Source organism: Stieleria maiorica (assembly GCF_008035925.1).
GTDB classification, from domain to species: Bacteria; Planctomycetota; Planctomycetia; order Pirellulales; family Pirellulaceae; genus Stieleria; species Stieleria maiorica.
Genome location: NZ_CP036264.1, coordinates 7,547,095 through 7,604,765, shown reverse-complemented (window position 1 = coordinate 7,604,765; position 57,671 = coordinate 7,547,095). Strand labels below are relative to the sequence as shown.

The 57,671-nt window shown below is 59.9% G+C and carries 45 protein-coding genes; 15 read left to right on the top strand and 30 right to left on the bottom strand.

Going from position 1 to position 57,671, the window contains the following annotated elements; genetic code table 11:
- Positions 1 to 300: 300 nt before the first annotated feature.
- From Mal15_RS25825 to msrA, 16 genes are all read right to left on the bottom strand, one after another.
- Positions 301 to 1,236 carry an SMP-30/gluconolactonase/LRE family protein gene (locus Mal15_RS25825; RefSeq protein WP_147870387.1) on the bottom strand — a complete coding sequence of 312 codons (936 nt, stop codon included), beginning with the start codon at positions 1,234 to 1,236 and terminating at the stop codon, positions 301 to 303.
- A gap of 74 nt (positions 1,237 to 1,310) precedes the next feature.
- On the bottom strand, positions 1,311 to 2,924 hold the full coding sequence (locus Mal15_RS25820) for an outer membrane protein assembly factor BamB family protein (protein WP_147870386.1): 1,614 nt from the start codon (positions 2,922 to 2,924) through the stop codon (positions 1,311 to 1,313).
- 525 nt (positions 2,925 to 3,449) lie between these two features.
- Positions 3,450 to 5,261: a V-type ATP synthase subunit A gene (locus Mal15_RS25815; protein WP_147870385.1), complete on the bottom strand. Its 1,812-nt coding sequence runs from the start codon at positions 5,259 to 5,261 to the stop codon at positions 3,450 to 3,452.
- Positions 5,262 to 5,388: 127 nt separating this feature from the next.
- A complete protein-coding gene (locus Mal15_RS25810) occupies positions 5,389 to 6,051 on the bottom strand; it encodes a DUF2764 family protein (protein WP_147870384.1) in 663 nt (220 codons plus the stop codon).
- 6 nt (positions 6,052 to 6,057) lie between these two features.
- The gene (locus Mal15_RS25805; RefSeq protein WP_147870383.1) at positions 6,058 to 6,729 is read right to left on the bottom strand and encodes a hypothetical protein; all 672 of its coding nucleotides are present in this window, start codon (positions 6,727 to 6,729) and stop codon (positions 6,058 to 6,060) included.
- 4 nt (positions 6,730 to 6,733) lie between these two features.
- On the bottom strand, positions 6,734 to 7,198 hold the full coding sequence (locus Mal15_RS25800; protein ID WP_147870382.1) for an ATP synthase subunit C: 465 nt from the start codon (positions 7,196 to 7,198) through the stop codon (positions 6,734 to 6,736).
- Positions 7,198 to 9,096: a V-type ATP synthase subunit I gene (locus Mal15_RS25795; protein ID WP_147870381.1), complete on the bottom strand. Its 1,899-nt coding sequence runs from the start codon at positions 9,094 to 9,096 to the stop codon at positions 7,198 to 7,200. Before Mal15_RS25795 ends, Mal15_RS25800 begins: the two co-directional genes overlap by 1 nt.
- Before the next feature lie 15 nt (positions 9,097 to 9,111).
- Positions 9,112 to 9,702 (bottom strand): V-type ATP synthase subunit D, encoded by a 591-nt coding sequence (locus Mal15_RS25790; RefSeq protein WP_147870380.1) that lies wholly within the window; start codon positions 9,700 to 9,702, stop codon positions 9,112 to 9,114.
- Positions 9,699 to 10,985 carry a V-type ATP synthase subunit B gene (locus Mal15_RS25785; protein ID WP_147870379.1) on the bottom strand — a complete coding sequence of 429 codons (1,287 nt, stop codon included), beginning with the start codon at positions 10,983 to 10,985 and terminating at the stop codon, positions 9,699 to 9,701. The genes Mal15_RS25790 and Mal15_RS25785 overlap by 4 nt, the downstream gene beginning before the upstream one ends.
- A gap of 176 nt (positions 10,986 to 11,161) precedes the next feature.
- Positions 11,162 to 11,338 carry a hypothetical protein gene (locus Mal15_RS34240; RefSeq protein WP_233903032.1) on the bottom strand — a complete coding sequence of 59 codons (177 nt, stop codon included), beginning with the start codon at positions 11,336 to 11,338 and terminating at the stop codon, positions 11,162 to 11,164.
- 256 nt (positions 11,339 to 11,594) lie between these two features.
- Complete coding sequence (locus tag Mal15_RS25780; protein WP_167547047.1) at positions 11,595 to 13,580, bottom strand: YXWGXW repeat-containing protein; 1,986 nt, start codon at positions 13,578 to 13,580, stop codon at positions 11,595 to 11,597.
- A 486-nt stretch (positions 13,581 to 14,066) separates the two neighbouring features.
- The gene (locus tag Mal15_RS25775) at positions 14,067 to 15,500 is read right to left on the bottom strand and encodes a phytoene desaturase family protein (protein ID WP_147870377.1); all 1,434 of its coding nucleotides are present in this window, start codon (positions 15,498 to 15,500) and stop codon (positions 14,067 to 14,069) included.
- Between the two features lie 86 nt (positions 15,501 to 15,586).
- The gene (locus Mal15_RS25770) at positions 15,587 to 16,306 is read right to left on the bottom strand and encodes a hypothetical protein (protein WP_233903031.1); all 720 of its coding nucleotides are present in this window, start codon (positions 16,304 to 16,306) and stop codon (positions 15,587 to 15,589) included.
- The gene (locus Mal15_RS25765; protein ID WP_199773736.1) at positions 16,303 to 17,259 is read right to left on the bottom strand and encodes a sugar phosphate isomerase/epimerase family protein; all 957 of its coding nucleotides are present in this window, start codon (positions 17,257 to 17,259) and stop codon (positions 16,303 to 16,305) included. The genes Mal15_RS25770 and Mal15_RS25765 overlap by 4 nt, the downstream gene beginning before the upstream one ends.
- 350 nt (positions 17,260 to 17,609) lie before the next feature.
- Complete coding sequence (locus Mal15_RS25760; protein WP_147870376.1) at positions 17,610 to 18,215, bottom strand: hypothetical protein; 606 nt, start codon at positions 18,213 to 18,215, stop codon at positions 17,610 to 17,612.
- 31 nt (positions 18,216 to 18,246) lie between these two features.
- Entirely contained in the window at positions 18,247 to 18,939 is a 693-nt protein-coding gene (gene msrA, locus Mal15_RS25755; protein ID WP_147870375.1) for a peptide-methionine (S)-S-oxide reductase MsrA, read from the bottom strand.
- 109 nt (positions 18,940 to 19,048) lie between these two features.
- Between msrA and Mal15_RS25750 the strand changes: the two genes are divergently transcribed.
- Positions 19,049 to 19,534 carry an acyl-CoA thioesterase gene (locus tag Mal15_RS25750; protein ID WP_233903030.1) on the top strand — a complete coding sequence of 162 codons (486 nt, stop codon included), beginning with the start codon at positions 19,049 to 19,051 and terminating at the stop codon, positions 19,532 to 19,534.
- On the opposite strand, the gene Mal15_RS25745 is transcribed toward Mal15_RS25750, so the two are convergent.
- The 4 genes from Mal15_RS25745 to Mal15_RS25730 form a co-directional block, all read right to left on the bottom strand.
- Positions 19,535 to 20,803, bottom strand: coding sequence for a DUF1559 domain-containing protein (locus Mal15_RS25745; protein WP_147870374.1), 1,269 nt, complete (start codon positions 20,801 to 20,803; stop codon positions 19,535 to 19,537).
- 141 nt (positions 20,804 to 20,944) lie between these two features.
- Positions 20,945 to 21,208, bottom strand: coding sequence for a hypothetical protein (locus tag Mal15_RS25740; RefSeq protein WP_147870373.1), 264 nt, complete (start codon positions 21,206 to 21,208; stop codon positions 20,945 to 20,947).
- 289 nt (positions 21,209 to 21,497) lie between these two features.
- A complete protein-coding gene (uvrA, locus tag Mal15_RS25735) occupies positions 21,498 to 24,032 on the bottom strand; it encodes an excinuclease ABC subunit UvrA (protein ID WP_147870372.1) in 2,535 nt (844 codons plus the stop codon).
- 438 nt (positions 24,033 to 24,470) lie between these two features.
- Positions 24,471 to 25,454: a lysophospholipid acyltransferase family protein gene (locus Mal15_RS25730; protein ID WP_147870371.1), complete on the bottom strand. Its 984-nt coding sequence runs from the start codon at positions 25,452 to 25,454 to the stop codon at positions 24,471 to 24,473.
- A gap of 504 nt (positions 25,455 to 25,958) precedes the next feature.
- On the opposite strand from Mal15_RS25730, the gene Mal15_RS25725 reads away from it, so the two are divergent.
- The 3 genes from Mal15_RS25725 (at position 25,959) to Mal15_RS25715 (ending at position 29,198) form a co-directional block, all read left to right on the top strand.
- A complete protein-coding gene (locus tag Mal15_RS25725; protein ID WP_147870370.1) occupies positions 25,959 to 26,759 on the top strand; it encodes a sugar phosphate nucleotidyltransferase in 801 nt (266 codons plus the stop codon).
- Positions 26,752 to 27,702, top strand: a complete 951-nt coding sequence (locus tag Mal15_RS25720) for a ribose-phosphate diphosphokinase (protein ID WP_147870369.1) — start codon at positions 26,752 to 26,754, stop codon at positions 27,700 to 27,702. The genes Mal15_RS25725 and Mal15_RS25720 overlap by 8 nt, the downstream gene beginning before the upstream one ends.
- A 395-nt stretch (positions 27,703 to 28,097) precedes the next feature.
- Entirely contained in the window at positions 28,098 to 29,198 is a 1,101-nt protein-coding gene (locus Mal15_RS25715) for an acyltransferase family protein (protein ID WP_233903029.1), read from the top strand.
- Between the two features lie 135 nt (positions 29,199 to 29,333).
- Here Mal15_RS25715 and Mal15_RS25710 read toward each other — a convergent pair whose 3' ends face one another.
- Complete coding sequence (locus Mal15_RS25710) at positions 29,334 to 30,947, bottom strand: amidophosphoribosyltransferase (protein ID WP_147870367.1); 1,614 nt, start codon at positions 30,945 to 30,947, stop codon at positions 29,334 to 29,336.
- 308 nt (positions 30,948 to 31,255) lie between these two features.
- Here Mal15_RS25710 and proB point away from each other — a divergent pair, with 308 nt between their 5' ends.
- Entirely contained in the window at positions 31,256 to 32,407 is a 1,152-nt protein-coding gene (gene proB, locus Mal15_RS25705; protein WP_147870366.1) for a glutamate 5-kinase, read from the top strand.
- A 347-nt stretch (positions 32,408 to 32,754) separates the two neighbouring features.
- Entirely contained in the window at positions 32,755 to 33,936 is a 1,182-nt protein-coding gene (locus Mal15_RS25700; protein ID WP_147870365.1) for a S1 family peptidase, read from the top strand.
- A gap of 359 nt (positions 33,937 to 34,295) precedes the next feature.
- Here the strand turns inward: Mal15_RS25700 and Mal15_RS25695 are convergent, their stop codons facing one another.
- Both Mal15_RS25695 and Mal15_RS25690 read right to left on the bottom strand, forming a co-directional pair.
- Positions 34,296 to 34,703 (bottom strand): hypothetical protein, encoded by a 408-nt coding sequence (locus Mal15_RS25695; RefSeq protein ID WP_147872524.1) that lies wholly within the window; start codon positions 34,701 to 34,703, stop codon positions 34,296 to 34,298.
- An 84-nt stretch (positions 34,704 to 34,787) separates the two neighbouring features.
- A complete protein-coding gene (locus Mal15_RS25690) occupies positions 34,788 to 35,561 on the bottom strand; it encodes a hypothetical protein (protein WP_147870364.1) in 774 nt (257 codons plus the stop codon).
- A 453-nt stretch (positions 35,562 to 36,014) separates the two neighbouring features.
- Here Mal15_RS25690 and Mal15_RS25685 point away from each other — a divergent pair, with 453 nt between their 5' ends.
- From Mal15_RS25685 to Mal15_RS25665, 5 genes are all read left to right on the top strand, one after another.
- Complete coding sequence (locus tag Mal15_RS25685) at positions 36,015 to 36,701, top strand: ABC transporter ATP-binding protein (RefSeq protein ID WP_147870363.1); 687 nt, start codon at positions 36,015 to 36,017, stop codon at positions 36,699 to 36,701.
- A 13-nt stretch (positions 36,702 to 36,714) separates the two neighbouring features.
- Complete coding sequence (locus Mal15_RS25680) at positions 36,715 to 37,521, top strand: ABC transporter permease (protein ID WP_147870362.1); 807 nt, start codon at positions 36,715 to 36,717, stop codon at positions 37,519 to 37,521.
- Positions 37,518 to 38,246, top strand: a complete 729-nt coding sequence (locus Mal15_RS25675; RefSeq protein WP_147870361.1) for an RNA polymerase sigma factor — start codon at positions 37,518 to 37,520, stop codon at positions 38,244 to 38,246. Before Mal15_RS25680 ends, Mal15_RS25675 begins: the two co-directional genes overlap by 4 nt.
- A gap of 96 nt (positions 38,247 to 38,342) precedes the next feature.
- Positions 38,343 to 41,465 (top strand): protein kinase domain-containing protein, encoded by a 3,123-nt coding sequence (locus tag Mal15_RS25670; protein WP_147870360.1) that lies wholly within the window; start codon positions 38,343 to 38,345, stop codon positions 41,463 to 41,465.
- 107 nt (positions 41,466 to 41,572) lie between these two features.
- Positions 41,573 to 44,104, top strand: coding sequence for a PVC-type heme-binding CxxCH protein (locus tag Mal15_RS25665; RefSeq protein ID WP_167547046.1), 2,532 nt, complete (start codon positions 41,573 to 41,575; stop codon positions 44,102 to 44,104).
- A 176-nt stretch (positions 44,105 to 44,280) separates the two neighbouring features.
- Here Mal15_RS25665 and Mal15_RS25660 read toward each other — a convergent pair whose 3' ends face one another.
- Entirely contained in the window at positions 44,281 to 44,838 is a 558-nt protein-coding gene (locus Mal15_RS25660) for a hypothetical protein (protein ID WP_147870358.1), read from the bottom strand.
- Between the two features lie 234 nt (positions 44,839 to 45,072).
- The gene (locus Mal15_RS25655; RefSeq protein ID WP_167547045.1) at positions 45,073 to 46,650 is read right to left on the bottom strand and encodes a C25 family cysteine peptidase; all 1,578 of its coding nucleotides are present in this window, start codon (positions 46,648 to 46,650) and stop codon (positions 45,073 to 45,075) included.
- Between the two features lie 327 nt (positions 46,651 to 46,977).
- On the opposite strand from Mal15_RS25655, the gene pdxA reads away from it, so the two are divergent.
- From pdxA to Mal15_RS25640, 3 genes are all read left to right on the top strand, one after another.
- Positions 46,978 to 48,024: a 4-hydroxythreonine-4-phosphate dehydrogenase PdxA gene (gene pdxA / locus Mal15_RS25650; protein ID WP_147870356.1), complete on the top strand. Its 1,047-nt coding sequence runs from the start codon at positions 46,978 to 46,980 to the stop codon at positions 48,022 to 48,024.
- A gap of 81 nt (positions 48,025 to 48,105) precedes the next feature.
- The gene (locus tag Mal15_RS25645; protein WP_233903028.1) at positions 48,106 to 49,749 is read left to right on the top strand and encodes a DUF6798 domain-containing protein; all 1,644 of its coding nucleotides are present in this window, start codon (positions 48,106 to 48,108) and stop codon (positions 49,747 to 49,749) included.
- A 146-nt stretch (positions 49,750 to 49,895) separates the two neighbouring features.
- Entirely contained in the window at positions 49,896 to 51,122 is a 1,227-nt protein-coding gene (locus Mal15_RS25640) for a hypothetical protein (RefSeq protein ID WP_147870355.1), read from the top strand.
- A 242-nt stretch (positions 51,123 to 51,364) separates the two neighbouring features.
- Here the strand turns inward: Mal15_RS25640 and Mal15_RS25635 are convergent, their stop codons facing one another.
- Complete coding sequence (locus Mal15_RS25635) at positions 51,365 to 52,510, bottom strand: serine hydrolase domain-containing protein (protein ID WP_167547044.1); 1,146 nt, start codon at positions 52,508 to 52,510, stop codon at positions 51,365 to 51,367.
- A gap of 274 nt (positions 52,511 to 52,784) precedes the next feature.
- On the bottom strand, positions 52,785 to 53,291 hold the full coding sequence (locus tag Mal15_RS25630; protein WP_147870353.1) for a hypothetical protein: 507 nt from the start codon (positions 53,289 to 53,291) through the stop codon (positions 52,785 to 52,787).
- Between the two features lie 13 nt (positions 53,292 to 53,304).
- On the opposite strand from Mal15_RS25630, the gene Mal15_RS25625 reads away from it, so the two are divergent.
- Positions 53,305 to 53,817: a hypothetical protein gene (locus Mal15_RS25625; RefSeq protein WP_147870352.1), complete on the top strand. Its 513-nt coding sequence runs from the start codon at positions 53,305 to 53,307 to the stop codon at positions 53,815 to 53,817.
- Between the two features lie 34 nt (positions 53,818 to 53,851).
- Here the strand turns inward: Mal15_RS25625 and Mal15_RS25620 are convergent, their stop codons facing one another.
- The 3 genes from Mal15_RS25620 to Mal15_RS25610 form a co-directional block, all read right to left on the bottom strand.
- Positions 53,852 to 54,553, bottom strand: coding sequence for a DUF3179 domain-containing (seleno)protein (locus Mal15_RS25620; RefSeq protein ID WP_167547043.1), 702 nt, complete (start codon positions 54,551 to 54,553; stop codon positions 53,852 to 53,854).
- Positions 54,554 to 54,762: 209 nt separating this feature from the next.
- The gene (locus Mal15_RS25615) at positions 54,763 to 55,467 is read right to left on the bottom strand and encodes a response regulator transcription factor (protein WP_199773735.1); all 705 of its coding nucleotides are present in this window, start codon (positions 55,465 to 55,467) and stop codon (positions 54,763 to 54,765) included.
- 451 nt (positions 55,468 to 55,918) lie between these two features.
- Positions 55,919 to 57,559 carry a putative Ig domain-containing protein gene (locus Mal15_RS25610; protein ID WP_147870350.1) on the bottom strand — a complete coding sequence of 547 codons (1,641 nt, stop codon included), beginning with the start codon at positions 57,557 to 57,559 and terminating at the stop codon, positions 55,919 to 55,921.
- Positions 57,560 to 57,671 lie beyond the last annotated feature (112 nt).

Below are 57,671 nucleotides of genomic sequence, written 5' to 3'. Positions count from 1 at the left end.
TCTCGAACCGACAACCCGACCGGCGGGCCGAACCACGCCAGCAGGGTGAGCGAGTGACAGACGAACAGATTGGTAATGGCGTTCCCCAGCGGACAACAGGCCAGGGGACCGATTGAAATCAACAGGAGATACCGAGAGCACCGACAGAAAGAAAACCCACGGATGGCAGCGCGAACCCACGGATCCCTGACCGCTTTCCATCCGTGGGTTCGCTCTTCCATCGGCGGGCTAATACAAGATTTGTCAGCCGACGGTGTCATCGACGCGTTGTCATGATACCGAAAGTCTTGGCGACTTCCGCTACTTTAAAATCGGCCCAGATAACTCTTCACCGTTCGTGGTGAGAATCTGAAAGTGATGGATGCCGATCTTTTGCCCGTCGGCGTATTGCCACACGATCTTTTTGTCCGGTGTGATTTCGAACATCTTCGGGGCTTGGGGATCCGCGCGTCCGGCGGCGTAGCTGGTGATGACGATGTTCCCGCTGGGCAGCACCTGGGCGCCGCACGGGTCCTGCAACCAGTTGCCGGGAAGGTCTTCATTGGTCAGCGTCCAAACGATTTTGCCGGACGCGTCAAAATCAACGATGCAGTTTCCATGAGTGCAACAAACCAGCGTGCGACCGTCGCCGTGTCGGATCGCAGTGAACGGCCAAGTATGGATCTCATGATCCTGATCGCCGGTAACCGTTGTGTCCAGTTTGCCCAACACCGTCCCATCGGGCGAATAGTGATACACGGCGAAGTCGAACAGGTGCGGCGCGAGAAACGTCCCATCGTCGATCTTACGCGCCATCCGAGTCTGCATGTGATGGTTCTTCTTTTGGCAGGCCAACGGGAATTCCAGGATGACTTCGCCGCTGGAGCTGAGCTCTAACAACCGGGGATCGTCTCCCGCCTCGGTGATGACAAACGTGCCGTCGGCGGTCGGCTGTGCGCTGTTGACCTCGCTTTGGGTGCCTTTCCAAATCACGGTCTCCTTTCCGTCGGGGGCGATGCGGACGACGGCTCCGCCTCGGTGACGTTTCGATTTGCTGAGCGTCAGGATGATGGTGCCGTCATCGAGCACGTAACCGTCGCGGGTGGCCGCCGGGTACGTCCAACTCGGTTTTCCGTCGGCCTCCATGATGTAAGTCTTTTGACCGCATGCAAGAAAACGGTGCGTCGTCTCTTCCGCCTCTACGTGATTGCAAACGCCGGCCAGGAAAATCGTGGCTACCAGCAGACATCGTCTCATTTGATCTCTCTTCCGTTCAATTGGTTGATACCGCGGCATTTCAGAGTCAGACGAATGCGTTGGCCGTCGCCAGTCTATTCGCTGCGTGAATCATTGTCGCCCTCTGCTTCGATGCACAGGATCTCTTTCATCGTGTGCGCGTACAAACGCTCGTTCGCATAGCTCACCGTCGCCAGCGTCCAAGTTTCTCCGCCGGGACCGAGATCATTGACGCTGACCAGTGCTTCGGGCGTCAACGCATCGATGTCCGTATCGATCACATAGACCGTTCCGGTCACGACGGGCAGAAACAGGTAGCGGCCGACGCGTGTCGGACTGGCGGCGGAGATGTGCCCCCACCCCGTGCCCGTTTGGCCCTTGTCACCAACGGCGAATCCGGACGCGTTGGTCGGACGGTTGTTCGGGTCCCCCTTGCCCCAAAGCCAAACATCCTGGTCGCGTGTCTCGGCACTCGGCATCAACTGCGCCGGCAGTTCAAGGTACTCGACAACGCCGCTTTCGACGTTGACTCGGCCTAGGTAGTGGACGTTGTGGGAGAGAAACCAATGCCAATCGCCGATGACAAGGTTGGCCTGATTCGTGTTCGGGTGGCCCTTGCCGGCTTTCACCGCGACGTGCATCCGCTTCGTCCAATCACGATCTTTTGCGTTAAATTTCCAGAGCGTCGCGTCGGTGTACAGCGGTTGTTCGCGAAGCAGTTGGCCGGAAGCCGCATCGAGCACGACGTGATTGCCGCCACGGAAACCGAACACATACTTCTGGTTCCAATGCGATGCGAACGAAGGGTCGTAACGCTCCAGCGCCGTGCTCCAAATCGTCTTGCCCGCTTCGCCGGGGGCAAGTCGGGTCAGACTGTGCCCGGCGGGTTGTTCGAGCGGTTGGTGGGGACCACCTCGGGCATGCGACACGGCCAACGCGCCCTCGGCCGTCCGACCGACCACCGGTGTGTTGTGGACGACCGTCCCAACGTTTTCCCGCCACAGGACTTTTCCGGTCCGTTTGTCGATCCCATGCAGATAGGTCCAGACTTGTTTCTCGTCGACTCCCTCCGGCACGGCGGTACCGGATGACTTCTTACCTGGCGCCGCCCATTTTTGGATCTTCGCGCCCTGTTCCTTGTCGGCCACTTCGACGTACAGGATCACGTCCCCGACCAGGTAGGGTTCGGCTTGACGGTTGTTGTGTTTGAAGCGCGGTTTCCATGTCCGCAGCCAGACTTGGTTGCCCGACAGGTCGTAACAGCCGATCGAACCACAGCGATTGAAAAACCAAACGTGTTCGCCGTCGGTGATCGGCGCGAAGACGGTTCCATCGGTGAATCCGCCCGCCAAGGAAATGAAGGCGGTGCCGGGAAGCGTGACCTGCCACAGCCGGTTGCCCGTGTTCGCATCGAGACAGAACCCCATGATGTCTGTCACCGCCTCCTTTTGTCCGATCGACGTGATGGGGACATGCGTCGTCACAAAAACACGATCGCCCCAGACCGTCACGCCGCTCATTCCGGCTTCCGGCATCGGCGTCCGCCAGCGAATGTTCTCATTCCGCGTGGCACTCCAGCGAGTCGGCGGATCGCCGTCAACCTGCCAGTTACCATTAGGGCCGGCCGGCTGATGCCACGTGTCACCGGCGGACAACTCCGTGACGGCAAAACACAATACCAACGCGGTTGTGACAGACAAAAACTTCATTCGTGCTTGTTCCGCAGGGATTCTGGTGACCGGGATTCAAACGCATGATGCCCTGAGATCTGAAACAGGTCGCTGCGGGTGGAATCCGTTTCGCCCAAGTGTAATCGACTCGACGCACCGTCTGAGCGCGCAGTCGTAGCCGAAACAAATCAGCCCACGGATGGCAAGGCGTACCCTCGGATGAAATGCTGCCTGGGATCCGTGGGTACGCTCTGCCATCCGTGGGCTTTCTTCCTTCCTGCATTCCGATCGACCAGAAATGAACTGTCCGACTGGGCAGGAAAGCACACCTGACATCAAACGGCCACGCTTTCGGGGCAAATCAGGCAAGAAGATTTCGGAGGTAAGAAAATGGTGAAACCCACTTTCCCTTCGATGCAGCCAATTTCCCTACCTCCAAAATCTTCCTACCTCTCCACTCGGCTACCGAATTTTGTCACGTCGGTGGGAATCAGGAGAAGGATGGCAGAATGACGCGGGGCAGAATGATGGGCAGATGGAGGCGGATTTTGTTCAACCGCGGTGTCAGCTTGCGTCGACGACCAATGCGGTGGCTTGCAGTTCGGAGATCCGTGTTCGGAATCGTTTGAAATCCTCCGAATCGCTTTCGGCGGTGTTCAGGTTCTTGAACAGCCCGATCAATTCGGTGAAGAACACACGTGCTTGCTCTTTGTCTGCAAACGCGTACTCGTCGTTGATCAGTTTCAAACACAACAAGAACATCTCCTTCTGTCGCTCCAGTGGCACGGAGACGTCGACCGGGTCGAATGCATCCTGTTGCAAGTAGACCATGTCCAGGAAAAACGCTTTCTGGTGCGTCACATAGTCCTCGATCGAAATCCCTTCTTCGCCGGTGACCTGCATCATCTGGTCGATACTTTCGCCGTCGCGTAACAACTGGTGCATCTTGGAAACGGCGGTGGTCCAATGGGGATCGACTTCGGATTTGAAAAACGGCGCCAATTGATCTCGATACCGTGACCAGGAAATCAACGGGTCGATTGCCGGATAGAAGCGTTTGTAGGCGCGGTCATAGGACAAACCCAAAAAACATTTGACCGTGCCCAGGGTCGACTGGGTCACAGGTTCTTCGAAGTTGCCACCGGCGGGTGAGACCGATCCGATCATGGTCAAACTGCCGGTCTGGCCGTCGGCCATCCGCAACACACCGGCACGCTCATACAATTCCTTGATCGCGCTGTCCAAATACGCCGGAAACGCCTCTTCCCCGGGGATCTCTTCCAACCGTCCGCTCGTTTCCCGCATCGCTTGAGCCCATCGGGATGTTGAATCGGCCAGCAGCAACACGTCCAATCCCATTTGGCGGTAGTACTCGCCCAGGGTGATGCCGGTGTAAATGGATGCTTCACGTGCCGCGACGGGCATCGACGAGGTGTTGCAGATGATGATCGTGCGGTCCATCAGCTTTCCGCCGGTGCGTGGATCGGGCATCTCGGCAAAGTCATGAATCGTCTCGACGACCTCGCCCGCCCGCTCGCCACATGCGACCACGATCACGACGTCGACGGTGCTGTAGCGGGCGATCAATCCTTGCAGCACGGTCTTGCCCGCACCAAAGGGGCCCGGGATACACGCGGTCCCGCCGCGGGCGATCGGAAAAAACGTGTCGATGATTCGCGTGGTGGTGATCAACGGCTGCGACGGAAACTCGCGTTCGATCAACCGCTGTTGCTGCATCAATGCCGAAATCGGGCGGCGGACGGGCCAGGTTTGCACGAGTGGTATCTGGACGTCGCGGCCCCTGGAATCGGTCAGCGTGGCGACGTTCGCATCGGTCCGCAATCGCCCCTCGGCGATCGATTTGACCGTCATCGTGCCGGTTGTGTCAAAAGGAACCATGATCTTGTGAACGATGTTCCGTTCCGGTGTCGTCCCCAGCACCTCGCCGGCGACGACTTGATCGCCGACGCCGCACAACGGGGTGAAATCCCACGTCGTGTCGGCGGCGAGGGCGGCAACGTCGCGCCCACGTTTGAGGAAAAAACCGTCCAGCTCGGCCAATTCGGCGAGCGGGTTTTGCAAACCGTCATAGACCGTGCCCAGCAACCCCGGGCCCAGCGACACCGACAACATCTCGCCGGACAATTCGACGTTGTCGCCAAAACGAACGCCGTCGGTTTCTTCGAACACTTGCAATTCGGCCTGGTCGCCGTTGACCCGCAACACTTCGGCCTTCAGCCGCTGGTCACCGACACAAACGAAAGCGACCTCGTTCTTCATGATCCGCATTCCAGACACTTGGATGCGGACGATGTTTCCGTTGACTCCCAAGACGGTTGCGGTGCCCGAGTCGTGTTGTTTGGCGGTAGCGTTCATCGTATCTCCGAGTGTCGTTCAAAACGCAGACGCGTGGCGAGTCGTGAATGGGTTATCGGGTCAGTGTCGTAGCAGTCGCATGATGCCAGGGCGCACGTGTTAGCAACGGGCCTCGCGGCGCCCTCGGTCACACGGCATCCACACCTCCAACGTGCAAAATGTCTTCGACCAGATCGTTGAACCGTTGTCGGCCCCGCCGCTCGTCTTGGCTGGCCCAACGATGCAGGATTTCCCAGCGGGCCAGGTACAACACGACCGACTCGAAAGAGAAGGTGTAGTGGTCGTCCAAGCGACACCAAAGATTCCATAATTCCGTGAACAGGTGCCACTGCGCGCGTTGGGGTTGATCTTCATCGAGCGCCTGACAAAATCGCGACAGCCAATCGAAACGGTGATTCAGCCGAAAACAGGGTTCGTCCCAGTGCCGACGGATCCAGACGGACAACGGTAACTCGGGGAAGTCTGGCTGGGGCAATCCATCGCGTTGACAGCGTAGCGCGGCAACGACGATTCGCATCTCGATCCGGTGGTGGACCAGACGGGCGACTAGCGGATGCCGAATTTCGCTCGCCAGACGGCGATGGGTGACGCGAATCTCGGCGTCGCTGCGGTCGCGCGGTTGCCGGTCCCAACGAAAAAAATCGGACACCTGCCGGATGATTTCCCGGTCGTGGTGGTCCAGCATCGACAGCCGATTCCACAACGTGGCCGCCGTGATCGGGATCGGCCCGCGATCAAAATCACGTGGCAGCGGTGGAAGCGATGCGATCAGCGTGTAATAGGATTCCATTTCGAATCAGGCTTCCCCGTCAAGCGAACTGATCCGCTGTCGAAATTTGGGGGCCAAAAAACGCATCAGCGCCGCGGTGACCGCCTCGTCGCTGAAGTTGATTTCGACGTCGTCCTGAACGATCTGGACGCGAAAGCCTTGGCTTAACGTGCGATCGGCTTTCAACTCCACACCGCGTCGCAACATTTCCGCCGCTTGGCCCTTGATGAACGCATCGACCGACTTGTCACCGTCGTCGGCGACCAGCAGATTCAATTTGACCGCCGGTTCGAGATCATCGCCCCGAGGTCCGTGATCGATCGCCGCGACCGCCTGGGAGGTGACGTCTTTGATCAATTGGATCAAGAAATTCGAATCGTCAAACTGCTCGCGAACCAATCCGCCGACCCAACTTCGGAATTCGTGCTGGAGCTGTTCCTTGAGTTTTAAACTGGTGTCGCGGCTGGCCAATTGGAGCGCCCGTTTGCCGTTGTTTTCGGTCCGCTGGGCCTGTTTCTGTGCCTCGGCGACGATCACATCGGCTTCGGCGCGGGCCGCATCGATGATTTTGGCCGCTTGCTTCTTGGCTTCAGCCAACAACGCCTCGGCCTGCTGTTGGCCTTCCTGAACGCCTTCGGATTTCAATCGGTCGATCAATTCCTGAACGCCGACACCGGTATCCGGAGATGAAGATGACATGGAATCAGGAACCTCCGGCCGCGGTGGGCAATCCGCCTGCAAGGATCAAAGCGAAAACAAATGCGAACACGGCAAAACCTTCGACAATCGCCGCCGGTGCGACCGACAGCCCGAAGACCTCGGGTTTGCTCTTGGTGGCGTGAATCGCCGACGCACAACATTTTCCTTGGAACCAACCGCTGAACAACAACGCCAACCCGCACAGCACCCCGATCGCAAACATCCCCGGGGCGGCCTGGATTTGGAAACTGCCGTTCATCGACAGCATCACGACGATGCCATAAATGGTTTGCGAGGACGGCAGTGCGGAGACGCCGATCAGTCGCCCGTAGCCGCCTTCGACGTCCAGCATCGCACCGCAAGCGGCTTGCCCGCCGGCGGCACAACCCAGGATGCTGCCGATCGCGCCTAAGAATAGCGGGGCATAGACGCCGACCCTGCCCAACATTTCCACCATCGACTCGTCCATCACTTGTTCGCTCTCATTTCAAAGGCCTGGAACGGTTGCCCCTCGTCAGTCAGGGACCAGCTAAAAAATTCGATGCAGTTCAACCGCAGTCCGTGGACCACGCCGCTGACGACCGCCAAGACGAAGTTCAATGTGTGCCCCAATAGAAACACCAGGATGCCCAACAGAATCCCCACACCTTTGACCTGCGCCGCGTCAGACGCCATTTGGTTGAACAACAGAGCCAGCTGGGCACTCGCCAGCCCCAGGGCGAACAGCCGCAGGTAACTGAGCGCGTCCCCAAACGCCTTGGTCACGCCGGTCAGCCCCAGCACGCCATCAAGACATCGCCCCAGCAGGTCGCGTGGGCGGAACGAAAACACCGGCCGTGTGCTGGAAAACAAGAACACCAACAGCAACCCGCCACCCAACATCCACCACCCGGTCTGTGCGGTCGCCTCCGTCCATCGTGCGGCATCGCCCCCGAACCGCTCGGCCATCAACGCCATCATGTCGGGCTTTGGCAACAGAGTTAGCGTCAACAACCATCCCCCGACCAGCGCGACCACCCAGCCGAGCGCGGAAAACGCATGCCCGCTGCCCAGCCAGCGCCAGGCGACCACCGCATTGGCCAGGACCAAATGAAACACGCCGATGGTACCCGAGATCAACATCATCGCTTCTTGGTCTTTCATGATCGTGACGCCACCACTTTTGATCACCAGGGCATCAAACCAGCTTCCCGCCGGCGGGGCGACGCCGAAGAAGCTTCCGATCAAAAGCCCATACACAATCGTGACCACGACCATGAACACGGCCAGCTGACGGAACTTTCGTCCCGCCGCGGTTTGGCCGAGCCGTCGGGCGGACAAACCAACCAGAACCCCCAACACGACACCGTAACCGGCGTCGGCCAGGATCATGGCAAAGAACGCGGCAAAGGAAAAGAACATCACCCACGTCGGATCCCAGGCGCGATAGCCCGGCGTCATGAAGAATGTCACGGCACCTTCGGCACCGGCAACCGGGGCGGGATTGCTGAGCAGGGTCGGCGGCAATTCATCATGTTCAGGCGGGCTGTGATGCAGCGCCAACGTGTTTTGCCGTGCGAAGGTTTCCAGCGCCGGTAGTTGACGGCGTGGTGCCCAGCCCTGCAAGGCAAAGACCGGACCATCGACCAACGAACGTTGCTTGGCGTTCATCCGCGCCGTTTCATCCTCGGTGGCCGCCAGTGCGTCTCGCAAGCAACCGAGCCAACGTGTCAGGGCGATCCGCCGCACTTGCAACTGTTCTCGCTGCTCGCCGATTTCCGTCAACCGCGATTGCAGTTGAGACAGCGAACGCGGATCCAACTCTTCCGGATCGCAAGGCATGTCACCGGGTGCCTGTTTGGCAACGATCACCCAGTATTCATTTTGCGGATCCGTGTTGACGACGTTGACGTAGCCGTCGGCAAAGACGGCTGCCGGAATCTGGCGGGCATCCCGGCGCAACAACCGATAAAAAAAGAACCGTCGTCCCCGCAGCTCATCTGCCGTGGACAACTGAAAATCACCCCAGGGCCGCGTTTGCTCGATCGTCTCGGCAACCAATTCCTGTTCTTCGGCCAAGGCTCGCGATTCGGATTCGATCTGCAATACCTCGCTGGCGATTCGTTGGACATCGCCCGGACCGATGGCGGCGATGTTCGTCGAACTCTTTGACGGCGACGAACCGGGGCGTTTTTCGGGACAGTTCTCCAGATACGTGATCGCCGACTTCAAATCCTCGGCACGGATCGCCGTTCCCGCCGGTTTGCCGCCGTCATTGACCAGATCCACCACGTGCACACAGCCCAACCGCTGCAAATCCGCCAAGACACTGTCGCGGTGTTTCAATTCCCCGATCAGAGTCACCCGCTGGAGCGGAACGATCGCCATCTGCTGCTCCTCCGCTTACCGAGATTTGGCTATTTTCGACCGCACGACCGCCGCGCGTTCTTGGTCGGACAGAAAAATCACGATGCGACGGATGTTCTCCTCGGCTTTCGGAATCAAGACCTTGTCAAAAAGATTCACCCGTTGTGTCACACGCCGCAGCGCCGCGCCGAGCGTCTCGGTACGCTGCCGGGCGATGTTCGATTGGACGCGCAGCCGAACCATTTGCTGGAGCGCCTTGACGAGCGAATCGACCCAGAACGGCATCGCCAAACGCGAGTACGGGTCGACTTCCAAATGCAACTCGCCGAACTTAGGAACCGCCGTTCCGACGACATTTTCCGTTGTCACGTCGACCTTGGTGACGCGGACCCATTGGGCCATCTCGGCGATGTCGATCGTCGAAGCGCCGATCAGTGCGTACAGTGTTTGCAGATCATCGCCGATGCGTCTGACCTCGGCCTGGATCTCCGCCAACTCCTGTTTGGACGTCCGCCAAGCGGCCTGCAACTGCTGACGTTTCAGTTCCAACGAAGGCAAGAAACGGCGATACAGCTTGGCTTGATCGCGTTCTCGTTTCAGTGTCGTCTTATTTAAAGCCAGCGTCATGATGCAGGGTAATACTTGTTCAACAATTTTTCGCGGATCAACAACTCTTGCGGCTCAAAGCACTCCGCCATCGTTTGCCAGCCCAGGTCGAGCGCTTGTTCCAGCGGCACGGCGACATCGAACCGCATGAACCGCCGGGTGAACAGTTCGCCGAACTTGAGCAATTTGTGATCCATCGCCGACAATTCGAACGCCATTTGCTGTTTCTGTTCGGCCTTGCGAGCCCCGGAGTACAAACGGATCATGGTGTTCATCACCGCCGAGTGGTCTTCGCGAGTGACTTTGCCGATCACCTGTTGCTTCAAACGGGACAGCGAACCGAAGGGGTCGATCATCCCGTCGTGCAAATAAAATTGTCCTTCGGTGATGTAACCGGTGTTGTCGGGCACCGGGTGTGTCACATCGTTTCCGGGCATGGTGGTCACGGCCAACAACGTCACCGAACCGGCACCGCGGTAGTCACACGCCCGCTCGTAACGCAGCGCCAGCTGGCTGTACAAGTCGCCCATGTAACCGCGGTTGGACGGGATGCGTTCCATCGCCACACCGATCTCTTTGAGCGCGTCGGCAAAGGCGGTCATGTCGGTCATCAACACCAACACGCGTTTGTTCTGCTCCACGGCAAAGCGTTCGGCAACTTTCAACGCCAAATCCGGTGCCAACAAGCGTTCCACGATCGGATCCGATGCCCGGTTGGCGAACATCACCGTGCGAGGAAACACGCCTTCGTTTTCGAAGGTGTCGCGGAAGAAATGGAACTCGTCAAAGATCAATCCCAATCCACAAAACACGACAACATCGGCATCGGCTTGAATCGCGATCCGCGCGAGCAATTCGTTGTAGGGTTCGCCGGCGATCGAAAAGATCGGGATTTTTTGACTTTCGACCAGGCAGTTGAAGATGTCGATCATGGGGACCTGGGTCTCGATCATCTTTGACGGCACGACCCGCCGCATCGGATTGACCGAAGGGCCGCCGACGTCGACGCGACGTTGCCCCAGCAATTCCGGTCCGCCGTCGACCGGCTCGCCGACGCCATTGAAAACCCGACCCAGGATGTCATCGCAAAACAACACCTGCGCCGCATGCCCTAAAAAGCTGACCCGCGCGTCGGAACGCAGCCCCTTGCCGCCGGAAAACACTTGCAGCGACACACGCTCGCAATCGATCTCGGTGACCTGCGCCAGCGATGTCGTGCCGTCGCTATTCTTCACCCGCGCCAACTCGCCAAGCGCCACTCCACGGGCGTGAATCGTCAGAATGTCTCCGACGATCGAGAGCACCCGAGTATGCGAGAAGAGATCTGGAAACGACACAATGATGCGCCCCGCACTGGAGTTTCATTCCACGGCATCATCACTGCATCGCGATGATGAATCGATGTCATTGTCAACCGACGCGGCGATCATACGACCATACGAGACGAATGTCCGCACACGCACACTAGTGGTTCATTTTGTCACAGAATGTCATCCTGCGACCACGTTCCCTCTGACGCCGTCCCACCTTTGCCATCAACCAACGTCGACAACTTCTCGAGCGCCGCGGGATCTTCGGTCGTATCCACACACACCGGCTCGGTCGCTGAATCGGGATCAATCGGGATCAGCCCCCATCCGGTCATGCTGGCGATCACCCGCCCGCCGGATTTCGGCCCTGCACCGCCGAGAGAGCAAACGATGGGCCGGAAGAGGAGGCCAACGTGAAAAGAGACGAATCCGGATAAGAAATTCCCCAACATCGCGATGGCGTCTGACGATCGCGATGGGATCGGATTTCCGGCTCGTCATTTCCGCGAGAGCGGTGAAATGTTGCTCCCCGCCGCTTTCCACGCTCTGGCGAGCGTAACTACGCTCGCCAACCGAGCTCGCGGCCGCGGCAACCGCGGTGCCCTACTTGCCGCGTCCCCTTGCCTTGCCACCGCCGGATCCGCCCCTTCCACCACCTCGGCTGCCGTCCCGGCCGCCAAAGCTGCTCGGCCCGTCGAATCCACCGCCACGCGCCTTCAACCCGCCCCCATTCCCACGGTTGCCGGTCGCCTTCAACCCACCGAAGTTACCGCGGCTGCCGCGATCGATCGAAGGCGGAGAGAACTGGCGCGCGGAGGAGGAACGTCCCGGTGGCTGTGAAAGACTGGGGCTGATTCGATTGGGGCTCAATCGAATGGAGCCGGAGGATCTCAAATCAGGCGTCGAACGGATCGTAGGCAGGTCGCGGAAGGTCGACCGGTCGATTCCCGAGGGAGGATTCGAATTGCTGCTTCGCGGTGAACCGAATTGACGCACCGGGCCGAGCGATTGTCCGGATGATTTCCCCGGCAATTGCCCGGGCGTTTGAAATCGCTCTCGCTCGGATCGGGCACCGCGATCGTACGCCTTCAACCCGCGATCAAAGGGATTTCCGGTTCGCCCGCTTGGCGGCTGACCATCGTTTCCGGACGCGCGCGGCAGGCCTCGCGGCGTGGGCGCATCGGTCGGCAGGCGAAAGCTGGAGATGCGGCCACGGTCCGATGGAGCGTTGGAACGCCCGGCGACCGCGGCTTCCAGAGATTGTTTTGACGGGGAGAGTCGTTCGAAGTCTTTTCTGGCTTTTTGCATCCGGTCCAGCGACTGCCCCGCGGACCGCCCGATCGATTCGGCTTGCGTCTCACTCAACCGCCGAAAGCGAATGTCATCCGGATTCCGCCGGGCAAAGTCTTCGATCCGACTGGCCAGCGCGACACGATCGCCGATCGATGGATTGCCGTTCCCTTGGCCGTTTCCGGGACCACGTTGCGCCGTGTAGTGACGGGGCGGCCTGAGTTCTTCGTGTCGCTTGAACTGTTGATGTTGCCGGGCGATGTGATCCAACGATGGCCCGCGATGGTGCAACGAACGAATTCCATAATACGAATACAACGGATCATAACGCCGCGGTCCCTGGTAATAGTTGATCCAGGGATAAAACTGGCTGCCGTAACCGGCGCCATAGTAGTTGCCAAAGTAGTAGTTGCGGTAAAGCGGATTAATGAACAAATTGGCCAACAGATTCAGACCGGTGTTGACGACATAGCGGGGCCGATACCAGTAACCAGGACGCAAGTAGATCGGCGAGCGATAATAGACCGGTGTGAACAACACACCTCGCCGATGAAAACGGTAGTCCCAATACCCGGATCGGAAGATACACCCCCGCGGCGTCCAGACATACTGATTGGGAACCCAAACCCAATCGGGTTGGCACCTCGCCCAGAACCCCGGCGTCCACTGGTATTCGTTTGATTGATAGGTCCAGTTTCCGGGGACATAAAAGTGATCGTCACTTGGTGCCGGAGAAACGGGTCCTTGATCGAGTGACTCCGGCGGCGGCGGCAAGTAGTCGACCGTCGACGATTCATCATGTGCCCAAAAGCCCGCGACGCGCCGGTATCCATCGCCGGCCGCTTCCCAATACCCCGGAACCCAACGTCGATCCGGCGGCACCTCGCGCCACACACCGCTGATCCAGACGAAGTCGTTTCGCTGCGGATCCCAATCCCAATACCCCGAGACCCAAGTCGATTTCTCGCTGTCCGGGCGCAGCGTCGGCGGCAATTCCTTGACCGGCGGCGGAGGCTCTCGCGGCGCGGTCGGGGCCGGTTGGGGATCAGCCGCGTAGGGTTCGGCGTACGACTCGTGCAGCGGACCGGCCGCCATGTACTCCACCTCGGATTCCTCGGCCGACGAAAGGTCCTGTGGAAGATCATCGTCCGATGTTGCATCGATCGGAGGCGGGACCACGGGCGGCGGCAGGACAGCCCGGTCGTTCTGTGGAGCCTGGGCGAACAGGGGGCTGGAAATCAGAGCCACAGCTGCGGCCAGAAAGGCAAATCGGATCAGATGACGTGGAGGGCGGATCATTGATGATGTATTAGAATCGAGTGAGAACGATGCCAAAGACCACTTTCCCGGATAATCGTAGAAAGGCATTCAGCATTCATTGGTGTCCGGCCAGACACCAACGGTTGCAGTAGTGCAATCCATGTACCGCCGGAAAGCTGTTTGGCACGGGTGAGTCACCGTTCGCGTCGTTTGACGTCGAAAACCAATGAAAACACGCGTCAGCAACTCGCTCTACACGCAACCGGGGCAGTCCCGGCCGAGTGAATGAATCCATCCCCCCAGATCGATTCGACGACACCTCGCTCGATTTTGCGACGCGTGAAGCCGCCCGGAGAGCGACTGCAGCAACCAACTCATATTGAGAGAATTCGGCCAAAGGCCGTTCACACCCATAGTTTTTTCCTGGGGCGGCGCGGCCTCGCTGACGCTCGGTCCGCTTGCCCCAGGCTTACGGATTTGCATGCCGACTGGAGTCGACACCAATGCCTGTCCGGGGACCGTGCGTCACACCGGCGACGATTCGCTGGTCAGCAGTTGATCGACTTCGTTGCTGACGATCACGCCGTAATTGATCGCGCCCAGCCAGCCGCTCATGATGATCCCCACGCTGCCGGCGTGGTACATGCCGCCGATCTGACCGGGCAGATCACGGCTGACGCCCAGGCCTTCGAACTTGGTGCCGAAGCTGGCGCCCATCTCGTGGCGGGTGTAGTGCTGGAACGTTCGCGGCGTCGCCGCTTCGGCGTGATCGATTTTTTCACGCACTCCCGGGATGTAGCGTTCCAGCGCGTCGATCGTCGTTTCGACCAGATCCTGTTTGCTGGCGTTGTAGTCGGCTTCACTTAAATCGTTCCAGTCGGACCAATTGGCGTTGGTGCTGCTGACGATCGCATAGCGTTCCTTCTTCTTCCAGGGGCGGGTCCGCGGATAATAGAAACTGAACGTCCGGCTGGTGATGTCTCGACTGAGCAATGATTCGGTTTTGAATTCGTCGGCGGTGCTGGTGAAGAACAGATCGCCGCTGCTCTCGTCGATCGTCTCGCCTTCTTTGAGCGCCATGTAGACCTGGGTGCTGCTGTTGTTCAGCCGCACCTCGTTGGTCCGCCGGACATAATCGGCATCCAATTTCTCTTCGCCGATCATTTTCAGAATCGTCGTCCGCAAGTTGGCGTTGCTGACGACGGCGCGACAACGGATGGTGCGATCACCGACGTTGACCGCGCGGACCCGGCCGTCGTTGACGTCGATGCTTTCGACCGGACAATTGATCCGAATGTCGACGCCGTTGGATTCCAACTCGCGTGTCATCCGCTTGATCAAGTCGTCAGTCCCACCTTCATAGATGTACACACCCTTGCTCATGAAGTTGCTGAAGACGATGCCGTAGGTGATCGCGGGGTCTTCCAGCGTGGAACCGTTGGCATAGGTGATCGGTTCCATCAACAGACGCACGATGTCATTGCGTCCGGGAAAGAACCGCTCGAACAACTCGCCGGTCGTGGTCGTTTGGTCGTCGTAAAAATTCATTCCCCTTGCTGTGTCAAAGAACGACTTGACCGTTTCGGGATTCTGGCCAAACCGCTCGACCAACAGCCGCGAAAAATCTTCGCGGTCAAACGTCGTGGTCAGCGAGAACTGGGGATTGTCGAACCGGATGTTCTTCAGCTGGACGATGCGGTCGGAGATATCACGGCTCCAATACCGCCGACAGGATTTGATCATCCCGTGAGGAAAGCCGTGCAGCGAGATATCGAAGGTGTGGCTGCCGGGACGCAGAAACCAAGTCGCCAGCCCGCCGAGTTTGTAATGCTGTTCCAACAACAGCACGCGGTGGCCGGCACGTCCGAGAATGTTGGCACTGGTCAGCCCCGCCAGGCCGCTGCCGATCACCACGACATCGTATTCGTCTTGGGCACCTTTCAAAAAATCACGCGGCATGGAACGGGAACGGCAGTGGGGGAACGGGATTGGAAGCGGGGATTGGGGGATAATGTGCGCGATGACAGGCTGGAAGCCTATCCCACTCAGATAGCGCCCGAATCGGGTTGGAGTTCGGCGAACACGCCCACCATTTCCTCGGCCGGCGGCCTGTCACCGTACAACATCATCGCCCCCTCGCCAACCAACACGCGTTCGTCCAGCAACCGCAGCGACTGGCCGACCGGTCGGGTGGAGCTTTGCCGCGACACGCCGGCGCTGAGCCAATCGTGGGATCCGCGAAAGATCTCGACGTGATTTTGCGGCAAAACGGTCGCCATCCGGCGGGTCCCGTCGACACTGCGACGAAGTGTCGTGATTTTCCAGCGATCATCACGGGGATCTTTCACGATTCGGACGGTCACCACCGACTCCCCCGGCGGCACATCCACCGCGCCGAACCAGACCGGCGCCGACTTTGCCTCCGGCCACACCGAACTGTAGGCGATCCGGTACGGGGGCGACGCGGGAACCCGCACCCGCAACCGATACGTCATCGGCTGGTCGCTGGTCAGTCGTGCGGCGGCGATTTCGTCCTCCGCACTGGGCGGCAAATAACCGGTCTCTTCACGCAGCCGCGCCAATTCGGCTTCGGCCGACCGCAAACGGGTCACCGTCACCAAATAAGCCGAGGCCAGTGCGATCACCAACAGCAACATCAACAACCAGGTCAACGAGAACTGACGCGGCAAACGCCGCCCAGGCGTCCGCGATCCGTCGGCCGACTCCGGCTGGCCCATCGGCGTTGCTGCCGCGTCGTCGCTCATCCGACCGACAGCGCCATGGCTTGAGCGACGACGGCTTTCGATTTTTCTAATCCCTCGGTCGCGACCGCCAGCGCGTCGCGTTTCCAGTATTCCGGGTTAAACAATTCCAACGAAAACGTTCCGCTGAAACCGTTGTCGATCAATCCGCGAATGATCTTCGGCAGCGGGCAAACGCCGTCGCCTGGAAACACGCGGTCCTTGTCGGCAATCTTCTCCAGCGGCGGATCGGCCGGGTAATCGTTGATATGGAAGCACAGCATCTTGGACGCCTCGATCATCGCCAATCCGTTGAAGTCGTTGCCGCCTTTGTAGATGTGATAGAAGTCCGGCAAGACGCAGGCCGACGGATGGGCGGCGGCGGTGGCCACGTAGGCCAATTCCCCCAGTTTGCTTAGCGTGGGCGAAAATCCCCACAGTTCCAATTGCGGCTGCACGCCCACGGCCGCGCCGACTTCGCACAAGGCCCGGTACCGCTGGGCGACCAGTTCCAACGGCGGCGAAACACTGCCGCCGCGATGCGCGCCGACCGGCGGCGCGGCGATCAGCTTGCCGCCCAATCCCGCGACCAACTCCATGTCGTGACGGGCCGCTTCCAGCCCCGCACGCCGCTCCCCGTCATCGTCGGAGATCCAGTTGGCGAATCCGATCGCGCTGGCGACAAACAATCCCGCGTCCTCGATCTGCTTGCGCAAATCGGCCAGCTTGCCGCCCTCGGAAAGGAACGTCTCGATGTCGCGCATCCAAGGCTCGATCCCATCGTAACCGGCCGCCGCAGCGACTTCGATCTGTTTCTGGATCGGCAGATTCTGGCCGCGAATGGTGCTGGTGTTCAGTGAGAACCGCACGGGAAGGCTGCCGCTGTCGGAATCCGCCGCGGCGACTGGCGCTGGACCGTAGGAGGCTGTGGCGGCCGCGGCGGCGACGGCCCCCAGAAATGTACGTCGGTTGGTCATGTGGATCGTTGCAAATCAAGGAAGGGAAAGCGACGTAGTTTAGTCGCTCGCGACGCTGCATTGTCACCCAAGGATCACGGCTCTTCCAAGGAGAGTATGACGTAATCGAAAAAGCCCACGGATGGCAGCGCGAACCCACGGATCCCCGACCGCATCACATCCGTGGGTTCGCGCTGCCATCCGTGGGCCTTGAACGTCCTCGTAGTTCAGGTCGGTCGGGAAAAGTGATGAACCCCCTTTACGATCAACGCCTGAAGCCCCGCACGCCCCTTCCCGGAAAGATTTTTCCCTCCCCGCTGCAGGGCCGCGCCATAGAACGCGACCTCCGTGTGCCCTGCCACACGCCCCCACTAACGATCGTCGGCCGCCGACGGTCTCGGCTGGATGTCGACGGGGCGTTTCTCAGACGGGAAAACGCGTTTGAATTCGGCGGTCGCCAACGTCGCCAGCCTTGGAGAAAGGGTTTCGATCGCGATCCGGTACGCATCAAAGGCCGAAGTGTGCTTGCCGGCAAGGTACTGCTTGCGGGCGAAACGGACGAGCGCTTTGCCTTCGGCGTCTGGGGTCACGACTGCCGTTCGAGGCGGTCGAGCCGAGGCTGAAGATCGCCCCTGCGACTTCGGCGGCAGCCCCCGCAACTGGCGATCGATCGCGTCGTGATCGATGATCGTGACGTGGGCGCTGGCACCGGCATGCCCCAAGGCCCCGGCACGTCCCACCCCGGCTCCGATCGCTCGCCCGCCGCGTCGCGAGATGCTGCTGGCGGAGCGCGACACGCCGCCCAGCGAGGTCGATCCGCCGACCGGGACCAGCACGCTGCCGGAATAGGTGAACCGGGAGAACGACGGCAGTTGAACCGTCGATTGGGCCGACACGATGCGTCCTGGCCCAAACGTCACCGCCCCCAGCGTCAGCAGCGTGGCGGCGGCCAGGATGGGAAGACGAGGAGCGTGCATGGGACCGAATCGCTTGGAGCGGGGCGAAGAATCACTTCTTGATTTTGTCGCTGAAGGTCCGGTTGAACTTCCGCACCTTGTCTTTGACGATCGCTTGGCAGTAGCCGTAGTTTGGATTCTTGCGGTAGAAGTCCTGGTGGTACTCTTCGGCCGGATAAAACGTCACCGCCTTTTCGAGTTGCGTGACGATCTTGCGGTCAAATTCGCCCGATTCATCCAGTTTTTTGATGTACGCCTCCGTCGCCGCCCGTTGCTGATCGTCGTGATAGAACACGCTGCTGCGGTACTGCGGCCCCGAGTCGGGTCCCTGCCGATTCAGCGTCGTCGGGTCGTGCGTTTTGAAGAAGACTTCCAACAACTCATCGAAGCTGACTTTGGAGGGGTCGTAGTAGATTTCGACCGCTTCGGCGTGCCCCGTTTTTTTGGTGCAGACCTGTTCGTAGGTGGGATTCCGCACCGTGCCGCCGATGTACCCGCTGATCACGTCGTTGACGCCCTCCATCCGCTCGAACACGGCCTCGGTGCACCAGAAGCAGCCGCCGGCAAAGGTGGCGACAAGTTCTTCCGGCTGCGATTGGTCCTTGTCTTGAACGTCGGCCGCGGACACATTGAGACACCAGCTGGCCAGAGCGGCCAAAGTCAGAAAGCAGATCCACAGCGTTTTCAGCGTCTTGCGTTGAGGCTGCTGGGCCACTCGAACGGCAACTTTGGTGTTTGACATCATCTATCGAATCCCTATCGGGTCTGGATCTGCGTGTGCGTCTGGACTGGACTCGATTATACGCTCTCGGATAGCCGGGAAGTCGTGATCAGACCGAACAAAGGAAGAAAGCGTGACACAATCCATCGATGACCGGGCGTCGGCGGCGATTCTGCCCCATTTTGACCTCGCCCACACCGTGGCCGAGGACGAAATTGACGCCCAACAACACGTGCACAATTTGCGCTACCTGCAGTGGACTCTCTGGGCCGCCGGGCGGCACACCGAATCGATCGGGTGGGATGCCAAGGCCGCCCTGGATCGCGGGCTCGGCTGGGTGGTTCGTGAACACTCGATCCAGTACCGCGGTGCGGCACTGGCCGGCGACCGGATCATCGTGCGGACCTGGGTGCACGACTTGCAGCGGTTTGCCTCGCGGCGAAAGTCCGTGATCTGCCGCCCGGCGGACCAAAAAGTGCTCGCGAAAGTGGAAACCCGCTGGGTGTTCGTGGACCTGCGCGAGCACAAAGCGTTGGCGATTCCCGATCTGGCCAAGCAGAATTTGGTGCTTTGCCCCGAGCCGCCGCCGCTGCCCTGGGAGGACGAGGAAGCGGAATAGCTACTGATTGAGCGCTTCGTCGATGATTTCCCGGCTGGCCCGCGTGCCGAGGGCGCCGATGATGCCGTAGGGGCTGGCGTCGCCGGCTTGAATGCCGTCATTTTGACCGGCGCGTGAGTCGCCCGAGCTGATCGAATCGGTCAGAAACACTACCGCCCCGTCGCTCATCAAAATGTGCGCGCCGCCTTGGTGACGACTGCTGATCGACCAGTTGCCTTCGGTCAGTTCATGGGGACCATGCAGACACAACTCGGTATTGGGTGCCCGATTGGTGGTCACGCTGGAATGGATGTGACCGAAGTTGGCCCAGCTGAATCCACGCCGCGTCCCCAGTTCGACCGCGACCAAGTAGGCCGAGCCATCATCATTTTTCGGGTTATGAGCGGGAAAGGCCGTCGAAACCCAGAACGAAGGTCGCTCGGGGTCGATCAGGGTGCCGACGTCTTGGCACGCCATCGTCCCTCCGTCGGCGGTCATCGTGACCTGTAGCCCATCGACATTGCTGACGTCGAACAATCCGTGCGAACGCGTGTCGCGGTCCAACAGGTCCGTCATGATTTCGCCGCAACACATGGTGTTGGACAAGCCGTCCAAGATATCACGGAATCGAGAGAACTTGCGCGAAACGAAGGTCCCGCGGCCCCATCGAGCGACCGCACTGGCCTGGATCACCGACGGCGGTTGGTAATCGCCATGTAGAAAATTGGTCAATCCAATCCGCGACGCCATCGCGCTGTCGCCGATACAGGCCGCGTAGTTGGTTCGCCCCAGCGCAGGCAATCCCACGCCGGGGTCGCTGGGGCATCTCAAGGTCGGGATTTCCGTGACCCATGGCCGGTAACCGTACTGCCCGCCCTGTGGTTTTGGTCCCATCGGTTGCCAGGGCGGAGTGACCGGATTGCCTGCCGGGTCGGTCGACAGCCGATTGGAGATTTGCGTCCACAATGCCTGCTGCTCCATGAACGGCATCAACCCGACCAGAAAGCTCAAGCTTTTTTGATTGGTGCGCGGCGAATAGAACGCCAGCGTGTTGCCGGCCGTGTAATCGATTCCCGTCCCGCCGCCGTGCATCGGCAGTCGCTTGTAGGCCGAGTGATAGTTATGAAGCGCCAGGCCGACTTGTTTAAAGTTATTACTGCAGCTCATCCGCCGCGCCGCTTCGCGCGCCGCTTGGACGGCCGGCAACAACAACCCCACCAAAATCCCGATGATTGCGATGACGACCAAAAGTTCCACCAGTGTAAAACCGGCAGCGTTCCGCCGAGACATAAACGGCTCCTAGTGCATGAAAAGTGGTGGACGGTCGCGGCGACGCGTCGTGGACGAAAAGGAAAGGCGACTCCGAGGGAGACCGACGAACAGAGCGGGGCCGTTTTTTTGCGTCGGCGGGTCCGCTGAAACGTCTGTGTCCTAAGGCGCCGGCGTGGTTTCTTGGTCAAGCGACTCTTGTTCCAGCGCCTCCAGCTTGGCCTGTTCGAGCTGCTCGATTTCTTCTTCGGTCAATCCGGACGTTTCATCGATCTTGGCGTTCATCGCCCGCTGCTCTTGCTCACTGATCTGGTAGGGATTCTCGTTCAACGGGACATCGACCACACCCCCTTCATGACCGCCACAACCCGCCAAGAGGACCAAGAACCCACAGGCCATGCCGCCTGAGAGAATGAGAGTTTTCATATCGTTGACCCGAATAGAACGTGACTGGCGACCGATGGTACACATTTCACTCCGCCACAAAGCCGGTTCGGCGGCGGAGGTTCGAATGTGAACGACTGTATTGTAGCCGAAGCGACGCCGCAATCACCGCCCGGCATGAATTCCGCCACTCCCGCGGTTGATTCGAGCTGAACATGGGAATCCGAACCGAAGTGGGAATGCTTGACGTAGCTACGCTCGCCAGAGCGTGGCAAGCATAGGGGAACCACCTTCTGGCGAAGGTAGCTACCGTGCCGGTCAGATCGATCCTTTAGAGCCGCCGCAGTTTCTGGGCGAGAAACCCAGCCGTGGCGTTGTCGGCCTGCGCGGCGATCTGCTCGGGCGTCCCTTCGGCCAACAGCCTGCCGCCGCCACTGCCGCCGCTGGGGCCCAGATCGATGATCCAGTCACAGCATGCCAACAGATCAAAGTCGTGCTCGATCACGATCACCGTGTTGCCCGCATCGACCAACCGCTGCAGCACCCCGACCAGCCGTTTGACGTCGTCGAAATGCAACCCCGTGGTCGGCTCGTCCAACACGTACAAGGTGCTGCCGGTCGACGTGCGGGCCAGCTCCGTGCCCAGTTTGATGCGTTGTGCTTCACCGCCGCTGAGCGTCGTGCTGCTTTGGCCCAAGTGCATGTAGCCCAGGCCGACGGCTTGCAGCGAAGAAAGCAATCGATGGGCGGCGGGCATGTTTTCAAAGAACGACGCGGCCTGGTCGATCGTCATCGCCAAGACGTCTGCCACATTCGCGCCCTTGAATCGAACCTGCAACGTTTGGCGGTTGAAGCGTTTTCCACCGCAACGCGGGCAGGTCACGAACAGATCGCTTAGAAAATTCATCTCGATCCGCTGGACGCCATGCCCCTTGCAAAGTTCGCATCGTCCGGCGGCCGAGTTGAAACTGAATCGGCTGGTCGTGAAACCGCGCGTTTTCGCCTCCCGCGTCGCCGCAAACACCTTGCGGATCTCGTCCAGCACCCCGCTGTACGTCGCCGGACAGGATCGCGGGCTGCGTCCGATCGGGGCCTGATCGATCGGCACCAATTTGTCCAACGCTTCCGCCCCGGTCAGTTTGCCGAACTGGGCGATGCCGTCGGCCGGCGTCGGCAGTGCCGTGCCGTGGTTCAGTTGGTGACCGACGGCCGGCAGCAGCGTGTCGACGACCAGCGAGCTCTTGCCGCTGCCGGAAACGCCACTGACTCCGATCAAACAGCCCAGCGGAAAACGCGCGGTGATGTTTTTCAGATTGTGTGTGTTGACGTCGGTGAGCGTCAGAAAGCGATCGGCGGCGCGTCGTGATTGCGGGACGGGCACCGCATCGATGCCCGCCAGATAACGCCCCGTCAAACTGTTCTTGTCGGCCTGAATGCGTTTGGGGGTTCCGGCCGCCACAATTTTGCCGCCCTGGGCTCCCGCACCGGGACCGACGTCAATCAATCGATCGGCCGCCCTCATGGTGGCTTCGTCATGCTCGACCACCACGACGGTGTTGCCGTTTTGTTGCAACTGACGCAGACAGTCGATCAATCGACCGTGGTCGGCCGGATGCAGCCCGATCGACGGTTCATCCAGAATGTAACACACGCCGACCAGCCCGCTGCCGATGCTGGTCGCCAGTCGGACGCGCTGCAGTTCACCGCCGGAAAGTGTTTCGGCGCTGCGATCGAGCGTGAGGTAAGAGACACCGACGCGGTCGAGGAACTCCAACCGCTTGGCCACTTCGGTCTGGATCGGTTTGGCAACCGCGCGATGAAGCTGAGACAGAGTGGGACCGAGGCCGCGGATCCAATCGGCCGCGTCGGTCAAATTCATCGCCACAAGTTCGGTGATCGAAACGCCATCGATCGTCACCCCCATCGCTTCGGATCGTAGCCGCCCGCCGTTGCAGGTCGGGCAGGTCACCTTGGACTCTGCCGAATCGATTCGCCCCAACCCGTCGCACTCGGGGCAGGCACCGTAGGGACTGTTGAACGAAAACGTGCGTGGTTCGATCTCTTCGACGCTGGCGCCACACTGGATACACGCCATCGCGGTGTTGTAGATCGAATCGGTCCAATTCCCGTCTTCATCTTCAACGCTCGCGGCGGCCAGCCCGTTGCCCAACCGCAACGCCAACGTCAGCGAATCGGCCAGACGCGACTGGACGCCTTCGCGGAGGACTAAACGATCCACGACCGCGTCAATCGTGTGATTCTTGCGGACCGCCAACTCGGGAACGTCCTCCAACAACATCATCTCCCCGTCGACACGGACGCGGACCAAGCCGGCCACCTGGATCGACTGCAAGACGTCGCGGTGGGCGCCCTTGCGGCCGCGCACCATCGGAGCCATCAACACCAATTTGGTGCCTTCGGGGTGATCCGCCAACGAATCGCGGATCACGTCGGCGGATTGCCGCGCGATCGCCGAACCGCAATTTCCGCAATGTGGTAACCCCACGCGGGCGAACAACAATCGCAAGTAGTCGTAGATCTCCGTGACCGTCGCGACGGTGCTTCGCGCGGTCGTCGATCCCGGTTTTTGATCGATCGCCATCGTCGGCGCCAGTCCGTCGATCAAATCCACATCCGGTCGCGGCAACGAATCCAAGAATTGACGTGCGTAGGCCGACAAGCTGTCGATGTATTGCCGCTGCCCCTCGGCGAACAACGTGTCGAACGCCAGCGAACTCTTGCCGCTGCCCGACACACCGGTGATCACCGTGATCGCATCACGGGGCAGATCCACGTCGACCGATTGCAAATTGTGAACCCGCGCGCCGCGGATTCGAATCGAATTGGCGGAACGAGACTTCGGCAACGATCGGCTGGGAGAGAGAGGAGACGGGGAGACGGGGAGACGGGGAGACGGACGCGGGATAGTTTACGCCATCGGGCAACCGAACCCTATGGACCACCGAGAAGAAGCTGCCTTTCGTTTCCAACCGCGAAGTCTTTCATCATTCCAACTCGTTCCCAGGCTCCGGCCTGGGAACGCGATGCCCCTCCAACTCGTTCCCAGGCTCCGGCCTGGGAACGCAATGCCCCTCCAACTCGTTCCCAGGCTCCGGCCTGGGAACGCAATGCCCGCGAGGCTCCGCCTCGCAAAGAAGAGGAGGCGGAGCCTCCACCCCCGCGTGTTCCCAGGCGGAGCCCGGGAACAAGGGCGGAGGCAACACGTTCCCAGGCGGAGCCTGGGAACAAGGGCGGAGAAGAGGTTGCAGGGTTGTGAGGCTGGGGCTGTCACCCCGGCCCCCTCTCAAGCCGCCTTGGCGAGTCTCTTTGCGACGCGGGGTGGCGGCTCGCGCCAGCGACGGTGCAGCCACCAATACTGCTCGACCGCCTCGGAGACGCTGATCGCCAGCTGGCGGTTGTACCACTCGGTCAACGACTGGACGCTTTGGCAATGGCCCTCGGGATCGTCCTCGGGGTCGGCCACGGCGATGCAGGCGGATTCGAATTTCATCGGTTGCCCGTCGATGCGTCGCGTCGCACCGGCGATCATCGGCGCGCCACTGCCGAGTGAAAACAGTGCCAGCGCCTTGTGGCAGGACGCGGGAACCCCCAGGAAGTTCGTCCAACAACCTTTGGGACCGGCGTGTTGGTCGGCCAGGATCGCCAACGTGCCGCCGGCCGCCAAATGCTGGTCGACCTCGATCGCACAGCCGTCCTTGTCCAACATCGTCTGCCCCTTCGCACTGCGGAACCGCTGGACCCAGTCGTTCAAAAAGGGGTTGTCCAGCCGACGCGCGATGGTGGTCGATTCACAGCCCATCAATCCGGCCGTGTAGCCGCCGACTTCGAAGTTTCCGAAGTGGCCGGTCACCATCACGGCCGGGCGTTTGGACAGGCAATTTCGCAGGATATCGCGGCTATTGCGAAAGCGAACGTACTGGGACCAGTTGGTCAGGTGCAGCCGCCGCTGGGCCCAAGCGATTTCACAAACCATCAACATCAGCGAATGCCACATCGCCGCTTCGATCGCTTGACGTTGACGCTCGCTGGCATCGGGAAACACCTGCTGCAAATTGCCGGCGGTCGTCTGTTTGCGAAGTGGACCAAGGCGGCAGATCAGTGTGGCCAAGCCGCGACTCAGCGCGTCACCAAGATCCAGAGGAAGGGTCTGGATGACGGCGACAACCAACCGCACCATCAGATAGCTAGCGAAATCGGCGCATCGCTGAGCGGCGGTTTTCCAAGCGGCGGCGTCTCGGGGGTTGAAGCGGGGGATCGGAGTGATCATCGGGAGCAGGATTTCGCGGAGAAGCAGGGTTTTCCACTGGCTGTGAATTCAATCAGGGCTCGCGCCATCGCGGACCGTACCGGCCTGTTGACTTAATCCGATCACACGTGGGATTAGCCGTCACGCGCAAGCGTACGGGCCAACCAGAACGCAAACGCCCCCGTGCCCGTAGGCTCGCGCCATACGGCTGATCTCGTATGACATCAGCCTGATCGCGCCAGCTTCCGAGCGTTTCCTCGAGAAGTGATGGTTCCGGCCCAGACCCGCCAAGTGTCCCAGATCGGCCGCCTCCGACTCCAGAGCGATCCTGCCGGTTTTTTGGCTCCGGACGGCACCGCGGGCGTGGGACGTGGATTGATCGATGCGATAAAACCGGGCCGAGGGGCACTTTTTTCGCTTTCGTCGATTCTGTCCACTGGGGTGGTGGTTGTTGGATCGGGGCTCGAAAGCGAACATGCCGCTCCCAGCAATTGGTTTTCGTTTGTCCTTTCAATCCCCAGACCGATGAATTCCCCCGATCCCTCTCGTTCATCTCCCCCTACCAGCCCGGCCTCCGATGGCCCCTGTGCGGTCGTGTTGGCCGCCGGCAAGGGGACACGCATGAACAGTGAATTACCCAAAGTCCTGTGCCCGGTCGTCGGACGAGCGATGATCCATTTCGTGATCGACGCCCTGGAGGCGGCCGGCATCCACCGCCAAATCGTCGTCGTTGGCTACGAAGCCGATGCGGTCAAACGGGAATTGGCGACGCGTGACCACGGGAACATCCAATTCGCACTCCAATCGGAACAACTCGGGACCGGACACGCGGTGCAGTGTTGCCGCGACCTGCTGAGCGATCAAACCGGGCCGACGATCGTGGTCGCCGGGGATTCCCCGCTGATCCAATCGGACAGTCTGAAGACGCTGTTGGAACACTTCCACCGAACCCAGCCCGCATTGCTGTTGGGCACGCTGAAAAAAGACGACCCGACCGGCCTGGGCCGAATCGTGCGGAACGACGCCGGCGAATTCATCGGGATCGTCGAACACAAGGACGCCACACCCGAACAGTTGGCGATCAACGAAGTCAACATGAGCACGTACCTGTTCCGCACCCCGGATCTGCTCGACGCGTTGACGATGCTCAAAAATGACAACGCCCAAGGCGAGTATTACTTGACCGATTGCGCCCGACTGTTGCGAGAATCCGGACGTCCGGTCGAGGCGTTGCCGGCACTCAAACCGTGCGAATCGCTGTCGATCAACAACCCTGACGAACTCCAACTGGTCGACCAACAAATGCGGACGATGGGCTATGCGTGAACTCAAGATTTTCAGCGGCAGGGCGAACCCTGATCTGGCGATGAAGATCTGTCGCCACCTGCACCTCGAGCCGGCCGCGATTTCGCTGGGCAAATTTCCCGACGGAGAAAACTATTGCAAACTGGACGAAGACGTTCGGGGACGCGATGTGTTCCTGGTCCAGTCGACGTGCCCACCGGTCAACGACAACTTGTTCGAGTTGTTGGTGATGATCGACTGCTGCAAACGTGCCAGTGCCGAACGCGTCACCGCCGTGATTCCCTACTACGGCTACGCGCGCCAGGACCGCAAAGACGAAGGCCGCGTGCCGATCACGGCCAAGATGGTCGCCAACCTGATCGCCCGCGCCGGGGCCGACCGCGTGCTGACGATGGACTTGCACGCCGCCCAGATCCAGGGCTTCTTTGACGTCCCCGTCGATCACCTGTACGCCGCACCGGTGTTAAACGAACACTTCAGCAATCGCGGCTTGACCGACGACAAGATCGTCGTCGTCAGCCCGGACGAAGGCAGCATCAAACGTGCCGTCGGCCACGGCAAACGCCTGGGCGGACCACTGGCGATCGTCGACAAACGACGCACCAGCGCGATGGAGGTCCGGCAAAGCACGATCATCGGTGGCCCGATCGAAGGCAAGATCGCTTTGATGTTTGACGATATGATCAGCACCGCCGGATCGATCTGTGGTGCCGCCAAACTGGTCCATGAAGCCGGCGCCGCGGAAATCCACATCGCCTGCACCCACGGCGTGCTGTGCGGCCCGGCGATCGAACGGCTCCGCGAAGCCCCCGTCGATTCGATCACCGTGACCGACACGATCCCTGTCCCGGCCGACAAGATGCTGCCCAAAATGGCGCAACTAACCGTCGCACCGTTGTTGGCCGAAGCGATCAAACGCATCCACCACGATCAATCGATCAGCGAACTGTTCCGCGAACGGTAGCGGACCAGGGGGCAATCGGACATCGGCAAACCCTCGTTCCCGGGCTCCGCCTGGGAACGTGAATTCGCGGAGGCTCCGCCTCTGGTTGCCGGGCCGCTTGTGGCAGGAGCCACACCGACACTGCGTCCCCAGGCAGAGCCTGGGAACGAGGATAAATGATGAGGCGCGCGTTCATTGATTTCGTGTGGCTCGTGTTTTTCGTGGTTCCAGCCTCATCGGTCCAACGAATGCGTGACGTTGTCAGCGGCGGCGCATCCGGCACAGCCGGAATTTCTTGACCGGTTTTCGCGCCGCGCCCCCCGGGTCGGGCGGAAACCCGCCGATGGATGCAAACGGGCACCGCACATTTGCTGGCCCCATCACGCACGCCCTTCGTCGGTCCTTTCGGTTCCTCCATGGCCCAGCCTTCCCAAAACGCCGAACACGTTCTGCAGCCCCATCGCCGGATTCTGGAATTGGATTCCCTGCGGGCGCTCGCGGCGATCAACTTGCTGCTGTTCCATTTCACGCACGTGTACAGCGTGAAATTCGGCTACACGTCGCCGCTGGGTTTCGAATGGCCCTACGGAGCGTACGGCGTCGAACTGTTCTTTATCCTGTCCGGTTTCGTCAACAGCATGTCGCTGCTGCGGCGTGGGAAACCGGTGGACTTCGTCGCCGCACGGCTGATCCGAATCCTGCCGATCTTTCTGATGGTGATCGTCGCCAACGTGTGGATCATGAGCTTCGCGCCGCTCGATCAGATCGGCATCACCACGGCACAATTTGCGGCCAATCTGACGTTGCTGCCGCGGATCTTTGGCCAGGAGTGTCTGGACCCGGTGATGTGGACGTTGCAAGTCGAGATGATGTTCTACTTCACCTTGGTCGCGCTGTACCGGTCCGGCGGACTGCGACGCTACTTCCTGGGTTGGGGACCGCTGCTGGTTCTGTCGTACTTCGTCTGTCCGGCGCTGGATGCGGCCGAAGCCACGGCGGCGGGCAGCTGGTGGTTTTCGATCGCGACGGCCGTGCGTCGCTTGATGCTGCTGGATTTTGTCCCTCTGTTTGCGATGGGATTCCTGCTGTACATGATCAAGACAAAGACGGGACGCATGTGGCAGAACGTGTTGGGCATCGCGCTGGCCGCGTTCGTTTTTCACAGCATCGATCATGGCAAACACAATCCGGCAGCGACGGCGTTGATCCTGGGACTGGTGACCGCCTGCGCATACGGCAAAGTGCCGCTGCTGCGGTTCCGCCCGCTACTGTTCGTCAGCACGATTTCCTACGCGTTGTACCTGTGCCACAACAACTTGGGATGCGTGTTGATCCACCGTCTGGACCACAGCGGCTATCCGCCGGTGGTGTGTTTCGGTTTGGCCGTCGTATTCGCGTTTTGCCTGGCCACACTGGTCACCACCCGCATCGAAGGCCCGATCACGACGTGGTTGCGAACCCGCTGGGAACGCTACCGCCGCGGCGAAGAGACCAGCGCAGCGGTGGCCACGCAGTAACGAAGTACGACGGCCCTTCCGGGCGGTCGCTCCTCGCTGCGAAGCAGCGACGGGCTGAGTACGACGGCCCTTCCGGGCGGTCGCTCCTCGCTGCGAAGCAGCGACTGAAAATCGCCTCAAGGCTAAACACCAACATCACTGCTCGTCCAATGCGGCGGCGAGCTGTTCGTAGGTCCGGCCGGCATCCATTTTGTTGCCGCGGTTGTCCAATGCGATCTGGTACAGGTGCTGGCCGCAGGTGGTCGGGTAGTCCCCGGTCACGCAGGCTCGGCACAGGTGTTCCGCCGGCAGATCGATGGCCCGCGCCAACGCTTCGACCGGCAGGTACCGCAGCGAGTCGGCCCCCAAGTCGTCGGCGAGACGTTGTTGGGCTTCGTCGGACAATTCGCCATCGACGCCGAAATACTTGGGGCCGATCAATTGATCGATCGTGCTCATGTCGATCCCGTAAAAACACGGCGCGACGATGGGCGGGCAAGCCACGCGGACGTGGATTTCTTTGGCGCCGCCGACTTCGCGAATCCGGTCCAACAGCACGTTCATCGTGGTGCTGCGGACGATCGAATCTTCCACCAGGATGACGCGTTTGCCTTCCATCACTTCCCGCAGCGGCGTGTACTTCGTCGCGGCTTTCACCTTCCGCGCCCGACCGCCTTCGATGAAGGTTCGACCGGCGTATCGGTTTCGGATCAAACCTTCGCGACACGGGATGGACAACTTGTACGCCATCGCATCGGCGGCGGCTTTGCTGGTGTCGGGGACCGGGACGATGATCGTGTCGGGATCATCCAGCGGGACGCGGCCCAGCTCGCGTTCGCCGCGAGCCAGTTCTTCGCCCAGCCGCGTTCGGCTCAGATAAACGCTGCGGTCATCCAACGTGCTGGCGACGTTGGCGAAATAGATCCATTCGAAAAAGCAGTGGGCCGGATCTTTGGTTTCGGCAAACTGCTCGATTCGGAATCCGGTCTCGGGATTGACGATCACCGCATGGCCGGGCGCCAGCGATTTGATCTGATCGGTTTCAAAGCCCAGGTTCAACAGCGCGACGCTTTCGCTGGCCGCGGCGAACAAGGGGCCTTCCTGGACATAACACATCGGTTTGATGCCCAGCGGATCGCGTGCGACGATCATCTCACCTTCGGCCGTCAACAACGCCAACGAGTACGCCCCGTCGAAATCGCCGGCGACCTGACGCAACACATCGATCCATTCGATCCGCTCGGTCGAATGGCTGAGCACCCGTCCGATCTCGTGCAAGATGATCTCGGTGTCGGTGTCCAGCGTCAGATGATGATCGCCGTCGGCCAACAGGCGTTCTTTAAGGAGTCCGTAATTGGCCAGTTGACCGTTGAAACAGAAACTGAACCACTTGCGTTTATGAATGTGATCTCGTTCGAACGGCTGGGCGTAACTGCGATCATCTTGGCCGCAGGTGGCATAGCGGACGTGCCCGATCGCCGCACGCCCGGCCAAACCTCGCATCAACGACTCGCACTTGGCGCGGTGATTCAGCCGAAACACTTCGGTGACGGTCCCGACGTCTTTCCGCGTGTGCAGCAAACGGGGCCGATCCGGGTCGTAGGTCGACATCCCGGCGGCCAACTGGCCCCGATTTTGGATGTCCAGCAACATCCGCGGCAGCAGGCGAGAGATCTGGCGCGGCCCCTCGTCGGTGCACATCGGGCTGCGTCCGCGGCCGGAAAGGTGGTAAATCGCCGCGACACCGCATTCGTGATGCAACTCGCTCATGCCGGGGTTTGCTCGTCAAACGTTCTGGGGGAGGGGGCGTTGGGATCGAAACGACGGAGGTGTCGATCACTGAAAGTCGGACTCTATTGTCCAAATGCAGACCGATTTGTCGAACCGCCCTGCCGCGGGGAGGATCCGATTTTGAAAAATTTGACCTGCTTTGCCCGATCACCCGCCTTTTGCCGGATAGGCGATCGCGCGGTCGCAAGTTATTGTGTTCAACGCCCGTCGCCAGCGACAGCTCGCAGGCGTGATTTTTCGCGTCCCCCCTCGTGTTTTCTTCTCTCTCCTTTCCGCTTGTTGCCGTTGTGTCTGAATCGGATTCCAGCCGTCTCCGCCACAGCGTGATCGAGGGAGCCCGTTGCGTCGTCGTCAAAGTCGGCACGCGAGTCCTGACCGACGCCCAAGGCAAGTTGGACCGCGGGCGAATCGAGTCGCTGGCGGCCGGTTTGTGTCAAATCGCCGAGACGGGGCGTCAGACCGTGATGGTCAGCAGCGGCGCCGTCGGGGCGGGGATGGGCAAACTGGGCCTGGACCAACGCCCGACCGATCTGTCAACGCTGCAAGCGGTCGCCGCGGTGGGCCAAGCCGATCTGATCCAGGCCTATGAACGAGCCCTGGCAGTCCGCGGCCGGCACGCCGCACAAGTCCTGCTGACCCGCAACGACCTCCGCCGCCGCGACGGATACCTGCACGTGCGAAACGCACTGGCCAGTATTCACGCACTCGGGGCGGTCGCGATCGTCAACGAAAACGACTCGGTCGCCGTCGCGGAATTGATGACGACCTTCGGCGACAACGACCGACTTGCCGCCCAAGTCGCCGGGCTGTTGGACCAAGCCCTGCTGGTCATCCTGTCCGACGTCGATGGCCTTTATGACGGCCCCCCCGAGGCCCCGGACAGCAAACGCATCGATCTGGTCAAATCGCTCGACGGCGACATCCTGGGGCTCGCCCAGGACCACCGCAGCACGCTCAGCAAAGGCGGCATGTCCAGCAAATTGTCCGCCGCACAATTGGCCACGTCACATGGACACTCGGTGATCATCGGCCCCGGACGCGAAGACGCCGTGCTGGAAAAAATCCTCCGCGGCGATCCCGTCGGCACCCTGTTCCTGCCCACCGAACGCACCCTGCGCGGGCGGCGGCGCTGGATCAGCGGCTCGGCCGAGGTCGAAGGCGAATTGATCGTCGATGCCGGGGCGGCGCGGGCGCTGCGGGAAAACGGGCGCAGCCTGCTGGCGATCGGCATCCAAGCCGTCCAAGGCAAGTTCGATGCCGGGGCGGTGGTGGCGATCAAGGACCCGAATGGCAACGAAGTCGCTCGGGGACTGTGCAATTATCCGTCCAAGGAAGTCGACCGGATCAAGGGCAAGATCAGCGAGATGATCACCGGCATCTTGGGGCATCGGCCGTACGATTCCGTCGTCCATCGCGACAACATGACGCTGTGTGGCTGAAGGAGATGCCGCGAAGGTTTGGCTCAGCGGTGGGTTTGCTCGCGCCGGCACGAACCGGCTGCTGACAAGTGATCATCAGCTCTTTGGCGCGAGCCTACGGGCTCTAATCTTTCCGTGAAGCGGATTCCGGGGCGGTCGTCCGTAGGACTCCCCGCGACGACCTAGAAAGGACGTCGTACATCGCCCCGGACGACCTAGAAAGGACGTCGTACATCGCCCCGGACGATCTGGAATGGACGTCGTCCATCGATCCGGTAACAACGGCTGCAACTTCCCGCTTGGTTTGACAGACCCAACCCTTGCCGGCGAATGATTCCGCCGCGCCATCCCTGCCGCCAGGTGCCGCCATGTCCCGTTTGACCCGAAACACGCTGTTTTCTCCGCTGTTGATCCTGCTGGGCATGATCGCCCTGTCCGCCACCCCGCTCCGGGCCGATTCGTCCGGCTATCAACAAACGCTCAAAAGCACCGCGTGGGTGATCACCAGCAACGCCGAAAACGAAACCTCCGCCGGGACCGGCGTCTACGTCGATGCCGACAAAAAGCTGCTGTTGACCAACGCCCACGTGATCGGCGAAAGCCGCAAGGCCGTGGTGTTTTTCCCGACCCAATCGGGCGGCAAACTGGCCGTTCGCCGAAAGTTCTACCTCGACAACATCCTAAAACTGGGCATCCAAGGCGACGTCGTCGCGGTCGACCGCAAACGCGATCTGGCTCTGATCCAGTTGCCCCGCGTGCCGGCCGGGATCGAGGCGATCGCGATGGCCGACGACAGCACCACGCCGGGGGCCAAAGTCGCTCTGGTGGGCAACCCCGGTGACAGCGCGATCCTGTGGGTCTACACCGCCGGCACCGTCCGATCGGTGTACCAAAAGAAATTCAAATCCACCCACGGCGAACACGACTTCATGGCCCTAGAAACGCAAAGCCCGATCAAGCCGGGCGACAGCGGCGGCCCGATCGTCGACGAAGCCGGCAAGCTGGTCGGATTGGCTCAGTCGTTTTCTCCGCAAAGCCCCTTGGTCAGCTTCTGCGTCGACATCACCGAGATCCGTCAAATGCTGAACAGCCCCTGGAAGAGCGCCCCGCTGCCGGCCAAGGTCCTGCTGGACGAAGCCGGGATCGAGTACAGCCGACATTCCAGCGGCCATTACCAGATCGATCGCACCGTCGGCTCAAATACCCAAGCCGTGTTCGTGGCCAAGAACACCGAGTACCACGGCCGGGCCGACATCCGCCGCATCTGGTCGACGGTCCAGACGACCGATCAAGCTCCCGACGAAACGCTGTTGATGCGACTTGTGCGTCAGAACGCAGCGACGAAACTGGGCGCCTGGGCGGTCGAAAAAACCGCCTCCGGCTACGTCGTGTTCTACGTCGCCAAACTGGACGCCACCGCCAGCGACGAAACCTTCGAGAGCACCATCGACTACGTCGCCCGTCTGGCCGCCGCGATGCAGCAAGACCTCAAACCGAAACCCAACCAAGAAACCGCCCAAGCGACCCTGCAAGCCTGGTTGTCGGAGTGAGGGGGTCAAGTTGGGAGTTGGGAGTTGGGAGGTGGGAGGTGGGAGGTGGGAGGTGGGAGGTGGGAGGTGGGAGGTGGGAGTTGAGAGGTTTGCGGTGAGCTCCTAGAGACTGACGCAATGTCCGCCGGTTTCCCAGGGCTTGATGATTCAATCAGCCGTATAACGCAAGCCCAATGCCACCTACTTTCGAACACAAACTGAGCCGCAGGCGCTAGCCTCGGGCCTTACAACTCTCGAAGAACAATCCAAGGCCCGCGGCTAGCGCCGTCGGCTCATGGAGTAGGTGGCATCGGGCGCTAGCCTACGGGCTCTGGTGCAGCTTCCTGGTGTTCGAGGCCCGAACCGCGATATCAGAGGATTCATGACGCTTTGAACCACTCGATGCAATCGTTGCGGAAACGCACGTAGCCGACAGCGATGGTCAGCAAACAAAAGATTGCGATCGAGAGCGGATGGGCGCCCGCGTCCAACAAACGCGGGGTATCCAGAAAGGGACCGCCGGACAACCAAGCGAGCGCCAGGTAGCTGCCGTTGGCCAACAGACAGAAGTCGGCCACCAACCACGCGGGCCGACGGCGAATTAGGACAGCCAGCCCAACTGGAATCAGCACGCCCAAAATCGGCCCGCACCACAAGGTGACCCGCGGATGTGGATCCGGGGCGTGCACGCTGTAGGGCATCCGCCACGGCGCCAAGTCCACGTCGACAAGCTTGGCACCCACGACCCAGCCGCCGATGACATGTCCCAGTTCATGGGTGAACGTCATCACGACCCACGACAGGACCAACAGCGCGACGAATACGGCAATGCGACGACCGAGCGATCGCTGCGATGCGGGATCAGCCAACAGTTACTTGCCGTACTTGTCGATCAACATCGCTAGAAACCGCTCGGCGCGATCATGCACGTCACTGGTTGTCGAGACAACCAAGACATGGTCGATCGCCATTGCGGTGGACGGACCGCCGAGCGTTTCCCAGGTGTCGGGAACGACGGTCGCGGTCAGGACTTTGATCACATCGTTCGACTTGGCAGCCAGGTTGGCCGGCAGCACGTACATTTCGACGATCAAATTGTCTTCCGCCGCCTCGACGGTCGTGATTTGCATCACTTCGTCCTTGATCAAGTACGTCAATTCCAGATCGCGAAGCATCAATCGCAACGCCGACCGCAGCGAGACGTTCGTCAGTGCGATCGAGGTTCCCGCGTTGGCATCGAGGCCGATTTCTTCGAGCGCCCGGTGATCGATGACGATCGGGATGTCATGTTGAGCGGAGAGCGTTTGCATGGCTTCGGCAAGCGGCGTTTCGATGAACTGGATCGTGGTCTGGTCATCCAGAGCCGCGTTGATTCGCTGCTCGGCCGCATTGTGCATCACCAGCTTTGGCGTCCTCGGCTTGCGGCCTTCGGCGAGCACCTTCTTGGCTTGCTGAACCACAGCGTTGTGAGGGTCTTGGGTCGGCGCCGCTTGCTGCGGCTTAGCCGGTCGCCGCACCGGCTGGGGCGCGAACGGATCGGCCGGCGCCCCTGGAGACGGACCAAACGGGTCGGTGGTCTGTGACCACGCGATCGGACCGGACAGGACAATGAACAACGCCGCCAACGTCGCCGGAAAAACATGCATTCAAGCACCTGGAATTGGAGAGGAGAAACAGGAGGGGGTGATCAACCCCAGAGGGGATCCTCCCACGATGACAACCGCATTGCAAGTGTTTTTTCCCCGGTCGGTCGACTGACGCTCTTTCTTCATCGGAACGCGGCAAGACGTTGATTGAATCGGCGAAAGTCTTGATAGGTTGTTGATTTGTCCGACTCCACGCTCTTGATGCCAGCCCGACGCGTAAGCGAGGGGCGCCTCGTGGCCCCTCGCTTACGCGTCGGGCTGGCATGATCGGATCGACGTTCGAACCTCGACTCGACCAACAAGCCGTCTACGACTTCCGCTACGATAGCATTGTCGCGGATCGTCCGGCCGGCGGTTCCTCCGAAGCGGGCCTCGGCCACCTACTCTATGAGCCGACGGCGCTAGCCGCGGGCCTTGGATTGCCCCTGTGCTGCCAAACGAGAGTCCCATTACGTGAGCCACGACGTTCTGCTGCGAGCCGTCGACCTGACCCGCCGAATCGCCGGGCGGACGCTGTTGGATCATGTGGGATTGGAGTTGATCGCCGGGATGCGACTCGGGTTGGTCGGACCGACCGGCAGCGGAAAGTCGTTGCTGTTGCGAAGTTTGGCATTGTTGGAACCGATCGATTCGGGGCAGTTGTTCTGGCGGACCGAGTCGGTCTCGAGCGATCGAGCCACGCGTTACCGCAGCCAAGTCATCTACGTCCATCAGCGGGCTGCCGGATTCGAAGGGACGGTAGAATCGATCTTGCGGCAACCGCTGCAGCTGAAAATCCATCGCGGCCGCTCCTTCGATCGCGACTGGATCATCGACCAACTGGCAACGGTCTCGCGTGATGCGACGTTCTTGGACCAGCCCCACGAGCAACTCTCCGGCGGCGAATCGCAGATCGTCGCTCTGCTGCGCGCGATCCAATTGTCACCCTGCATTCTGTTGCTGGACGAACCCACATCGGCGCTCGATCGACAATCGGCCCGCCACGTCGAATCGATCGTGATGCGTTGGTACGAGGAAAAGCCGGACGGGCGGGCATTCATCTGGGTATCGCACGATCCCAGTCAAGCCGATCGCGTTTGTGATTCGCTGATCACGATGGATGCCGGCCAAATCCAACGCTTGCAACACCCCACTTCGTGAAGCAACACAACAAATGGCGCCCTACATCGAACTGACAAACCTGCAAGTCGCACTGGCTGGGCTGTTGATCGTCATCAACGGAGTCGTCTCGGTCGTGCTGGGACTGCGATTGGAAAAGACGCTGGCGATCGCGAGTGTCCGCACCGTCGTCCAACTTGCCTTGGTCGGTGCCGTCTTGTCATGGGTCTTCCGCGTCGATCGCTGGTACGTGGTGATCGCGATCGCCGCGGTGATGACGCTGGTCGCCGGATTATCCGCCGCCGATCGCAGCAAACGCAAGTTCCCCGGCATCCGCCTGATCGCCGTCACGTCGGTTTGGGCTTGCGCTTGGATGCTGACCGGTTACGTATTGTTATTCGTCTTTCGTGATTTGCCCAAGTGGTACGAACCCCAATACGCGATCCCACTGTTGGGCATGGTACTCGGCAATACGCTGAACGGGATTTCGGTCGGCCTGAGCACGCTGACTGAAACACTGGTTCGCTCGCGAGGGCAAGTGGAAACGTTGATCGCGCTGGGGGCGACGCGTTGGGAAGCGGCGGGGGAACCGATCCGGGAAGCGGTGCGGACGGGGATGATCCCGATTGTCAATTCGATGATGGTCGTCGGCGTGGTCAGTTTGCCGGGGATGATGACCGGCCAAGTGATCTCGGGCATGGATCCGGCCCAGGCGGTCCGCTACCAGATCGTGATCATGTTTTTGATCGCCGGCGCGACGGCTCTGGGGACCGTCTCGGTCGTGTTGTTGTCGGTCCGGCGGCTTTTCGACGCCAACCATCGGTTCAAGTTCGAGATCATTCGAAACGCAGATGCCAAATGACTGACTCTGCCAGCAATCCGAGTTTTGAAACGACGCGGTGGAGCGTGGTCATTTCCACCGGAAAGGACGATTCCCGATCAGCGCGGGATGCAATGGAGTTGCTCTGTCAACGATACTGGTTCCCATTGTTCGCCTTCATTCGACGTCGAGGCTATGACGAACCCGATGCGGAGGACTTGGTGCAGGCGTTTTTCGCACGCGTCGTGGAAAAAAACGTCTTTACCATTGCCGATCGTAGCCGCGGGCGATTTCGAACGTTCTTGTTGTCGTCGCTGGAAAACTTTTTGGCCAACGAAAAAGCGAAGGCGAACGCACTGCGCCGTGGCGGCGGTAAAAGCATCATCAGCTTAGATCGAAAGGACGCCCATGGGAAACCGATGAATGTGATCGCTACCGACAGCTTGCCTCAGGACGAGTTCAACCGCCAATGGGCGATCACCGTTCTCAACGAGGTCTTGGACTCCGTCCGGCAGCGATACCAGCGAGAGGGAAACGCGGCGTTGTTCGACGCCCTGTCCCCCTACTTATCAATCGCAGGCGATCGCAAGCCGTATGCCCAGGTCGCCGATTCGTTGGGGATGTCCCCGTCTCACGTCAAAGTCGCCGTGCACCGATTGCGTAGGCGGTATCGCAAGCAATTGGAAATCGAGATCGCGTCGACGGTTGAATCGCCTGAACAAATCGAGGACGAGATCCGGCAATTGTTCCAGGCACTGGGAGGCTGAACGCGCTCGCGAGATGTTTTTTCCATTTTTCTTGTAACCCCCGGGATTCTTTCCGTTACCCCATCCTTGTTACCACGATTCGTACCGGAAAGCCCCATGAATTTGCCCGACCGATGCCCGCACTGTAACACCCCGCTTGCCCCGACGACCGGCCAACCGATGTGCCCGGTTTGCTTGTTGCGCGGCGTGTTGCAGCGGTCCGATTCGCAGCGAGACGATCCGTTTCTGACCGAAACACGTTCGGTTTCGGGTGATCGAAGCTTTGACTCGATGCGATCGATCGGCGCGAGCACGGCGCTCGCGGATCTGCAGCCGGGCACCCCATTCGGGGATTACCGGATCGTGCGTCGGCTCGGCCATGGCGGGATGGGCGTTGTGTATGAAGCAGAACAAATGACGACCTCTCGGCGGGTCGCGCTGAAGGTCTTGGCCCAATCGCTCGATCAGGGTGAAGCCCGGGCCAGGTTTATGCGTGAAGGCCGCCTGGCCGCTGCGATCAATCATCCCAACAGCGTGTATGTCTATGGCACGGAAGAAATCGATGGTGTGCCGACGATCTCGATGGAATTGGTCGATGGAGGAACGCTTGCCCAGCGTGTCAAGCAGGCCGGTCCGATGTCGATCCGCGATGCCGTCGACGCGGTGATTCAAATCGTCGATGGCCTGGAAGCCGCCGACGAGCGCGGCGTTCTGCACCGTGACGTCAAGCCCTCCAACTGCTTCATCACGTCCGACGGCGCGGTCAAGATCGGCGATTTTGGTTTGTCCATTTCGACCGCGGGTGACCATCTCAAGACGATGTCGGAGGTGACGATCGAAGGGACGTTCTTGGGAACACCGGCCTTTGCGTCACCGGAACAGCTTCGCGGCGAACCGCTCGATCGACGCAGCGACATCTATTCTGTCGGCGTCACGTTGTTCTATTTGCTGACCGGTAAGGTCCCCTTCGACGCCGACAACATGATCCACTTGTTGGCGACGGTGCTCGACAAATCCGCTCCCGCCGCGGCGACGTTTCGCAGCGACATCCCCGATGAATTGGATGCGGTGATCCAGCGGTGCTTGCAGAAACCCGCCGGCCAGCGGTTCGACAGCTACGAATCGCTTCGTCAAGCACTCCGTCCGTTCAGTTCCCGCTCTCCCGTCGCTGCTTCATTGGGCGATCGCACGTTGGCCGGAATCGTCGACACCGCGATCTGTTGGGTCGTTCTGCTACCGATCAGCTTTTTCAGTCAGTATCGCGGCGACTTGTCCACCGACTTTGGGGCGACACGCAGTCTGGGAACGATCCTGTTGCAATGGGCGGCGGTCGCTGCGACGATCGCCTATTTTGCGATTGCCGAATGGAAATACGGTTACACGATCGGCAAAAAGGTCCTCGGTCTTCGTGTCACCAGCGGCGACAACCGCCCCACATTGTCACAAACCATCGGTCGAGCGTTTCTGTATCTCGGCGTCCCCGTGATCCCGTCGACCGTTTTTAATTTGGCCAACCTGACACGGGACTCCACCGACTTCTATTTCGGGCCTTCCGTCATCTTGGCAATGATGGTCGGCTGGTCCTACTTCGCTCTGAAGTTCGGCTTGTTCGTGACGGCGCGAGCGAATAACGGTTATGCCGCGATTCATGACCAGATCACTTCGACGCGTGTCTTGGAGTTCGCCGCCGATTCGCCTCGGCGACTCACCGAGCTAGAAAATGACGCGTTCGATTCTGAATCGGATTCGGAAAAGGTTGGCCCCTACATTCGGCTGCGAACGCTGTTCGAGTGGGACGGCGAACAGCTGGTGCTCGGCTACGATGCCAAACTATTGCGTCGAGTTTGGTTGCATCTGCAACCGATCGGCACGCCAATGGTCCCGTTAGAGAAGCGGGATTCGACGAGCCGTGAGACACTTCGTTGGCTCGGTGGGCGACGAACCGAGGCGGAGTGCTGGGATTGCTATGAAGCTCCGCCCGGACGTCCCTTGATCAAACGGCTGACTTCAATCAGCGGGTCAAGCGCGATCCGGCTGATGCGACGCCTGGTCGATTTGTCAGTCAAGTCGGGCGAAAACGATTCTGGTAGCGAAAAGGACTTGAATCGCCACCGGCTGGAACGATGGTGGGCCACCGACCTGGATGATCTTAAATGGTTGCCGTTTGATATCGTCGATGACCACGCGGACGATGGTCCCGCAGACGGAGACGAATCAACAGCAGATCCACCATCGAAAAACCCATCGCTTTCACTGGTCCGCCGCGCTGCGTCTTGTGTGTTGCAGGAAGAACGCACACCGACGGTTCAATGTCAATCGTGGTCGCTCGAACAACGTGATGCGATGATCCAAGTCTCAGTAGCGCAAAGTCCTGCCGAAGCGACGCAGATCCTCCACGGCGTGGACACCGATCGAGCGATCAAATTGCGGGCTCGCGTTCTTGCCATGGTGGCCGTCTCACTCAGCATTCCCCTGCTGACCGTGGTGTTCGGACTGTTCGCAGCGTTTCTGTACGAGATTCAGAAACAGCGGTATCCGGAAGTCGATCAACTTCACGAAGTCGTCCAGGTCCTGAGACGTGAGGAGGAATTATTGACCGCCGAGCGTGTCGATCGCCTGGTGGCGGTACAGCGTTATGTCGCGGGAAACTTTAAACATGTGTTCGAAGACAAAGATATGATGAATTCGATCTACGCCACGGTGCAGCTCACGATCGCGGACCGAATTGCACTGCGGCAGGCGATCGATGCCCAACAGCCCACGGCAGAGGAACTGCGTGTCGCAACCGAGCGGTATGACGGCTTGCGGCAAGACTGGATCGAGAACCCGGGGAATCGGGTCGAAATTCAATTTTCGTTTTGGACGCCACTTGGGCCGGCCTACACGTGGCTGGAATTCATCTGGCTGCCGAGTCTATTGACCGGTTTGCTATTTCGCGGCGGATTGTTGATGCGGCTGTTCGGTCTGGTGCTGGTCAACCGTCGTGGGAAGCGGGCGTCAGGGCTACGCGTTTTCATTCGCATGTTGATCGGCGGGCTTCCCGTGCTGGTGATCGTCGTCTACGGCACACCGCTGGTGATCAGCAAAGAATACGGGGGCTATTGGAGTCAATCGTTTCTGCTGTCCGCTGTTGTCGCTGGTCTTTGTCTGGTCGCCGTAACGATGGTCGTTGTCCCGTTTGTTCGCGGAAACCAATGCTTCAGCGATCGTTTTTCAGGAACCTACTTGATGGTCAGATAGGCCGGGCCAACCGGTACAATGCGTCGTCATCCTGCCAGCCGACCGACGTTACACACATCCTGTTCACCAACGAAATGCCGTCCATCGATCCCGATAGATTCCGTCACTTGCCAATTCGATCCACCGGATTCGTCGCATTATTTCTGGTCATTGCGGCGATCAACGTTGGTATACGAGTGGATGCGGCCGAACCGGTCCTGACCGATGACCGGCTTCAGTTGACCCTGTTCGCCGAAGATCCCGAGATCATGACGCCGATCGGAATGGCGATCGACGATCGAGATCGCGTGTTCGTCATCGAATCGCACACGCACAACCCGCCCAGCGGATACACCGGTCCCGACAGCGACCGGATCAAGATCTTCGTCGATCGAGACGATGACGGGCGCGCGGACACGGTCAGCGTGTTTGCCGATGGCATCCACCAGGCAATGAATCTGGCGTTTTCGCCCGATGGGGAACTGTACGTCGTCTGTGCCCGCGAAGTGTTGCGCTTGGTCGACGAGGATCGCGACGGCGTTTGTGACCGCAAGGATCGGGTGCTGCAATTGGTCACCGAACAGCGTTACGCGCACAACAGTTTGCTTTCGATCACGTTTGATCGCGATGGTTGGATGTACGTCGGACGTGGAAACACCGGCTCGGATGCGTATCGGTTGGTCGGCCGTGATGATTCGTACGTCGCGGGGTACGGCGACGGCGGCAATGTGATTCGATGTCGGCCCGACGGAACGCGGCTCAGTGAGTTTGCCACGGGCTTTTGGAATCCGTTCGACTTGAAATTCGATGCCCACGGCCGATTGCTGTTGGTCGACAACGACCCCGACGCCCGCGGCCCAAACCGGTTATTGCAAGTCGTCCGCGGCGGTGATTACGGGTACAAGTCGATGTTCGGTGGAGCGGGGACGCATCCGTTCCAAGGCTGGGACGGAACCTTGCCGGGGACGTTGCCCTACATTGCCGGCACCGGCGAAGCGCCATCAGGGCTGATCGATTGCCGGCGCAGCGCTCTGCCGAAAGATTACCAACACAGCGTCTTGGCGACGATCTGGAATGAGAACTCGATCGAGCGATTTGAGTTGGATCCAGACTCGGCAACGCTGACCGGCAAGTCGGTCTTCCTGAGCGGCGATCAAGACTTTCGTCCCGTCGCATTGGATTGTGATCGCCACGGAAACCTGTTCCTCACCGATTGGGTGCTGGTCGATTATCCCAATCACGGACGCGGCCGGATCTGGCGCGTCACCGTCAAACCGGGGACCGAGTCGATCCAGCCGCGCGACTCCTTTGCCGACTACCAACTGTCTGACCAGCAGAAGCAGATTGGTAAAGTCGAATCGATGGAGGGCGCGGCGATCGTGGAGCAGTTGTCATTGGGGAATTTCGCCGATCCGATCGTTCGACACGCCGCCGTGATGCGACTGTCCGCCGAAGGGATGTCGGACGCCCGCGAAGCGTGTCTCGGCGGCGACGCTTCGTTGCGCATGGTCGGGCTGTTGGCAAGCAAACGCGCAAATCTCAAGAACACCACTCTGATTCGGAGATTACTTGCCGATCCCGCCCCCGAGATTCGTCAGGCTGCGTTGATGTGGGCCGGTGAGTCGATGGAGTTATCGTTGGCCGCTGACATCAGCAGCGCACTGAGGGTGCAACCGGTGACGCCGGTCGTGTTGGAAACCTATCTGGCCGCGACCGAATTATTGACACCCGAGTTTATCCGGGCCTACAACGATCCCGCACCAGGAAAGGCGAACAAGTTGCCACGGAGTCTGGACCGGAATGTGATCGTTCGTCTTGCCAAGGACACTTCGCTTGCGGCGGAAGTCAGGAGCCTGGCCATCAGCCGTTTTGATTCGCAACTCGGACACGACCAGTTGCAAACACTGGTGGGATTCTTGCAGGGAAACTCAGATCCGCTAAGAATCGCCGCGATGGACGTGATGGCACAGTTGGGGATCGCCGACCAGAGCAAGGATGAATTGATTGCATTGGCCAAAGACCCTCACTGTTCCGTTGCCGTACGAACCCATGCATTGGCGGCGATTGGATCTGTCCAGGGGCTGGATTCGGAAACGCTGAACGCGCTGACGCAGGATACTTCACCCCAAGTCGCCACGCAGGCTCGTCGAACCTTGCGAGCGTTTCAGCCGACCGTCGCCGACAACCCGGAGCGTCCCAGATCTCGGGACGATTGGCACGCTGCCTTGGCCGGCGGCGGCGACGCCCTGCTCGGCCGACACGTCTTTCACAGTCCGCGTGTGGGTTGTGTGAAGTGTCACTGGACGAATGGGCGTGGCGAGACGCTCGGACCGGGGCTTGCCGGCGTCGCGCGCTCGAAAACTCGATCACAAATCATCGATGCGATTTTGGCCCCCTCGGCCGAGTTTCCGCCGCAGTACCAAGCCTGGATGGTGCTCGCCGACGACGGCGTCGTTCACCGCGGATTGCAACTGGATCACAAAGCCGGCGGAGCGATCGTGTTGACCACCGAAAACGGCGACAATCGCTATTTCAAGGGCGAGGAAGTCGAAGCGTATCAGGCATTGCCGACGTCGCTGATGCCCGACGGGCTGGAGCAACTGATGTCGGTCGACGAGCTTCGCGACTTGATCGCCTACTTGATGACGCTGGATGCTTAGGCGAAGTCAATCTCTGGGATGCGATCATGACTTTTTCTAAACCCGCCGATGGCAGCGAGAACCCACAGATTCCACGTCATTTTCTTAATCCGTGGGTTCGCGCTGCCATCCGTGGGAAAACTTCTTGATGCATCACGCCGACAAAGTGCTCGTCCGGAGCGATGGTTGGACGCGTCTCAATCAGTCCGCGTCTGCTCCCTCGCAAGTTCCCGTCGCTGGTCGAGATACTTCTTGTTGGCTCGTTCGTAGGCGTCGGCGCGGGAAAAGATCCGAAAGGCGATGAAGATGCCGAAGCCGATGAATAGGACGCCGAACAGGGGAAAGATGCGAACGACGCCCGGCGCACCAACGCGGGCACCAGCACTGGTGATGCCGGCCGCCATGATGGTCCAAAACAGACCGAACGCGGCAATCATGATGCCACCGGCGACCGCTCCCGTCTTGGTCGGCAGACTCTGCTGGCCGTGCTTGCCGGTCACCATGTGGGACAATCGCTCTCGCTGCCAGCGTTCGTCCAGTTCCTTGATCTCGCTGGAAGATTTCATCTCCGCTACGTCGCGTGCGATTTTTTCAGTCGTTTCCTTCAGCTCGTCCAAGACCGACGTCGAGTAGCTGTTGCCGACGTGCTCGACCGCGAGCTTCGCCTGGCAGAAACCGCAGGTCGCGAAACGAGCCTTCGCGGGAACATCCAGCGGGGCGCCGCAGTGATTGCAATTGAGCGAGATGACTTTCATGAGCTGCTTGTCGGATAATGGTGTCGAAACATTCTACGAAATCCCGCCTGGCAGTGCGTCGTTAGAGTCGCCGTGTTCTCCGAACTCGGCGCCCCGAAAAGCGAAGCTTCGCCCGGAGCCGACCTCGGAGAGGACGGCGACTGTGCGATCGTAGCTACCTTCGCCAGAAGGTGGATCCCGACGCTTTCCACGCTCTGGCGAGCGTAGCTACGTCACCCCCACGGTGACATGGATTTAGCGGCTCGCCGGGCGGACGATCGTTTTTCCGCCGCCGGCGGCCCAGGTGTCGGTGCCGGAAACGTGGACCCGAATCGCGATCAACCCGCTGCGTTGATCGTCCAGATCGATCACAAAGGTCTTTGGCTGGCCTGCCGAAATCGGTTCGGCCGCCCGGGCCAGCGTGATTTGGTTCGGATCCGGTTTGGGTTGGCCGGGCTGGGTCTTGCGAGTCTCCCCCAGCGGATGATCGAGCATCACCACGCATTCACCGTCGATCGGACTGGTCACGGTGACTTTGATCGGGGCACCGAAGTCAAACCCCGTCTCCGTTTCGATTTCGACCGCCGCGGGCGGGTGCAGTTTCAACATCGGGTCGCCCAGCAAGCCGTACAGCGCCGCGTGCTCGCTGCGTTCATCGGCGAGTTTCGTTCCTGCAGGGCTGACCAAGGTCGCGACGGCGTCGACCATCATTCGCAACTGCCCCTTCTCGGTCGACTCGTCTTCGGATTCCAGCCGCCGGATCGACGACAACCATGCAGTCCCCAAGCGATCGGCCGGTGTTTCATCGGCGTTCTGTCCGTAAATGGAATCGATCAATCCGAGCGTCAAGGACGCGTTGCCGTAGGGCATCGTCACTCGATTGCCGGCGATCACCGCGATCGGACCACATTCATGCAACAACAGGCGTTCGGCAAAACTGTCAATGCCCGCGTCGATGGCGCCGGTGAAACAGCACAGCAACACGGCGATCGGGGCGTTGGCCGGATCACATTTCAGGTTGCTGATGGAATCGCCATCGAGCACCGGAACGCCGGTCGGACCGCTGGGCACACTGTCCAACCGATCGACCATGCCGTGACCGGCATAGACCCAGAATCGACAGCCCTGGGTGTAACGCTCGGAAACCGAATCGGTAAACCGTTTGCTGGGATAAAACAGATGGCCGGGACTTCCGTACGCGACACTGGTGCGGACGGACATCGGCAACGACGCGGTCACCATCATCCGCGTGACCGATTCGATCGCCGAATCGGCCAGCATTCCGAAACCGCCGACCCCGCCGACCAGCTGAACGCGTTCCCGCCAGAGCGAAAAATTGCGGCTGGTCTCGTAGGCTTTGATCCGTCGAACCAGATCACGCAATTCGTCCGCCGAATCGACCGGCAATCGACCGACCGCCAGATCGGATCGCCCGTCCGAGTCGATGTCGCTGTAGGGATAATCGGTCGCCATCGTCGGCGTGCTGCCGAATCGGGCGGTGACCGTCGTGGCCAGGTAGTGCATCGGCACCTGCGTGCGGGTATCGGCCGCCGCACCGATCACCGGCGCGTCGCCGACCAGCAACAAGAAACGATCGGAAGCGATCGCGTTCTTGCGAATCGCCTTCGACAACTCCCCTGCCGTGGCGGACGAACCGATCACGCGAACCGCAATGCCTTGTTTGCGGCGATAGTCGATCCATGCTTCGAGCGGCTCGCGAAGATCAGACGGACAAACGACCAGTGCGGTTTCGGCCGTTTCGGGATCCGCAGCGTAGGCGGTCGGCAAAAACAGAAACACGACCGCGACGAGGTACATTAATGCGATCGGCACGCATCGCCTCTTGCGTCTCGAGGTTGTGCCATCTTTAACTCCACCCTCCTGACAGGCATTGGTATTCTCACAACTCACGAGGGCTCCCTTCTCCCCCGGCTTTACGGGGCGAGGGGTGCCAGTGTGCAAAAACGTGACTTGCGTAGGTCCCAATCCTGCCTTTCCTTTCAGTAACGTTTGTGGGATAGGCGTCCCGCCCGTCAAAACAGACAATTCGTCATCCAGACGGTTCATCTTCGATGATGAAAACCTGGAAGACGATCCTGCGACCTCGTGGCGGTCGCTCCCCCACTATCTCAACCAATTCCCAAGGAAAACGCTAGTCCAATGTCTGACCCGTCGCCATCTGAAGCGGTGTCCGCCCGCCGTGACAAACCCCGTCTGGCCATCACCGTCGGCGACGCAGCGGGGGTCGGGCCGGAACTCGCTTTAGCCTGCGCAGCCGAAGCGTCGGTACGCAGCCGCTGCCTTCCTATTCTAGTCGGCCCAGCTGTGATCCTGGGAAAGCTTGCAGCGATGCGTGATCTGGAGTTGCCCCCGAAGGTCACGATCGAGCAACTGGCCGGTGCCGGGCCTTATCCGCCGTCAGGGCTGGTCGACTGCGGTGACGTGCCGCTCGAGTCATTCGTGCCCGGAAAATTTTCGCGAAAAACCGGCCTGGCCTCCTTTGCGGCGGTCGACGTGGCGATCAGCCAAACGCTGGCGGGAAACTTCGACGCCATCGTGACCGGTCCGATTCAGAAAGAAGCGTGGCACGCCGCCGGCACGGGGTATTTGGGACACACCGAACTGTTGGCCGATCGGACGCAGACCACCGACTTCTGCATGATGCTGTCCGGTCCGGCTTGCTCGACCGTGTTGGCGACCATCCACGTGCCGCTTGCCGATGTGATCGCGTCGCTCTCGGTCGACCAGATCGCACGTGCGATCCGACTGGGCGGATCGGCGATGGAGAAACGATTCGGCCGACCGCCACGGATCACCGTACTGGCGTTGAATCCACACGCCGGTGAAAGCGGATTGCTCAGCCATGGCGAAGAAGAGACCCTGATCCGCCCGGCGATGGAGTTGATCGCCCAGGAATGCGAAGCGGAAAACCGCGATTGGCATCTGGTCGGTCCCGTTCCTCCCGACACCGCATTCACACCGGCGATGCGTGACCAAACCGACGTGCACATCTGCATGTATCATGATCAGGGGCTGATTCCGCTGAAGGCACTTTCGTTCGACGACGCAGTCAACATCACACTCGGGTTGCCGATCGTTCGCACCAGCGTCGACCACGGAACGGCGATGGATCTCGCCTGGAAAGGGACGGCCAGTGCCAATAGCATGCGTTCGGCAATCGACCGCGCGATCGAATTGTGTCGGTAGTGAGTCGGCAATCGCGGATTCGACAGCCTGAAAGCCTCTCCCACATTGACAGCACAGTAAAGAACGTTGAGCGCAGAGACGTTGAGCGCAGAGACATCGATCGACGAATTACCAGCCGGTCGCCGCCGCTCCGTTTGGAGCGCGGGCCTGGAGACCGTTGCGCTGTTGGCGTTGTTTTTTGTCTACGCGGCAGATCCACCGCCGGCGGTCAACGAAGCTCACTATTTGGTCAAGGCAAAGAACTTTTGGGACCCCACGTTCTGCTCGCAGGATCTGTTCGCCGCGTCGGGAAAGGCTCACACGACCTTTTACTGGACGTTCGGCGCGCTGACGCAAGTCGTTTCGCTTGAGGCGACCGCGTGGATCGGGCGTTTGATCGGCTGGACGATGCTGGCAATCGGATTGGTCCGGTGTTGCCGCAGCCTGTCGTTGCCCGCGTTTTCCTCGCTGGGCGTCGCGACGTTGTGGCTGGTCGGAATCGAATATGGGAACCTGGCCGGCGAGTGGGTGGTCGGCGGGATCGAAGCCAAAGTGCCGGCCTATGCGATGGTGTTGATGGGCATGGCGGAGATTGCCCGTCACAACTGGTCGCGCGGCTGGATCTGGTTCGGCGGGGCATCGGCGTTTCATGTGTTGACCGGTGGCTGGGCGGTGGTCGCCGGGGCCATTGCCTTTGGCGTGACCGAAAAGTGGTTCCGCAGCCCCGATCAGCCACCGGCACGATTCTTCAGCGTCGGGCTTTTCATCGGAGGCGCGCTCGCCCTGCTCGGCTTGCTGCCGGCGATCCGTTTGACGCTGGGGGCGACGGCGGAAGAGAGCGTGCAGGCGGCCAAAATCTACAGCTACATGAGGATCCGGCACCATTTGCTGCCCGGAGACTTTCCGCTTCATTGGTTCGTTCGTCATGGTGTGCTGGCTGGTGCCCTGGTGATGCTGGTTTGGCGCGGCCGAGCGACAGGGGAAATGCGGCGCGTGATTTGGATCGGGACGGGGGCATTGATGATTGCCGGGTGCGGATTGATCGTCGGCGCACTTCCCGCGGTGATGCCCGATCTGGCGGCCAAACTGCTGCGTTACTATTGGTTCCGGCTCAGCGATGCGATCGTCCCGTTGGTGTTGGCACTGTGGATGATGCGGCTGATTGTGGCCCCGAAACCGGGAGGACAAGCCGGCGTTAGCCGCGCCCTAGCGGTTTTGGTGCTACTAACAACGGCGGGCATGTTGATCCATTCGGCCACGCAGCGAAATCGAATCGGCATCCCGCCTTCGACCAGCCACCGTCTGCTAGGCGTCGCCTTGAATGCCGACGCCGAGCAACAGCAACGCTCGCACCGCGATTGGGTGGCGGTTTGCGATTGGGTGCGCGTCGCAATGCCTGGCGAGGAGATTTTTTTGACGCCGCGACACCAACAAACTTTTAAATGGTATTCGTCGCGCGCCGAGGTCGCTAATTGGAAAGACGTGCCGCAAGATGCAACGTCGTTACTGCAATGGCAAAAGCGGTTCGATGATATCTTTCCCAAACGGATGGGAGTGGTTTCGTTCAATTCGATGCGAGTCCCGATCCGTTACTCACGGCTGCGCGAGTACCGCGAACGTTACGGCGTCCGCTTCATGATCGTTGACAATCGCATCGCGACGAAACGATTGCCGCTGGTCAAGGTTTATCCCGTTGCCGGCCAGCAGAACGAAACCTACAGCGTCTACGAATTGCCCTACGACTAACGAGCGGTCGGCTCATTTTCTAGACGTCGGCCCTCCCGCGCGATCGCGATCGGGTATGCTGTGTGCCGTCACCGATGACGTTTTCACATTGCCGGCGGTCACCGTGACGATGCAATCCAACCATCATGTCTTTCAGGAGTTCGACCGTGCGTGAGAGAGGTCCATCACAGTTTATGCCGACCGTGTTGCTGCCGGCCCTGCTGGTCGGATGCAATCAATCGACAACGCAAACGACCACCGAAATCGAACCGGCGCGACTGGAAGAAATCAACACGGGTGACGATGCGGTTGTTTCGGATGTCAGCAGCGACGAAGCGAACGAGTTTGCCGCACGGTGGCAGCAAGCGATCCAGCAAAACGACGCCGCCACGGCTCGAGAGCTGATCGACTGGGAAGCGATTTTTGACCGTGCCTTGGCCGGGTTCGATGTGGATCCCCGCTTTCGATCCGGGTTTCATCAGGGGGCATCGCAAGCCGTGAAAAATCTGGTCGGCGTGATTCATCAGGGGATTCAACAGAGCGGGTCGTACCGCTTGGTCCACACGGTTCAGCGCGGCCAATCGCAGCACGTCGTCATGCGATTGCTGACCAGCGACGGTGGCACCAATTACCACGACATCCAATTGACGCGGAAGGACGGCAAAGTCGTCGGCGATCACCTGTTCATTGCAATGACCGGCGAATCCTTCGGTGATTCGCTGCGGACCAACGTCGCCGCGGTCATCCAAAGTCAAAACTCTGTACTCGCCCGACTGTCGGGGACGGCGAAGACCGAAATGGATAACCTGACCAAGCAACAGGAGATGTCCAACGCGGTTCAGCAGTCGAACTATCAGCGGGCCTTAGAAATCTACGACGAACTGCCCGCGAAGACGAAACAGATGAAGTTGCCGATGCTGTTTCGCGTGATGTCGCTGGCCGAAGGGGATTATGACGCGTATGTCGAGGCGATCAACGAATACTCCGAGCGGTTTCCCAATGACGCCTGCCTGGGGTTGATCACCTTGGACGCGGCGGGCATCAACGAAGACGAGGCGCTGTTGATGAAGTCGTACGATTCGATCCAAAAATGGACCGGCGGCGATCCTTATCTGACAACGCTTGTCGCCGGCGTGCGGGCAACGTTCGGGGCAACCGAGCAGGCGGCCGAGATGCTGGAGACCGTCGACGTCGACGCCTTGCAGCTTGCCGGCGCTCACGATTTCGCTTTGACCGTCTCCCTGGCTGGCGACGATCACCAGTCGACGCTGCACCACCTGACCGCACTCCGCGATCGATACGGCTATGAATTCACCGACCTGACGACGGTCGAAGACTTCAAACGCTTCGCCGCCTCACCGGTCTATCAACAGTGGCTGGCGGGATCGCAGTGATCATGCCGTTGCCAAGCGGGACAGCACCAGCCCTTGTGTCCCTCGTCACCGCAATGGCAGGCTGGACGTCTACCGCAGCTTCGTTTTCACTTGGACTGGACAGTCGCCGTCCTCTCCGAGGTCGGCGCGGGGCACAGTCGCCGTCCTCTCCGAGGTCGGCGCGGGGCACAGCTTCACTGTTTCGCGCCCGCGCCGAGTTCGGAGAACACGGCGACTCTCCGAACGCGTCGCGCGTGGTATGGCTAGGGCTTTGCCTTGTCGGCGAGCAGCGTGACGATCTTGCCGGCCAATTGGTTGACGCTGCCTTTGCCGTCGGGATGCAATCGTGAGCTGAGGAAGATGAAGATCAAGTCCTTTTCCGGATCGATCCACAGCACCGTGCCGGTGAACCCGCCGTGCCCGAATGCCCGCAGAGACAACGCCGTGCCGCGGTTGCTGGAATAGGGTGACTGGTGATCCCAACCCAGCGTCCGCGTCCCGCGGGGAGATTGTGGAGGGACATCGTGCGGCGCGGTCATGCGGCGCAACGTTTCTTGCTGGATAACCGTCGAGTTACCCTGGTCCGCGGCCAACAGGTTTTGGCCATAGAGCACCAAATCATTCACGGTCGAAAACAAACCCGCATGTCCCGCGACGCCGCCCAGACGTGACGCTCGCGGATCGTGCACGTCGCCCTTCAGCCAACCGTCGGCCTGTTTTTCCGTCGGTGCGGCGCGGCGTTTCAAGTCTTCCGGCGGGTTGAACATCGTCTCGTGCATCCCCATCGGCTGGAAGATCTCTTCCTTGGCAAACACATTCAACGGCCTGCCGCTGATCGCTTCGACCAACTTGCCCAGCACGATGAACCCGACGTCGCTATAAGCAAACTTCGTCCCCGGGTCCGAACGCAGTTTCAAATCACAGATCCGCCGCCAAGCAATCTGCGCACCGTCCTGATAATCCGACAACGCATTGTCCGGCGTCAATCCGCTGACGTGCAACAAGCATTGTTTGACGGTGATCGTTTCCTTTTGGTGCCCCGTAAATTCCGGCAGGTATTTGGAAACCGGCGCGTCCAGATCGATCTGACCACGCTCGACCAACAAGGCGATCGAGGTTGCCGTCGCCACCGGTTTGGTGATCGACGCGAGATCAAACACCGTGTCGGTCGTCATCGGCAACTCGCTCGGTTCGACCTGACGGTTGCCGAACGTCTCAAGATACCGAATCTGTTTTCCATCCGCGACACAAACCACCGCGCCGGGAAGGTCACCGTCCTTGATCGCGGCATCGACCCAGGCGGAGACCTGAGCATGATGGTCCAGTGGTTGTGTCGTGTCGTCGGCTGGGACGACGGCGGGCGCGAGCAAGACGCAGACAAACAGAAGCCAGGAATCAAGACGTGTCACAAGGAATCCATGGGTCAAGGGAAGCGACAAACCGACGTCAAGAGCGAACAATGTAGTCCAACCGCCTGCACGTCTCCATCATCCACCCCTCCCATCATCCACCCCTCCCATCATCCACCCCTCCCATCATCCACCCCTCCCATCATCCACCCCTCCCATCATTCTGCCCCGCATCATTCTGCCTCCTCTCCGCCCGCCCCATCGTTTTGCCCCCATCGTTTTGCCCCCGCATCATTCTGCCCCGCATCATTCTGCCTTCTCTCCATCCGCCCCATCACGCCGACGGATCCCCCGCCACGCCCTGCGTCCCCTTCCACGCCTCAATCCACCGCCGCACACGCCGGGCGAAGTCAGCTGCGGACGCCCCAACGGTTTGCAATTCAATCCCGCGGCCCCCGCTCTCCACCTGTTCCAACACCACATCGATTTGTTGCAACGCTTCGGCGAGCCGCTGTAGAATGGCTGCTTGGTCGGCATCGGAAACCGGCCCGGTCAGCAATTGCAAGCGGTTGACCGGTTGATCATCCGACGGGCGCGTCTGAAGCAATCGAACCAGACGTCCGTTTTGGGCTTTCAAACGGCAGGCATCGACAAACGCACGCCGCAGCCGCCCAGACTCATCGAATTGGAACACCGGATCTTGATCCCAATACAGGCTCAACTGTCCTTGGGACCGGAATCCGATCACGACTTCGGCGTTGCCCACCCACAGCCGGCCGCGCACGGTCATGGCGGTGCCGTCGCGGAGCAAATCTTCACGGTCTTCGGTTTGCTTTGCCATCAGGAGCGAGAGAATGACGAATCAGATTCAGATGCAGCCGACATTTCGAGTTCAGCTTCCCTGGGAACGCGAAGAAGCCAAGCACCGCCTGCGACGTGCGATTCAATCCGACGAACTCGCTTCCCACGCCGCATCGGCCGGCTGGGTGATCGACTATCAAATCGAATCGGCGGACCAACGGTTTTGGTCGCCCCACCTGTCCGTTCAATTGAACCGCATGGACGAACCGACGTCTACCGAGGCGTTTTGTCGATTTTCGCCGCGTCCGGAGATTTGGACGATGGTGATGGCCATTTACCTGGTTGCCGCGTGCTGCTTCTTCGGCGCGTTGATCTTCGGTTTCGTGCAGTGGTCGATGGGCAACCCGCCGTGGTCGTTGGTCGTCGTGCCGGTGTCGGTGTTGGTGATCGGCGGACTACACGGGGCCAGCCTGATCGGCCAAGGATGGAGCCGCGATCAAATGGACGTGCTGCGATCGCGTTGGGAGAGAACGGTTGAACTGGCCCGGTCGGAGCCGACGGCTTAGCGCAACGTTTCCGGTGGACATGAACGGGCGTGGATCAAGTCGCCGAATCGGCCTTGCGTTTCAGATGCTCAATCGATGCGCGGGAGGGAGGGACGCAGATGCGTGTTTTCGGGTGCCGTTGCTTCCAAACACCCCACGTGGTCCGCGCGTAGGGATAATCATCCAGTGGCAATTCTGCGGACATCTGGCCATACCGTTTGCCGTTGAGCAGGAAGACCATCTGATTGTTGATATCCAGTCCCCCGACGTGCAGCGGAATGGGAGATTCCGAGTCGTCTTTCACGACACGCACGCAGTCAACCAGATAACAGTACGAAACAGAGATCGACGTCGTTTGTCCGAAATGCAAGTTGACGACATGCGCCTTGGGATCCCTCATCGCTTCCAGGACGAACGCGATCGCTTGATCCTCCACCTCAATCCCGACCACCGGCGTGGAATCGATCAAGTCGACGGTCTCGCTTCGTTGAAGCGGCGGCTGTTCGACTCCAGGATGATCCACAGTCATTTTGAGGGGCTTGTGGAATCTGTCTTGCCCCGTGTCTCCGCCAGTGCCCGTGTCTCCGCCAGCGTTTGATTGAGCATCCGCAGGTGACAGCTCTTGCACGATCCGGTCACCCGACGCGCGATCTTGGCTGGCAAGTAATCCGACCGCGACGCGGCCGAGCACGAGCCCCACCGCAAGGATGACGCCGAAGGTCAAAATGGGGGTGAATTCGGAGGATCGTTTTGACATCTTGTCGATTGAACATGGAGCCGTGTACATAAGCGGTCGACGACATCTCGGTCGCACCACTTCAATGGTCCGATTGCCCCATCCCCCGCCGCAGCCTGCTGTTTGTCTAAACGGTCGGAGGCTCGTTTTTACACACGGTCCAACGATCTTTTTGAGAGAGAAGGTGTTGAACGAACGCCAGACGCTAACGACTTGGATGAGGGGTCGCGTTAGCGTTGTCGCTTCACTTCCATGGGCGGAGCAAGGTCAAGTCGCTTTCGAGCGACATCAACGGCTTCCATGCGGTTATCCACGTCCAGCTTTTCGAGAATGTTCCGGACGTGGTTTTTCACGGTGAACAGAGACACGCACAGCTTCGACGCGATCTCCTTGTTGCTCTTGCGTTGGTTGAGCAATTCCATCACCTCGATTTCCCTCGACGTCAATCGGGGTTCATCGGGCAGCGATGGAGGAACCCAGGCGGTCGGTTTCGACAACCGTTGGATTTCAGCAAACATGCTGGCGACGAAATCGGGTGAACAAAACTTGTCCCCAGACAGCACCCTGTGGATTGCCTCCCTGAGGTCGCTCAGTGACGAGCGTTCGAGGACACAGCCATGCACCCCCATCGCCATGCAGGCCGACAAATAATCGTGTTCATCGGGGACGAGCAGAATGATTTTCGTCCCACCTGCCAATTCATAGAACATCCTGGTGACTTCCACCGCAAGCCCGCCGGCGAGATTGACATCCAGTAGCAGGATGTCGGCACCACTTTCCAGAAGACGATTTTTCCAGTCGTCCGCGTCGTGATCATGGGGGTCGTGATCATAGGGGCTGACATCGTAGTTCTTCTCGTTATCCAAAAATGTTGCCAGGCAATCGCGAAATAGGCGATTGCGGTGGAAAACGATCAAACGCTTTTGACTTTCCATTTGCCTCAGGGGATTTTTACTGCTCCATCCTTCTCGATCGCTCTGAGATTCACCAAACGATCTAGATCGCGTATTCGTAAACGCTGAGACGCAAGTGACGTGCCCAGATGGGTTGGAGTGTCTGGCGAACAAAATGGTTCCACCCAGGAGCGTCGTTCACGGAAAAGAGCGAAAAAGCCTCGTAGAAAAGGCAATTCTGTTCAGCGAAAAAGAGTATTGCGACTGTGAACGCGAGACGAAACTAGTGAAACAGCGAACAGTGGAGCATCGCCAACCCCCAGCCTGCACAGGGGGAGTGGCGGCATCCCCATCGTGCAATGCCACTGGGTGAACTGCGGTGACGATGACTGTCACTCCCTTCGGCAAGACTGACCATACGGCGGAGAATGTCTTCGCTGCCTGTCTGTCATCCGCGTTGGTTCGATGACGGCAGCCTCTTTTCAAGGGCGGCTTACCGATGCGTGGTAATCCTGAAGGTGTGGTGAGCCTCACGCGAGTCGCCGCGCACCACCGCTACCACCACAAGGTGATGCTCGCCGGGTATTCCGGGAACGTTCCAGGTCAGCGTCCCGTCTTCTGTGATTTGCATTCCGCGTGGCCCTCTTTCAAGTCGAAAACGAAAGCCCTTCTGCCTTGATTTCACCGAAAGCTGATACCGGTATTGCTCACCACATTGAGCAACCGTAACGGCAAGCGAATCAACGAAGAAATAGTCAACGTCCGATGACGCCAGAGCGTTCTCGACGTCAAAACTTCGAAGATCGATCCTGTCTTCCTTACTCGAACGAATTGCAATCACGTTTGCCTCGGGGGCAAAGAACATCGGCATTCGTTCCTCAAACCGCTTGTAAAAGACATTGGATTGCTCTGCGAAGTCAGCGATCTTCGCAACGGGTTTTTCTTCGCCGAACAGTCGCACGGTAGCGGAAAGTTTTTCGGACCCCGCTTCCTTTTGCTCAGGCATAAACGCCAGGAAGTAGGGGCCGGTGATCGACGGAACTGCATTAATGTAGTACTTGGAAGGCTCGCCCACCAAGCTCAGGCGAGCATCGTAGAGCTTATCCCCGACTACGGAGTACGAGCCATCGGAAGAAAGTAATCCCCCACCGACATACGAGCCGTGGATTCCGCCGAGTTTATTCATCATAGATCCTCGAAGAACAAACGTAGCGCCTTCATTAATGCTAAACACATTTCCAACTGTACTGGCGCGAATCACGTGTTTTGCACTGAGAATCCCCCGAGGATGAGACAAAGACGGCCACACATTACTGATTAGTTTCAATGAATCGATGTCCATTAGATGAAACGAGAACGACGATTCTTTTGAGGTGCGCAACATCACGGGCCCTTCCGATCCAGCGCCCATGGCGGCATAGTCCAGGTTTCCTTCATAAGGAAGCTCTCCTACCGCGTCACATTCAAACGTGTCCAAGCGGTATCGCATTACAACACCAACGGCGGAGTCGAAAACCAGCGCGCGAGTCGCACCGGCAACAACACGGGCATTGCCTGGCGCGGGCAAATAGTGAACGATCTTCCTTTGGAAGAGATCAACTACGGCAACTCTGCCAACCGATTCGAGGTGGCAAAACAGAAAACGACCGGAGCCACCTGCAACAATCCGACCAATCGGTCCAGGAAAGGCAACATGGTCCGCTCCTCGTCCGTCGGCCATTCGAACACTTGGCAGTACCGGCAATGCGTTGGAAGGCTTTGGCAGTTTCAAGTGTTTGGCACGATCGTTGTTCACCCCGGCAACAGCGATTTCGAACATGTGAAAAACCTGCTGGCCAGAACCGTCGCTGACTGAGGTGATGACCGTTGCGGGAGAAGGCGAGTCAACACCCGGTGTCCACGTCAATCTGCCTTGTTCAGAAAGCTCCATCCCGTCAGGGGCGTCTTCCAGTGAAAAATCGATACCACCCGACTTCGACTTCGCAGTGATCTGGTAGTCCACTGCTTCGCCGACGCGGACGAAATCTGGCGGCCTTGAATCCACTAACAGATAGTTCACATCGGACCGACGCAATTCGGCATCGATATCAAATCGGTGCGCGATCATCCCACCACCGTCACTGGAAAGCTGCAAGATTATCTTGGCATATCGGTTTACTCTGGACACCGGTTTTCGGTACCTCAAAGATGGCAGTCCGGTCGTCGATACAACTGGAAAGGTCGTTGGACTCGTAAGCTTGAGCGTT

Excerpts from the sequence above, each read along its gene's own strand:
- Mal15_RS25720 (WP_147870369.1), top strand. The coding sequence starts at position 26,752 with ATGCGTGAACTCAAGATTTTCAGCGGCAGGGCGAACCCTGATCTGGCG.
- Mal15_RS25765 (WP_199773736.1), bottom strand. The coding sequence starts at position 17,259 with ATGACCAACCGACGTACATTTCTGGGGGCCGTCGCCGCCGCGGCCGCC.
- Mal15_RS25740 (WP_147870373.1), bottom strand. The coding sequence starts at position 21,208 with ATGAAAACTCTCATTCTCTCAGGCGGCATGGCCTGTGGGTTCTTGGTC.
- Mal15_RS25670 (WP_147870360.1), top strand. The coding sequence starts at position 38,343 with ATGAATTTGCCCGACCGATGCCCGCACTGTAACACCCCGCTTGCCCCG.
- Mal15_RS25810 (WP_147870384.1), bottom strand. The coding sequence starts at position 6,051 with ATGGAATCCTATTACACGCTGATCGCATCGCTTCCACCGCTGCCACGT.
- Mal15_RS25800 (WP_147870382.1), bottom strand. The coding sequence starts at position 7,198 with ATGGACGAGTCGATGGTGGAAATGTTGGGCAGGGTCGGCGTCTATGCC.
- Mal15_RS25630 (WP_147870353.1), bottom strand. The coding sequence starts at position 53,291 with ATGGCAAAGCAAACCGAAGACCGTGAAGATTTGCTCCGCGACGGCACC.
- Mal15_RS25620 (WP_167547043.1), bottom strand. The coding sequence starts at position 54,553 with ATGTCAAAACGATCCTCCGAATTCACCCCCATTTTGACCTTCGGCGTC.
- Mal15_RS25725 (WP_147870370.1), top strand. The coding sequence starts at position 25,959 with ATGAATTCCCCCGATCCCTCTCGTTCATCTCCCCCTACCAGCCCGGCC.
- Mal15_RS25760 (WP_147870376.1), bottom strand. The coding sequence starts at position 18,215 with ATGCACGCTCCTCGTCTTCCCATCCTGGCCGCCGCCACGCTGCTGACG.
- Mal15_RS25730 (WP_147870371.1), bottom strand. The coding sequence starts at position 25,454 with ATGATCACTCCGATCCCCCGCTTCAACCCCCGAGACGCCGCCGCTTGG.
- Mal15_RS25615 (WP_199773735.1), bottom strand. The coding sequence starts at position 55,467 with ATGGAAAGTCAAAAGCGTTTGATCGTTTTCCACCGCAATCGCCTATTT.
- Mal15_RS25790 (WP_147870380.1), bottom strand. The coding sequence starts at position 9,702 with ATGACGCTGGCTTTAAATAAGACGACACTGAAACGAGAACGCGATCAA.
- Mal15_RS25780 (WP_167547047.1), bottom strand. The coding sequence starts at position 13,580 with ATGATCCGCCCTCCACGTCATCTGATCCGATTTGCCTTTCTGGCCGCA.
- Mal15_RS25695 (WP_147872524.1), bottom strand. The coding sequence starts at position 34,703 with ATGACGTTCACCCATGAACTGGGACATGTCATCGGCGGCTGGGTCGTG.
- Mal15_RS25815 (WP_147870385.1), bottom strand. The coding sequence starts at position 5,261 with ATGAACGCTACCGCCAAACAACACGACTCGGGCACCGCAACCGTCTTG.
- Mal15_RS25700 (WP_147870365.1), top strand. The coding sequence starts at position 32,755 with ATGTCCCGTTTGACCCGAAACACGCTGTTTTCTCCGCTGTTGATCCTG.
- Mal15_RS25825 (WP_147870387.1), bottom strand. The coding sequence starts at position 1,236 with ATGAGACGATGTCTGCTGGTAGCCACGATTTTCCTGGCCGGCGTTTGC.
- Mal15_RS25745 (WP_147870374.1), bottom strand. The coding sequence starts at position 20,803 with ATGTCTCGGCGGAACGCTGCCGGTTTTACACTGGTGGAACTTTTGGTC.
- Mal15_RS25625 (WP_147870352.1), top strand. The coding sequence starts at position 53,305 with ATGACGAATCAGATTCAGATGCAGCCGACATTTCGAGTTCAGCTTCCC.
- msrA (WP_147870375.1), bottom strand. The coding sequence starts at position 18,939 with ATGATGTCAAACACCAAAGTTGCCGTTCGAGTGGCCCAGCAGCCTCAA.
- Mal15_RS25660 (WP_147870358.1), bottom strand. The coding sequence starts at position 44,838 with ATGAAAGTCATCTCGCTCAATTGCAATCACTGCGGCGCCCCGCTGGAT.
- Mal15_RS25770 (WP_233903031.1), bottom strand. The coding sequence starts at position 16,306 with ATGAGCGACGACGCGGCAGCAACGCCGATGGGCCAGCCGGAGTCGGCC.
- Mal15_RS25680 (WP_147870362.1), top strand. The coding sequence starts at position 36,715 with ATGGCGCCCTACATCGAACTGACAAACCTGCAAGTCGCACTGGCTGGG.
- Mal15_RS25690 (WP_147870364.1), bottom strand. The coding sequence starts at position 35,561 with ATGCATGTTTTTCCGGCGACGTTGGCGGCGTTGTTCATTGTCCTGTCC.
- Mal15_RS25795 (WP_147870381.1), bottom strand. The coding sequence starts at position 9,096 with ATGGCGATCGTTCCGCTCCAGCGGGTGACTCTGATCGGGGAATTGAAA.
- Mal15_RS25775 (WP_147870377.1), bottom strand. The coding sequence starts at position 15,500 with ATGCCGCGTGATTTTTTGAAAGGTGCCCAAGACGAATACGATGTCGTG.
- Mal15_RS25820 (WP_147870386.1), bottom strand. The coding sequence starts at position 2,924 with ATGAAGTTTTTGTCTGTCACAACCGCGTTGGTATTGTGTTTTGCCGTC.
- Mal15_RS25805 (WP_147870383.1), bottom strand. The coding sequence starts at position 6,729 with ATGTCATCTTCATCTCCGGATACCGGTGTCGGCGTTCAGGAATTGATC.
- Mal15_RS25715 (WP_233903029.1), top strand. The coding sequence starts at position 28,098 with ATGGCCCAGCCTTCCCAAAACGCCGAACACGTTCTGCAGCCCCATCGC.
- pdxA (WP_147870356.1), top strand. The coding sequence starts at position 46,978 with ATGTCTGACCCGTCGCCATCTGAAGCGGTGTCCGCCCGCCGTGACAAA.
- Mal15_RS25710 (WP_147870367.1), bottom strand. The coding sequence starts at position 30,947 with ATGAGCGAGTTGCATCACGAATGCGGTGTCGCGGCGATTTACCACCTT.
- Mal15_RS25675 (WP_147870361.1), top strand. The coding sequence starts at position 37,518 with ATGACTGACTCTGCCAGCAATCCGAGTTTTGAAACGACGCGGTGGAGC.